Source organism: Comamonas sp. GW821-FHT11H03, assembly GCF_058807955.1.
The window spans coordinates 1-55,917 of record NZ_JBXARF010000008.1 but is presented as its reverse complement, the minus strand read 5'-3'; the positions used below and the strand labels follow the sequence as shown (position 1 = coordinate 55,917).

At 63.9% G+C, this 55,917-nt stretch carries 46 protein-coding genes, 1 pseudogene and 1 riboswitch (1 of these 48 only partly in view); of the genes and pseudogenes, 23 read left to right on the top strand and 24 right to left on the bottom strand.

Features of this window, described 5'->3' with window-relative positions; genetic code table 11:
- A protein-coding gene (locus tag AC1RTQ_RS17575; RefSeq protein ID WP_492877917.1) for a nitroreductase crosses the window boundary here: on the top strand, window positions 1-81 show its 3' end. Its footprint begins 579 nt before the window's first position; the window shows 81 of its 660 coding nt (coding positions 580-660); the start codon falls outside the window, past its left edge; its stop codon occupies window positions 79-81.
- Between the two features lie 137 nt (window positions 82-218).
- Here AC1RTQ_RS17575 and AC1RTQ_RS17570 read toward each other — a convergent pair whose 3' ends face one another.
- Window positions 219-1,439, bottom strand: a complete 1,221-nt coding sequence (locus AC1RTQ_RS17570) for an ABC transporter substrate-binding protein (RefSeq protein ID WP_492877605.1) — start codon at window positions 1,437-1,439, stop codon at window positions 219-221.
- A gap of 184 nt (window positions 1,440-1,623) precedes the next feature.
- Between AC1RTQ_RS17570 and AC1RTQ_RS17565 the strand changes: the two genes are divergently transcribed.
- Both AC1RTQ_RS17565 and thiC read left to right on the top strand, forming a co-directional pair.
- Window positions 1,624-2,283 carry a nitroreductase gene (locus tag AC1RTQ_RS17565; RefSeq protein WP_492877603.1) on the top strand — a complete coding sequence of 220 codons (660 nt, stop codon included), beginning with the start codon at window positions 1,624-1,626 and terminating at the stop codon, window positions 2,281-2,283.
- An 81-nt stretch (window positions 2,284-2,364) separates the two neighbouring features.
- Window positions 2,365-2,482: riboswitch (TPP riboswitch) on the top strand.
- 258 nt (window positions 2,483-2,740) lie between these two features.
- Window positions 2,741-4,684, top strand: a complete 1,944-nt coding sequence (gene thiC, locus AC1RTQ_RS17560; RefSeq protein WP_302089698.1) for a phosphomethylpyrimidine synthase ThiC — start codon at window positions 2,741-2,743, stop codon at window positions 4,682-4,684.
- A 243-nt stretch (window positions 4,685-4,927) separates the two neighbouring features.
- Here the strand turns inward: thiC and AC1RTQ_RS17555 are convergent, their stop codons facing one another.
- From AC1RTQ_RS17555 to yjgA, 5 genes are all read right to left on the bottom strand, one after another.
- Window positions 4,928-10,681, bottom strand: coding sequence for an MBG domain-containing protein (locus AC1RTQ_RS17555; RefSeq protein WP_492877601.1), 5,754 nt, complete (start codon window positions 10,679-10,681; stop codon window positions 4,928-4,930).
- 114 nt (window positions 10,682-10,795) lie between these two features.
- Entirely contained in the window at window positions 10,796-12,622 is a 1,827-nt protein-coding gene (locus AC1RTQ_RS17550) for a ShlB/FhaC/HecB family hemolysin secretion/activation protein (RefSeq protein ID WP_492877599.1), read from the bottom strand.
- Window positions 12,623-12,886: 264 nt separating this feature from the next.
- Window positions 12,887-14,095, bottom strand: coding sequence for an ABC transporter substrate-binding protein (locus tag AC1RTQ_RS17545; protein ID WP_302089702.1), 1,209 nt, complete (start codon window positions 14,093-14,095; stop codon window positions 12,887-12,889).
- A 364-nt stretch (window positions 14,096-14,459) separates the two neighbouring features.
- Window positions 14,460-15,071 (bottom strand): molybdopterin adenylyltransferase, encoded by a 612-nt coding sequence (gene mog / locus AC1RTQ_RS17540; RefSeq protein ID WP_302089703.1) that lies wholly within the window; start codon window positions 15,069-15,071, stop codon window positions 14,460-14,462.
- Window positions 15,064-15,747, bottom strand: coding sequence for a ribosome biogenesis factor YjgA (gene yjgA / locus AC1RTQ_RS17535; protein ID WP_302089704.1), 684 nt, complete (start codon window positions 15,745-15,747; stop codon window positions 15,064-15,066). Before yjgA ends, mog begins: the two co-directional genes overlap by 8 nt.
- Window positions 15,748-15,812: 65 nt before the next feature.
- On the opposite strand from yjgA, the gene pmbA reads away from it, so the two are divergent.
- Window positions 15,813-17,234, top strand: a complete 1,422-nt coding sequence (pmbA, locus tag AC1RTQ_RS17530; RefSeq protein ID WP_492877595.1) for a metalloprotease PmbA — start codon at window positions 15,813-15,815, stop codon at window positions 17,232-17,234.
- Between the two features lie 63 nt (window positions 17,235-17,297).
- On the opposite strand, the gene AC1RTQ_RS17525 is transcribed toward pmbA, so the two are convergent.
- Entirely contained in the window at window positions 17,298-17,651 is a 354-nt protein-coding gene (locus AC1RTQ_RS17525) for a hypothetical protein (RefSeq protein WP_003078963.1), read from the bottom strand.
- 94 nt (window positions 17,652-17,745) lie between these two features.
- Between AC1RTQ_RS17525 and AC1RTQ_RS17520 the strand changes: the two genes are divergently transcribed.
- From AC1RTQ_RS17520 to AC1RTQ_RS17510, 3 genes are all read left to right on the top strand, one after another.
- A complete protein-coding gene (locus AC1RTQ_RS17520; protein WP_492877593.1) occupies window positions 17,746-18,300 on the top strand; it encodes a hypothetical protein in 555 nt (184 codons plus the stop codon).
- A gap of 132 nt (window positions 18,301-18,432) precedes the next feature.
- Window positions 18,433-19,317 carry an EamA family transporter gene (locus AC1RTQ_RS17515; protein WP_419145849.1) on the top strand — a complete coding sequence of 295 codons (885 nt, stop codon included), beginning with the start codon at window positions 18,433-18,435 and terminating at the stop codon, window positions 19,315-19,317.
- Between the two features lie 261 nt (window positions 19,318-19,578).
- Window positions 19,579-22,185, top strand: a complete 2,607-nt coding sequence (locus AC1RTQ_RS17510; RefSeq protein WP_492877591.1) for a sensor domain-containing protein — start codon at window positions 19,579-19,581, stop codon at window positions 22,183-22,185.
- Between the two features lie 172 nt (window positions 22,186-22,357).
- Here AC1RTQ_RS17510 and hpaI read toward each other — a convergent pair whose 3' ends face one another.
- From hpaI to AC1RTQ_RS17490, 4 genes are all read right to left on the bottom strand, one after another.
- Window positions 22,358-23,161, bottom strand: a complete 804-nt coding sequence (gene hpaI, locus AC1RTQ_RS17505) for a 4-hydroxy-2-oxoheptanedioate aldolase (RefSeq protein WP_492877589.1) — start codon at window positions 23,159-23,161, stop codon at window positions 22,358-22,360.
- Between the two features lie 201 nt (window positions 23,162-23,362).
- A complete protein-coding gene (locus AC1RTQ_RS17500) occupies window positions 23,363-24,844 on the bottom strand; it encodes an NAD-dependent succinate-semialdehyde dehydrogenase (RefSeq protein WP_492877587.1) in 1,482 nt (493 codons plus the stop codon).
- Window positions 24,845-24,906: 62 nt separating this feature from the next.
- The gene (locus tag AC1RTQ_RS17495; RefSeq protein ID WP_492877585.1) at window positions 24,907-26,436 is read right to left on the bottom strand and encodes a UxaA family hydrolase; all 1,530 of its coding nucleotides are present in this window, start codon (window positions 26,434-26,436) and stop codon (window positions 24,907-24,909) included.
- Between the two features lie 68 nt (window positions 26,437-26,504).
- Window positions 26,505-27,488 carry a Bug family tripartite tricarboxylate transporter substrate binding protein gene (locus AC1RTQ_RS17490; protein WP_492877583.1) on the bottom strand — a complete coding sequence of 328 codons (984 nt, stop codon included), beginning with the start codon at window positions 27,486-27,488 and terminating at the stop codon, window positions 26,505-26,507.
- A gap of 111 nt (window positions 27,489-27,599) precedes the next feature.
- On the opposite strand from AC1RTQ_RS17490, the gene AC1RTQ_RS17485 reads away from it, so the two are divergent.
- Both AC1RTQ_RS17485 and AC1RTQ_RS17480 read left to right on the top strand, forming a co-directional pair.
- Window positions 27,600-28,535 (top strand): LysR substrate-binding domain-containing protein, encoded by a 936-nt coding sequence (locus tag AC1RTQ_RS17485; protein WP_302089712.1) that lies wholly within the window; start codon window positions 27,600-27,602, stop codon window positions 28,533-28,535.
- 174 nt (window positions 28,536-28,709) lie between these two features.
- Window positions 28,710-29,171: a DUF1801 domain-containing protein gene (locus AC1RTQ_RS17480; protein ID WP_492877581.1), complete on the top strand. Its 462-nt coding sequence runs from the start codon at window positions 28,710-28,712 to the stop codon at window positions 29,169-29,171.
- Between the two features lie 122 nt (window positions 29,172-29,293).
- Here the strand turns inward: AC1RTQ_RS17480 and AC1RTQ_RS17475 are convergent, their stop codons facing one another.
- The gene (locus tag AC1RTQ_RS17475) at window positions 29,294-30,382 is read right to left on the bottom strand and encodes a tartrate dehydrogenase (protein WP_492877579.1); all 1,089 of its coding nucleotides are present in this window, start codon (window positions 30,380-30,382) and stop codon (window positions 29,294-29,296) included.
- A gap of 128 nt (window positions 30,383-30,510) precedes the next feature.
- Between AC1RTQ_RS17475 and AC1RTQ_RS17470 the strand changes: the two genes are divergently transcribed.
- Window positions 30,511-31,446: a LysR substrate-binding domain-containing protein gene (locus AC1RTQ_RS17470; RefSeq protein ID WP_409815813.1), complete on the top strand. Its 936-nt coding sequence runs from the start codon at window positions 30,511-30,513 to the stop codon at window positions 31,444-31,446.
- Between the two features lie 107 nt (window positions 31,447-31,553).
- Here AC1RTQ_RS17470 and AC1RTQ_RS17465 read toward each other — a convergent pair whose 3' ends face one another.
- Window positions 31,554-32,000 carry a GatB/YqeY domain-containing protein gene (locus AC1RTQ_RS17465; protein WP_302089715.1) on the bottom strand — a complete coding sequence of 149 codons (447 nt, stop codon included), beginning with the start codon at window positions 31,998-32,000 and terminating at the stop codon, window positions 31,554-31,556.
- A gap of 182 nt (window positions 32,001-32,182) precedes the next feature.
- Window positions 32,183-32,395 (bottom strand): 30S ribosomal protein S21, encoded by a 213-nt coding sequence (gene rpsU, locus AC1RTQ_RS17460; protein WP_003052999.1) that lies wholly within the window; start codon window positions 32,393-32,395, stop codon window positions 32,183-32,185.
- A gap of 518 nt (window positions 32,396-32,913) precedes the next feature.
- On the opposite strand from rpsU, the gene AC1RTQ_RS17455 reads away from it, so the two are divergent.
- Window positions 32,914-33,963 carry a BMP family protein gene (locus tag AC1RTQ_RS17455; protein WP_492877575.1) on the top strand — a complete coding sequence of 350 codons (1,050 nt, stop codon included), beginning with the start codon at window positions 32,914-32,916 and terminating at the stop codon, window positions 33,961-33,963.
- A gap of 88 nt (window positions 33,964-34,051) precedes the next feature.
- On the opposite strand, the gene AC1RTQ_RS17450 is transcribed toward AC1RTQ_RS17455, so the two are convergent.
- A complete protein-coding gene (locus tag AC1RTQ_RS17450) occupies window positions 34,052-35,326 on the bottom strand; it encodes a BaiN/RdsA family NAD(P)/FAD-dependent oxidoreductase (RefSeq protein WP_492877573.1) in 1,275 nt (424 codons plus the stop codon).
- Window positions 35,327-35,519: 193 nt separating this feature from the next.
- Here AC1RTQ_RS17450 and AC1RTQ_RS17445 point away from each other — a divergent pair, with 193 nt between their 5' ends.
- On the top strand, window positions 35,520-35,999 hold the full coding sequence (locus AC1RTQ_RS17445) for an acyl-CoA thioesterase (RefSeq protein WP_302089719.1): 480 nt from the start codon (window positions 35,520-35,522) through the stop codon (window positions 35,997-35,999).
- 35 nt (window positions 36,000-36,034) lie between these two features.
- On the opposite strand, the gene cobA is transcribed toward AC1RTQ_RS17445, so the two are convergent.
- Genes cobA through AC1RTQ_RS17430 form a run of 3 tightly spaced genes read right to left on the bottom strand, consistent with a single transcriptional unit; the run spans window position 36,035 to window position 38,864 of the window.
- Window positions 36,035-36,835, bottom strand: a complete 801-nt coding sequence (cobA, locus tag AC1RTQ_RS17440; RefSeq protein WP_304351279.1) for a uroporphyrinogen-III C-methyltransferase — start codon at window positions 36,833-36,835, stop codon at window positions 36,035-36,037.
- Window positions 36,836-36,844: 9 nt separating this feature from the next.
- Window positions 36,845-37,858, bottom strand: coding sequence for a DNA-binding protein YbiB (gene ybiB, locus AC1RTQ_RS17435; RefSeq protein ID WP_492877570.1), 1,014 nt, complete (start codon window positions 37,856-37,858; stop codon window positions 36,845-36,847).
- A 58-nt stretch (window positions 37,859-37,916) separates the two neighbouring features.
- Window positions 37,917-38,864 (bottom strand): LysR substrate-binding domain-containing protein, encoded by a 948-nt coding sequence (locus AC1RTQ_RS17430; RefSeq protein ID WP_492877568.1) that lies wholly within the window; start codon window positions 38,862-38,864, stop codon window positions 37,917-37,919.
- A gap of 131 nt (window positions 38,865-38,995) precedes the next feature.
- On the opposite strand from AC1RTQ_RS17430, the gene AC1RTQ_RS17425 reads away from it, so the two are divergent.
- From AC1RTQ_RS17425 to tsaD, 7 genes are all read left to right on the top strand, one after another.
- Entirely contained in the window at window positions 38,996-40,045 is a 1,050-nt protein-coding gene (locus AC1RTQ_RS17425; RefSeq protein WP_492877566.1) for a zinc-dependent alcohol dehydrogenase, read from the top strand.
- Entirely contained in the window at window positions 40,042-40,761 is a 720-nt protein-coding gene (locus AC1RTQ_RS17420; protein WP_492877565.1) for a hypothetical protein, read from the top strand. The genes AC1RTQ_RS17425 and AC1RTQ_RS17420 overlap by 4 nt, the downstream gene beginning before the upstream one ends.
- A 50-nt stretch (window positions 40,762-40,811) precedes the next feature.
- Window positions 40,812-41,780 carry a Bug family tripartite tricarboxylate transporter substrate binding protein gene (locus tag AC1RTQ_RS17415; RefSeq protein WP_492877914.1) on the top strand — a complete coding sequence of 323 codons (969 nt, stop codon included), beginning with the start codon at window positions 40,812-40,814 and terminating at the stop codon, window positions 41,778-41,780.
- A 134-nt stretch (window positions 41,781-41,914) separates the two neighbouring features.
- Window positions 41,915-42,961 (top strand): porin, encoded by a 1,047-nt coding sequence (locus AC1RTQ_RS17410; RefSeq protein WP_492877563.1) that lies wholly within the window; start codon window positions 41,915-41,917, stop codon window positions 42,959-42,961.
- 165 nt (window positions 42,962-43,126) lie between these two features.
- Window positions 43,127-43,837 (top strand): DUF937 domain-containing protein, encoded by a 711-nt coding sequence (locus AC1RTQ_RS17405; protein ID WP_302089726.1) that lies wholly within the window; start codon window positions 43,127-43,129, stop codon window positions 43,835-43,837.
- Between the two features lie 153 nt (window positions 43,838-43,990).
- Window positions 43,991-44,446: a CBS domain-containing protein gene (locus tag AC1RTQ_RS17400; RefSeq protein ID WP_003079039.1), complete on the top strand. Its 456-nt coding sequence runs from the start codon at window positions 43,991-43,993 to the stop codon at window positions 44,444-44,446.
- Between the two features lie 86 nt (window positions 44,447-44,532).
- Complete coding sequence (gene tsaD, locus AC1RTQ_RS17395; protein WP_492877560.1) at window positions 44,533-45,573, top strand: tRNA (adenosine(37)-N6)-threonylcarbamoyltransferase complex transferase subunit TsaD; 1,041 nt, start codon at window positions 44,533-44,535, stop codon at window positions 45,571-45,573.
- 55 nt (window positions 45,574-45,628) lie between these two features.
- Here the strand turns inward: tsaD and wrbA are convergent, their stop codons facing one another.
- A complete protein-coding gene (wrbA, locus tag AC1RTQ_RS17390; RefSeq protein ID WP_003079046.1) occupies window positions 45,629-46,231 on the bottom strand; it encodes an NAD(P)H:quinone oxidoreductase in 603 nt (200 codons plus the stop codon).
- 275 nt (window positions 46,232-46,506) lie between these two features.
- A complete protein-coding gene (locus AC1RTQ_RS17385) occupies window positions 46,507-46,890 on the bottom strand; it encodes an Hsp20/alpha crystallin family protein (RefSeq protein WP_302089729.1) in 384 nt (127 codons plus the stop codon).
- Window positions 46,891-46,981: 91 nt separating this feature from the next.
- Here AC1RTQ_RS17385 and AC1RTQ_RS17380 point away from each other — a divergent pair, with 91 nt between their 5' ends.
- Window positions 46,982-48,283: a branched-chain amino acid ABC transporter substrate-binding protein gene (locus AC1RTQ_RS17380; protein ID WP_492877557.1), complete on the top strand. Its 1,302-nt coding sequence runs from the start codon at window positions 46,982-46,984 to the stop codon at window positions 48,281-48,283.
- A gap of 69 nt (window positions 48,284-48,352) precedes the next feature.
- On the opposite strand, the gene mltB is transcribed toward AC1RTQ_RS17380, so the two are convergent.
- The 4 genes from mltB to AC1RTQ_RS17360 are packed head-to-tail and all read right to left on the bottom strand — an operon-like array spanning window position 48,353 to window position 53,630.
- Window positions 48,353-49,495, bottom strand: coding sequence for a lytic murein transglycosylase B (gene mltB / locus AC1RTQ_RS17375; RefSeq protein WP_492877555.1), 1,143 nt, complete (start codon window positions 49,493-49,495; stop codon window positions 48,353-48,355).
- A gap of 4 nt (window positions 49,496-49,499) precedes the next feature.
- Window positions 49,500-51,620 (bottom strand): transglutaminase TgpA family protein, encoded by a 2,121-nt coding sequence (locus AC1RTQ_RS17370; protein WP_492877553.1) that lies wholly within the window; start codon window positions 51,618-51,620, stop codon window positions 49,500-49,502.
- Window positions 51,617-52,678 carry a DUF58 domain-containing protein gene (locus tag AC1RTQ_RS17365; protein WP_492877551.1) on the bottom strand — a complete coding sequence of 354 codons (1,062 nt, stop codon included), beginning with the start codon at window positions 52,676-52,678 and terminating at the stop codon, window positions 51,617-51,619. Before AC1RTQ_RS17365 ends, AC1RTQ_RS17370 begins: the two co-directional genes overlap by 4 nt.
- A gap of 31 nt (window positions 52,679-52,709) precedes the next feature.
- Entirely contained in the window at window positions 52,710-53,630 is a 921-nt protein-coding gene (locus tag AC1RTQ_RS17360; protein ID WP_492877549.1) for an AAA family ATPase, read from the bottom strand.
- Between the two features lie 37 nt (window positions 53,631-53,667).
- Here AC1RTQ_RS17360 and AC1RTQ_RS17355 point away from each other — a divergent pair, with 37 nt between their 5' ends.
- The 3 genes and pseudogenes from AC1RTQ_RS17355 to AC1RTQ_RS17345 form a co-directional block, all read left to right on the top strand.
- Window positions 53,668-54,627 carry a histone deacetylase family protein gene (locus AC1RTQ_RS17355; RefSeq protein WP_492877547.1) on the top strand — a complete coding sequence of 320 codons (960 nt, stop codon included), beginning with the start codon at window positions 53,668-53,670 and terminating at the stop codon, window positions 54,625-54,627.
- Between the two features lie 21 nt (window positions 54,628-54,648).
- On the top strand, window positions 54,649-55,425 hold the full coding sequence (locus tag AC1RTQ_RS17350) for an enoyl-CoA hydratase (RefSeq protein ID WP_492877545.1): 777 nt from the start codon (window positions 54,649-54,651) through the stop codon (window positions 55,423-55,425).
- A 385-nt stretch (window positions 55,426-55,810) separates the two neighbouring features.
- Window positions 55,811-55,917 (top strand): annotated as a pseudogene (locus tag AC1RTQ_RS17345) (electron transfer flavoprotein subunit beta/FixA family protein); the annotation flags it as partial.

Sequence of the window (55,917 nt, the reverse complement as noted above, 5' to 3'; positions counted from 1 at the left end):
GACAGCGCGGCACCCGTCAACCAGTGGCGCTCCAGCCGGGCCGAGCTGGGGGACTGGTGCGAGATGCGCGGGTTCGAATGAGCCATGCCTTGATTCCGGTGTGGGCAGTCGCTTGACGCTTCTTCTTGCATGGCAAGAAGGCGGGGCCGACGACGAAGCGCAAGGCATGAGGCCGGGCGCCATGCAGGCAGCCCGGCTACTTCTTCAACGGCGGCTGCCTATTTCCACAGAGCGCATTTGCTCTCTTCCTTGGTGGTGAAGACCTGGTCGCCGGGCAGGGTCTTGAGCACCTTGAAGTAATCCCAGGCCTTCTTCGATTCGGCCGGCGCCTTGACCTGCAGCAGATACATGTCGTGGGCATAGCGGCCATCGGGGCGAACCACGCCCTTGGCATAGAAGTCCGACAGCGGCGTGGCCTTGAAGCCGGCCATGATCTTGTCGGCATCCGTCGTGCCCAGCTTCTCGGCCAGCTTCAGATACTGCATGGCGGCCGAGTAGTTGGCGGCCTGCAGCGAGGTAGGCATCTTCTTGAACTTGGCAAAGAAACGATCCGAGAACTTGCGGCTTTCGGGATTCAGGTCCCAATGCCAGCTGTCGGTGAACATCAGGCCTTCCGTGGCCTTGAGGCCCAGGCTGTGGATGTCGGAGCTGAACAGCAGCAGGCCGGCCAGCTTCATGGTCTTGGTCAGGCCGAACTCGCGAGCCGACTTGATGGCATTGATGGTGTCGCCACCGGCGTTGGCCAGACCCAGGATCTGGGCCTTGGAGTTCTGGGCCTGCAGCAAAAAGGAGGAGAAGTCAGCCGTGTTCAGTGGGTGCTTGACATTGCCCAGCACCTTGCCGCCGGAGGCATTGATGACGCGGGTGGTGTCGGCCTCCAGGGCCTGACCAAAGGCATAGTCGGCCGTCAGAAAGAACCAGTTCTTGCCGCCCAGCTCCACCACGGCCTTGCCCGTGCCCTTGGCCAGTGCCACGGTGTCGTAGGCATAGTGCACAAAATAGGGACTGCACTGCTCGTTGGTCAGTGCCGAGGTGCCCGCGCCGTTGATGATGTAGACCTTTTTCTTCTCGTCGGCCACCTTGCCCATGGCCAGGCCGGCGCTGGAAGTGGTGCCGCCGATCAGCATGCTCATGCCCTGGGTGTCGAACCACTCGCGCGCCTTGCTGGCCGCGATATCGGCCTTGTTCTGGTGGTCGGCCGTCAGCACCTCGATGGGCTTGCCCAGCAGCTTGCCGCCGAAGTCGTCCACGGCCATCTGCACGGCCAGAGCGCCCCCCTTGCCGTCCACATCGGAGTACAGGCCCGACATATCGGTGATGAAGCCGATGCGAATCTTGTCCTGCGCCTGAGCGCCTGCAGCGGCCAGCAGGCAGCCCAATGCCAGCGTCAATGTTCTGGGGGAGAAAGCGGTAGCGGGGCAAACAGAGCGAGGCTTCATCAGAGTCATCTCCTGAGATGGTGGGTACCCGGTCACGGCGACGGGCAGCCAGCATGGTCGCAGCTGGCGCAAGCCGCGCCATCAGGGCAAGCACCGGGGCGGCTCGCGCAAGGTATCCGGCGCGACTCGGGAAAATGCCGCAAGCTTCTACACTGCAGTGCAGCAAATTTGGAAAGAACAACTGATGGATATTCGTCAAGCGTTGCAGCAGCGCCGCTCGGTACGCGCTTTTCTGCCCCAGACCGTGGCCGCAGCCACCGTGCGGGACTTGCTGGAGACCGCTGCGCGGGCCGCGTCCGGCGGCAATATACAGCCCTGGCGTGTGAGCGCCGTGGGTGGCCAGGCGCTCAAGGATTTGTGTGCCAAGGCCGGACAGAGCGAGGCCGTGTCGCGCCCCGGCCTGTCCTATCCGCCCGGACTGTGGGAGCCCTATCGCAGCCGCCGTTTTGAAAACGGCGAGGATCTGTATCGCTCACTCAATATCGGCCGCGAGGACAAGGCCGCACGACTGGCCCAGCTGGCCAAGAACGGCCAGATGTTCGGTGCGCCCGTGGGCATTTTTGTGGCGGTGGAAGAGCGCATGGGTTATGCGCAATGGGTGGATCTGGGCATCTATCTGCAGTCTTTCATGCTGCTGGCCGTGGAAAAAGGTCTGGCCACCTGTGCCCAGGGCTTTTGGCGCATGTACAACGACATGCTGATCGAGCAGCTGGCGTTGCCGCAGGGCTACCAGATTGCCTTTGGCATTGCCCTGGGCTACGAAGATGCCAGCGCGCCCATCAACCAGTGGCGCGCAAGCCGTGCCGACAGCCATGAATGGCTGGTGCTGCAGGGGCTGGATTGAAGGGCGGATTAGGCGCTTGAGGGTCAGGATAGTTAAACAGCTTCAATGGTGCGCAAATGGTGGCAAAACCAGCCTATACTGCGTGCAGCTCCGGGGTGTGCGAAAGCGCTGAGATGCCAGTCACTGTGAAAACAGTGCAGGCGAACCCGACGAACTTGATCCGGTTCATACCGGCGGAAGAAGAGCGGGACCCTGACGCAGGGCCGGTGGATTGACAGGACAACGGGCACCAGTGCCAACCCTGAAAGCCACAGGCACAGCAAACCCCAGGCGCCTCGCGCACTGGGGTTTTGTCTTTTCTGGGCAGCCCGGTGCGTGCAGGTCAAGGCTGAAGTTGCAGAACTCAGCGGCATAGGCCGGACACCCATTCGGGACCGGGCCAGTGCGGGGCAAGATCAGAGCAGGGCCGCACTCCACGGAGCGTTTGATGCATTTCAACCGCTTTGAGGAGACTGCGATGAACGCCCCTGATTCCATTTTTACGCCTGCTGCAGGTCATGCCCCCGACGCCGCCCGTTTTGCCGAGCTGCTGGCCCAGTCGCGCCAGCCGTTTCCCGCATCGACCAAGAGCTATCTGAGCGGCGCGCTGCACCCTCAGCTGCGGGTGCCGGTGCGCGATATTGCGCTCACCAATGGCGAGCAGGTCAGCGTCTACGACACCTCCGGTCCCTACACCGACCCCGCCGTGCAGATCGACGTGCGCCAGGGCCTGCCCAGTCTGCGCGCAGGCTGGATCGAAGAGCGCGGCGACAGCGAGTTCTATGTGGGTCGCCTGCGTGTGGCGCTGGACGACGGTGGCAAGCGCGGCGAGGAGGATGCGCGCGTGGCCCAGCTGCGCGCCGAGGCGGCCGCGCTGCAACGCCAGCCGCGCCGTGCCAAATCAGGCCAGAACGTGACCCAGATGCACTATGCCAAGCGCGGCATCATCACGCCCGAGATGGAGTATGTGGCGCTGCGCGAAAACGGTCGCCGTGAATGGATGGCGCAGTACCAGCAGGACGCGGCGCGCGAGCTGCGCCTGGCCGGCAACGGCCTGGGCGCAGCGATCCCGAAGATCATCACGCCCGAATTCGTGCGCGATGAGGTGGCGCGCGGCCGTGCCATCATTCCGGCCAATATCAACCACCCTGAAATCGAGCCCATGGCCATCGGCCGCAATTTCAAGGTCAAGATCAACGCCAATATCGGCAACTCGGCCGTGACCTCCAGCATCGAGGAAGAGGTGGAAAAGCTGGTCTGGGCCATTCGCTGGGGCGCGGACAATGTCATGGATCTTTCCACCGGCAAGAACATCCACACCACGCGCGACTGGATCGTGCGCAACTCGCCTGTGCCCATCGGCACCGTTCCCATCTATCAGGCGCTGGAGAAGGTCGGCGGCATTGCCGAGGACCTGACCTGGGAGATCTTCCGCGACACGCTGGTCGAGCAGGCCGAGCAGGGCGTGGACTACTTCACCATCCACGCCGGCGTGCGCCTGGCCTATATCCACCTCACGGCGCAGCGCCGCACCGGCATCGTCTCGCGCGGCGGCTCCATCATGGCCAAGTGGTGCATGGCTCACCACCGCGAGAGCTTCCTCTACGAGCATTTCGAGGACATCTGCGACATCATGAAGCAGTATGACGTGAGCTTCTCGCTGGGCGACGGCCTGCGTCCCGGCTGCGCATCGGATGCCAATGACGAAGCCCAGTTTGCCGAACTGGCCACGCTGGGCGAGCTGACGCAGATCGCCTGGAAGCACGATGTGCAGACCATGATCGAAGGCCCTGGCCATGTGCCCATGCACATGATCCAGGCCAACATGACCGAGCAGCTCAAGCACTGCCACGAGGCTCCGTTCTATACCCTGGGCCCGCTGACCATCGACATCGCCCCCGGCTACGACCATATCGCTTCGGCCATCGGCGCGGCCATGATCGGCTGGTTCGGCACCGCCATGCTGTGCTATGTCACGCCCAAGGAGCATCTGGGCCTGCCCGACCGCGACGACGTCAAGCAGGGCATCATCGCCTACAAGATTGCGGCCCATGCCGCCGACGTCGCCAAGGGTCACCCGGGCGCGCGCTCGCGCGACGATGCGCTTTCCCAGGCGCGTTTCGACTTCCGCTGGCAGGACCAGTTCAACCTGGGCCTGGACCCCGACACGGCCCAGGCCTACCACGACGAAACCCTGCCCAAGGACAGCGCCAAGGTGGCTCATTTCTGCTCCATGTGCGGACCCAAGTTCTGCTCCATGAAGATCACCCAGGAAGTGCGCGACTTTGCCAAGCAGCAAGGCGTGAGCGCCGAAAACAGCATTGCCGTGGGCATGCAGGCCAAGGCGGCGGAGTTCAATCAGGCGGGCGGCGATTTTTACATTCCCATCGTCAATGCATCGACCGACACCACGGCACGTTGATCACGGATAAAACAGGGCTGTAGCGCTTGACCATCAAGCGCTGACAGCTATTAATATGAAAGCGCGGGCAAAGCCTGCGCTTTCATATTTTGGAAACAGTGAAGTTGAATGTCGGAGGGCTGCTGTCGACCCAAGCAGAAGTTCGGGAATAAGTCCCCCAATGGCTGCTTCCTGACGCAGAGCCGCCATACAGCACCGGGGTGAATCGGGGCTACAGGGCGGCTCTGGCTGGGCAGTCAGACCTTATATGGCCACCATCTGAATGTGCTCCGGCTCTATGGTCAGCAGCGGTTTCTTTTGTGCCGGAGGGGCTTGTGGGCCTGGCTGCTGCATCAGGTGCGGGCTGTAGAGGCGCCAGAGATCGCCCACGCCCAGGGCGGTGCGCTGTGCCTGTGCCTGCGCCTGCACTTGCAGCTGCCCATCCACATAGCGAATGTCGTAGTTGCGTGCATCAAAGCCCGCGCCTGCGCGCAGATGGCTGGCCACGATGGCGTAGCTGCCGGCAGCAGCGCTGGCCGTGGCCCCTGCGCTGTCCAACTGCACGCTCTGAATCTGCTCTGCACCCACCAAGCCTTGGGTCGTGAACTCATGGCCCTGAAACACCAGGCTCTGACCTGCCGTTTTCTGTGCATTGCCGGCAGTAATCGTCAGTGCCCTGGGCGTGATCTGCAGCTGGTCGCCCGTGAAGCTGATGCTGTAGTTGCTGTGGGCCAGGCTGCCCTGGTGGATGGCATAGCTGCCCACGTTTTCACCCGCAGCACGGCCCAGGCTTCCGCCCAGGCGGTCGCCGTGGATCAAGCCACTGCTGGTGTACTTCAGGTCATCGGCATCGCCATAGACCTTGCTGGCCGCATCGGCGGTGACGCTCAGGGCCTTGGGTGTGATCTGCAGCTGGTTGCCCGTGAAGCTGATGCTGTAGTTGCTGTGGGCCAGGCTCCCCTGGTTGATGGCATAGCTGCCCACGTTTTCACCCGCAGCACGGCCCAGGCTGCCACCCAGGCGGTCGCCGTGGATCAGGCCGCTGCTGGTGTACTTCAGGTCATCGACATCGCCATAGACCTTGCTGGCCGCATCGGCGGTGACGCTCAGGGCCTTGGGCGTGATCTGCAGCTGCTCGCCCGTGAAGCTGATGCTGTAGTTGCTGTGGGCCAGGCTGCCCTGGTTAATGGCATAGCTGCCCACGTTTTCACCCGCAGCACGGCCCAGGCTGCCGCCCAGGCGGTCGCCGTGGATCAGGCCGCTGCTGGTGTACTTCAGGTCATCGGCATCACCATAGACCTTGCTGGCCGCATCGGCGGTGACGGTCAGTGGGGCTTTGGTGATTTCTAAGCTGCCTTGGTAGCTGATGTCGTAGCCTTGTTGGTTTGAATACAGCCCACTTACCAAGAGTCCGCCATCTTTGGTGCTGTAGTTGCCGGCGTTCTTATTGTTGCTTTGGTAGCTGAGGTCGCTGCCTGCACCGCCTAGAACAACACCTGGTGCAATGCTGTAATCCGAGCCGCCGATTACGCCGCTGCCTGTGGTGCCATCGTAGGTCTTGCTCGCTAATGCTCCCACGTCCACCGTGACCTGCTTTAAAAACGTGCGCAGCAACGGCGTGCTGTGACCTTCGTAAATGCGCCAGGCTGCGCCCGTGCCGCCCTGGTCATCAATATCGCTGCCCCAGGCCGCAAAGCTGCTGGCTTTTTGGAACGCGGCATCCGTGAGCCCCTGGGATTCGGCATCTAAACCGCTGTCATTTCCCACCCCTGGGTGCCCGGGATTGCGGTCCGTGCTCCAGTAGCTTTGGCTGATGTTGCCGTTGATGTTCACCCCCACCAGCGCGCCTGCGGAGTTGTTGTAGCTCCCCCCCGATGCCGTGGCGCTGCCCGTGGCATAGCTTTGGCGGATGCTGCCGCTGTTCCACCCCACCAGCGCACCCGCGGAGTTGTCGCCCCCCCCGTCTGTCGTGGCGCTGCCCGTGGCATAGCTTTGGCTGATGCTGCTGCTGAAGTCGTTTACCCCTACCAGCGCGCCCGCGAAGTTGGTGCTGTCGCCTTCCCCCTCTGCCGTGGCGCTGCCCGTGGCATAGCTTTGCTCGATAGCGCCTTTGTTCCACCCCACCAACGCGCCCACGGAGTTGGTGCTCCCCCCCGACGCCTTGATGCTGGCATTGTCCAGACCCACATGGGCAATGCGTGCAGCGCTGCCGGTATACCCAAACAGGCCCGCGTAGCCGGCGCTGTAGCCAGAGCTGCCGGGGTACTGCGGCTGAGTCACATTGACCGTCAGATCGCGGATGCTGTGGCCCAGGCCATCGAAGCTGCCGGTAAAGCGCGTGGCGTCGGTGTTGTCGCTGTTGCTGCCAATGGGCACAAAGCCGTTGTAGATGCCGGCATTCAGGTTCCAGCCGGCGGTGGCGCTGGCATCGATATGGTTGACCAGTGCATAGCGGCCTGCCAGATCGTTTTGCATGGCCTGCAATTGCTGCACATCCTGAATGGCGGTGTACAGCTGCGGGCGGCTGGCATGGCTGACGCTGCTGGGCACATCGGTCTTGATAAACACCTGATTGCCTGCCATCCCCAGCAGATAAGGCGTGCTTTGGTTGCCTGCATTGCCCCAGACCGTGCCCCATGCAAAACCCGCAAAGTGGCTGGCATCGAACATTTGCTCCGTGGTCAGCCCCGTCGCACCAGCGGGGCTGCCGCCGCCCACCGCACTGGTGGCAAGGTCTTTATTCCAGTAGCTTTGGCTGATGCTGTCGTAGCCGTTCATCCCCACCAGCGCGCCCGAGTAGTCGCCGATGCCCCCCAATGCCGTGGCGCTGCCCGTGGCATAGCTTTGGCTGATGTTGCCGCCGTCGTTTACCCCCACCAGCGCGCCCGCGTAGTTGTTGATTCCCCCCTCTGCCGTGGCGCTGCCCGTGGCATAGCTTTGGAGGATAGCGCCTTGGTTCCACCCCACCAGCGCGCCCGCGTAGTTGTCGACTCCCCACTCTGCCGTGGCACTGCCCGTGGCATAGCTTTGGAGGATAGCGCCGTTGTTCCACCCCACCAACGCGCCCGCGTAGCCCGCGTAGCTCCAGCTCCCCGATGCCTTGATGCGGGCATTCTCCAGGCCCACATGGGCAATGCGTGCAGCGCTGCCGGTAGTGCCAAACAGGCCCGCATAGCTGGTGCTGTCGTAGCCAAAGTTGGGGTACCGCGCATTGACCGTCAGATCGCGGATGCTGTGGCCCAGGCCATCGAAGCTGCCGGTAAAGCGTGTGGCGTCGGTGTTGTCGCTGTTGCTGCCAATGGGCACAAAGCCGTTGTAGATGCCGGCATCCCAGTTCCAGCCGGCGGTGGCGCTGGTATCGATATGGTTGACCAGTGCATAGCGGCCTGCCAGATCGTTTTGCATGGCCTGCAATTGCTGCACATCCTGAATGGCGGTGTACAGCGGCGGGCGGCTGGCATGGCTGACGCTGCTGGGCACATCGGTCTTGATAAATACCTGATTGCCTGCCATCCCCAGCAGATAGGGCGTGCTTTGGTTGCCTGCATTGCCCCAGACCGTGCCCCATGCAAAACCCGCAAAGTGGCTGGCGTCGAACATTTGCTCCGTGGTCAACCCCGTCGCACCAGCGGCGCTGCCGTCGCCCACCGCACTGGTGGCCAGGTCTTTGTTCCAGTAGCTTTGGCTGATGCTGCCGTTGTTCATCCCCACCAGCGCGCCCGCGGAGTTGTCGCTTCCGCCTGATGCCGTGGCGCTGCCCGTGGCATAGCTTTGGCTGATGTTGCCGTAGACGTTCGTCCCCACCAGCGCGCCTGCGGAGTTGTCGTAGCTCCCTCCCGATGCGGTGGCGCTGCCCGTGGCATAGCTTTGGCTGATGTTGCCGTCGAGGTTCTCCCCCACCAGCGCGCCCGCGGAGTTTTTGCTGTAGCCTCCCGCCCCCACTGCCGTGGCGCTGCCCGTGGCATAGCTTTGGCTGATGCTGCCGTCAATGTTCGCCCCCACCAGCGCGCCCGCGAAGTTGGTGCTGTTGCTTTGCCCCTCTGCCGTGGCGCTGCCCGTGGCATAGCTTTGGCTGATGCTGCCGTCAATGTTCGCCCCCACCAGCGCGCCCGCGTAGTTCCCCCAGTCCCCCCCCTCTGCCGTGGCGCTGCCCGTGGCATAGCTTTGGAGGATGGCGCCGCTGTTCCACCCCACCAGCGCGCCCGCGTAGTTGGTGTTCCCCCCCGACGCCTTGATGCTGGCATTGTCCAGGCCCACATGGGCAATGCGCGCAGCACTGCCGGTAGCACCAAACAGGCCCGCGTTGCTGGAGCCAGCGAAGCCCTGTGCCTGGGTCACATTGACCGTCAGATTGCGGATGCTGTGGCCCAGGCCATCGAAGCTGCCGGTAAAGCGCGTGGCGTCGGTGTTGTCGCGGTTGCTGCCAATGGGCACAAAGCCGTTGTTGACACTGACATCCCAGTTCCAGTTCCAGCCGGCTGTGGCGCTGGCGTCGATGTCGGCACCCAGGGCGTATTTGCCGCTCAGATTGATGCGCATGGCCTGCAGGGCGTCCACATCGTTGATCACGGTATAGCCATGGCCGTTGATGCTGAGCAGGCCCGCACCGGCTTGCGCAAAGTTCACCCGGCCATTGATGCTCAGCTGGCTGTCTGCTGCCGGAGCAGTCGCGGCGTTGCCCAGGGTGTTGCCATGGTTCAGCGCCAGGCTGCCCGTGCCGCCCACATCCATGGTGGCGTTGATGTTGATGTCGTGGTGAGCATTGAGCGTGAGCTGGTTGGCGTCGTAGCGCACATCGGCATTCACATGGATGCTGCCCTTGTCGCTGCCGGCGGCCACGGTTTGCAGTGTGACATCGGTGCTGGCCAGGTTGGCAACCAGGGTGTCTGCGCCAATACCGCTGTCTGTCTGGGTAGCTGCGCCGGCGCTGATGGTGAAGTCCGTGGGGTCAATCAGCCACTGCCCGGTTTTGCCACTGGCGGCCTGTGTGGTCACGCGGGTGCCGGCCTGGATCTGCACCCGGGCTGCGCTGGTGTCCACAAAGCCACCATTGCCGCCATCGGGGGCGCTGGCGTCCAGCAGGCCTGCCACTTGGGTGCTGCCGTGCTGCATATCGGCCAGCAACACAATGCGGCCTTCCTGGTGGGCCAGGGTGCGGGCCTGCACGGTGCCGCTGTTGGAGACCACGCCGGCCGACAGCGCATCGGCGGCGCGGCTGGTCATCAGCACCTGGCCGCCATCGGCCACGATGAGTTGCTTGTTCTCGATCAGCGTCTTCACGGTGGCCGGGTCTGGCGCCACCTGCAGCCTGCCGCCCACGCCGGTGCTGAGCGTGATGCGATCGCCCGCGGCCAGCACCACGCTGCCCAGCTGGGCGCGGATGATGCCCTCGTTTTTCACGGTGGGGGCCAGCAGGGCCACCAGGCCGCCCTGGCCGCCATCGCCATGGGCGGTGATCTCCCCTTGATTGAGGACGCTACCTGTGCTGCCGTTGCGTTGGAACACGGCCTTGCCGGCCATGAAGTCGGCGTCGCTGCTGTGCATGGTGCTGGCCACCAGGCCGCCCACATCCACCCGGCTGCCGGCACCAAAGACCACGCCGTTGGGGTTGAGCACCCAGAGCTGGCCATTGGCGCTGAGCTGGCCGTGAATCTGGCTGGCATCGCCTGCCACCACGCGGTTCAGGGCCACGGAGCTGGTGCCGGGCTGGTTAAAGCGCACGGCAGCCTGGCTGCCAATGTCAAAGCCCTGCCAGTTAATGACGGCACGGTCGCTGCCCTGGTTGATGGTCATCTGCTTGCCGTTTTGGCCGATGCCGGCCTGGCCAGCCGCGACCTGGCCGCCGGTAGGCAATGCATTGGCCGGTGGCGCCTGGGCCCAGGCATTGCCCCCTGCCGCCACCAGGCCCAGCAGCACGCTGACCGAGGCCACGGCCTTGCCCTGGCTCTTGGCGGTTTCGGGGGCGGGCATATAGCGCGTGCCGTCGGCGCTGCGTACAAGGCGGTAGTAGTGGTTCATGCGATGCACCTGCAAAAAAATGGGTTTAAAAACGCTGTGCGCACCTATCCGTATTGCGCTGACAGCGATGGTTCTGTGAGTTCAAGCGATGGGGGCTGGGCCGTCCCTTACCCCTTAGAAGCTGCGGCTGAGTACCAACCAGCCCCGGCTGCTGCGCTGGCTGCTGCCGTCGCTGTTGCGCCCCTGGCTGGCAGCAGGGTTGTTGCCCACCGGGGTGGCCACGCTGGCTTGCACCTGCCAGCCACGCCAGTCGCCCTGGCCGCTCCAGCGCAGGCCCAGGCCCCAGCCGGCCAGGTGGTAGCTGTTGGCCATGCCGCTGCCCCCATCCCAGCCCTGCCATGGCTTTTTGTGCTGGCGAATCTGGCCCCAGTCGTAGAACAGCTGGGCCTGCCAGCCCCCGCCCAGGGCACTGCCCAGCTCGCGCTGCAGCTGCAGCTTGAGCAGCAGGCCTTGGTCACCCATGGCCTCGTTGACGGGGTAGGCGCGGATTTGGTCGGGTCCGCCCAGGCTCATGCGCTCGGCGCTGCCCAGGTTTTGATGGGCCCATTGCCCGCTGGCACTGGCTTGCAGCTGCCAGCCCTGGCCCAGCCAGCCCGCCAGGTTTTGCAGGCGGTTGGCCTGCCAGGCCAGCTTGGTGTAATCACCCCGGGTGTTGGGGCCTGCCGCGTCTTGTGTGACTTCTCCGGTGCGGGCCTGCATGCGCAGCCGACCATGCAGCAGCTGTACGCTACCCCAGTTGATGCCGCCGCCGCCCAGGCTGTCGCTGAGGTCGCCGCTGAGCCCTAAGTTCAAGACCTCGTTGCGCTGGCGGCGCACGGCCGTGTCCAGCATGTCGTCGTCGTAGCGGCGGTGCTGCAGGCCCACATGCAGCTGCAGATTGCGGGCCTGCTGACGCAGCAGCGGATAGCTCAGACCCATGCCGGCACTATAGGCCTGGCCCTTGGCGTCCAGGCTGCTGTAGCTGCCGGCCAGCTTGTAACCCATGGCCGAGCTCCAGACCGCCAGGCGCAGGCCGTCGTAGCCCAGGGGCAGGCTGTAGCGGGCCTGCACGCTGCCCAGGTGGGCCGAGCCCAGCATGCGCAGGCTGAGCTGGTCGCCCCGGCCCGAGAGATTATTGACGGCCAGCCCGCCCGAGAGCTGGCCCTTTCCCGTGGTGCGCAGGCCGTAGTTGCTGAGGGCCATATCGCCGGTGAGCAGGGGCTGGTCTGCGACCTCGATGGCCAGGTCGCTGCTGCCCGTGGCCTGTCCGGCTTGCAGCACGGCCGTGACCGCCATGCCGGGCAGGTCGTCGGCCAGCAGCAGGCCGCGCTCCAGCTTGACCGCCGACAGGGGCTGGCCTGTTTGCAGCCCTGCTGTGACGGTGCGCAAAACGCGCTGGGCATCGGCGCGCAGCGGAGCACCGGCGGACGATGCTGCAGGCTGCACGCTGGCTTGGCCAAAGCGGCCCTCCAGCACCTGGATGCGCACCACGCCCTGGGTGACATCCTGGGGCGGCGGCCAGACCCGGGCATACCAGCCGGCATCGCGGTAGGCCCGCTCTATGCGGGACACGGCCTGCTCCAGCTCCTGCATGCTCAGCGACTGGCCCTGCAAATCGGCCAGCAAGGCCTGCAGCTCGGGCTCTGGCAGCAGTTGGGCGCCTTCGATGACAAAGCGCCGCACCGTGACGCGAGGGGCATCGGGGTCTGCGGCTTGCTCCTGCGCCGGCTTGGGGCGCAACTGGGGGACGGCACCCGGCGCTTGAAGGCTGCGCTCGGTTTCACGCTGCAGGCTGCCCGCATCGGGAATAGAGACCGGCTGGGCCAGCACCGGCGAGAGCCAGCCCAGACACAGCAGGCCCAGCAGCCCGGCGGAGCTGGAGCGTGTGAAGGAGCTGGGAACAGCAGTCTGGCAGGTGGCCAGGGTGAGGGCTTGGGAGGCGACTGGGATTTGTATGCGCACAGCTAATGACTTGTTACTTTCAAAAAAAGTCAAGTGTGGGCGCAAGCTCGCGCACGGGGCAATCATTGAAGCCTGGTATGTTGTTCCAGGTCAAAGCATGCAAAAGCAGGAGAGGGTGGAAACCCGAGGAAAGGGCTGCTGTGTAAACAGGCAAGCAGTCAGGAAGGAGGCGGGGAGTGGCTGCTTCTGGCAGGACGGTTCACCGAGATAAGAAAAGGCTTTGCAAAATGCAAAGCCTTTTCGCTGATACAAGCGCGATCCGGCTCAACGCCAGTACTGGCATTTGCTTTCCGCCTTGGTGGTCCAGATCTGCTCGGCAGGCAGCTTCTTGATGATCTTGTAGTAGTCCCAGGTGCCCTTGGATTCGGCCGGCGACTTGACCTGCATCAGGTACATATCGTGCACATAGCGGCCGTCTTCACGGATGTAGCCCTGGCCGAAGAAGTCGTCGATCTTGGTGCTTTTCAAGGTCGCCATGACCTTGTCGGCATCGAGCGTGCCGGCTTTTTCCACGGCCTTGAGGTAGTTCATGGTGGCCGAGTAGTCGGCAGCCTGGATCTCGCTGGGGCGGCGCTGGGTCTTGGCCATGAAGGCGTCGGCAAACTTGCGCGAGCCGTCGTTCATGTCCCAGTACCAGGGGGCGGTGAACTGCATGCCTTCGGTGTTCTTCAGGCCCAGGCTGTGGATGTCGCTGAAGAAGACCAGCAGGCCGGCCAGCTTCATGTTCTTGGTGACGCCGAACTCCTTGGCTGCCTTGATGGAGTTGATGGTGTCTCCGCCGGCATTGGCCAGGCCCAGAATCTGCGCCTTGCTGTTCTGTGCCTGCAGCATGAAGCTGGAGAAGTCGCTGGCGTTGAGCGGCGTCTTGACCGAGCCCAGCACCTTGCCGCCGCGCGCTTCGATGATCTTGCTGGTGTCGGCTTCCAGGGCGTGGCCGAAGGCATAGTCGGCCGTCACGAAGAACCAGCTCTTGCCACCCGTGTCCACCACCGCGCCGCCCGTGCCCTTGGCCAGGGCCACGGTATCGAACGCATAGTGCACGGTATAGGGGCTGCACTGTTCATTGGTCAGCGCCGAGCTGCCCGCACCGTTGTCGATGAAGACGCGCTTTTTCTCCTGGGCGACCTTGGCCATGGCCAGGGCCGTGGCGGAGTTGGTGCCACCAAACACCAGGCTGATGCCCTGGGTGTCTATCCATTCGCGGGCCTTGCTGGCCGCGATATCGGCCTTGTTCTGGTGGTCGGCCGTCAGCAGCTCGATGGGCTTGCCCAGTACCTTGCCGCCAAAGTCGTCAATCGCCATCTGTATGGCAACGGCACCGTTCTTGCCTTCCACGTCGGCATAAAGGCTGGACATGTCGGTGATGAAGCCGATCTTGACTTTTTCCTGCGCCATGACGGGGGCCGCAAAGGCGGCCGTCAGGGCGAGAGCCAGCAGGGAAGCAGTGGGTGCAGACTGGGACAAGCGATGCATGGAGTCTCCTGAAAATTATGAGAAATGTGGAGAGAGCGCGTGCAGCGTCCGGTCGGCGGGTGGCCGCTGTCGCTGCATCGCAGCAAATATGCTAGGGGCGGCGATTGCGTCTGGCATCGGGGCAAGCACTTGCGGGAAATCCCAAGGGGTATGGCTAATTTGATAGCTGCTATCGCTTGTCTTTAATCGATTTCAGATAGTTTTATTGCTGAAATTCATGAAGGAAAGGTGCAGCGTGCTTTTATTTTGATAGCGGTTGCAGCGAGATACCGGCGGCTCAGATGCCACGCCAGCACCATGAAAAAAGCAGCCCTCAGGCTGCTTTTGTGGATGTTCTGGCAGGGATTGCACCTGGCGCTGCAGGCTACGCCGTGCGGGGCGCGCGGATCGCGGTCTTGGGGCGGAAGGCCTTGCAGATCTCGTCATGGGTTTCGAGATAGGGGCCGCCGATCAGGTCGATGCAATAGGGTACGGCGGCAAAAATGCCGTTGACCCTCGATTTGCCGTCCGCGTCCTTGAGGCCTTCCAGCGTCTCGGCAATCGCCTTGGGCTGGCCCGGCAGATTGATGATCAGGCTGCTGCCGCGTATCACCGCCACCTGGCGCGAGAGGATGGCCGTGGGCACAAAGGCCAGGCTGATCTGGCGCATCTGCTCGCCAAAGCCCGGCATCTCCTTGTGGGCCACGGCCAAAGTGGCCTCGGGTGTCACATCGCGCAGCGCGGGGCCGGTGCCGCCGGTGGTCAGCACCAGGCTGCAGCCCGCATCGACCAGCTCGATCAGCGCAGCGCTGATGCCGGCCTGCTCGTCGGGAATCAGGCGTGGCTCGAACTCGATGGGGTTCTTGAGTGCGCGGCTCAGCCATTGCTGCAGCGCGGGCAGGCCCTTGTCTTCATAGACGCCGCTGCTGGCGCGGTCGCTGATGGAGACGATGCCGATCTTCACGGCATCGTGAAGATATGCGGGCGCATCACTCATCGCCGTCGTCCTGGGCAGCCGCACCGGCCTTGCCGGCGCTGGCCAGTTGCTCGCGCACCAGCTGGAACAGGTCGCGGTAGGCGCGGCCCTTGCTGACTTCCTTGGGCTCGGCATCGGGGCTGGCGGCGGCAGCGGCTGCTGCGGCTTGTTCCTTGGCTTTCTCGATGTCCTTGCGCGACTGGCGGATCAGCGAGCGCAGCTGTTGCACATCGGTGCCAGGGAAATGCTCCAGCCAGATGGACAGGGCCGCTTCCTCGACGACCAGGCGGTCGCGCCATTGCTCTGCCACCTGCAGCGACATTTTTTCGCTGGCCGAGCCATTGCGCTGCTCGTCCAGCGCCTGCTTGACGGCCGCGACCTGCTCAGGCGTCAGCTTGCGCATGAGCTTGCCGACATATTGCATCTGGCGGCGCTTGCCTTCGAAGTTGGTGATGCGCTTGGCCTCGGCCAGCGCGTCGATCAGCTGATCGGACAGCTGCAGGCGCTTGAAGAGGTCGCTGCGCAGCGTCATCAGCTCCTTGCCCAGATCCTGCAGCGCATCACTTTCGCGCTTGAGGTCGGTCTTGGTGGAGTCGTACGTGCCTTTGAGTTCGGCCTTGAGTTCAAGGTCCAGCTCGCTGCCTTCGGCAACGAACTTTCCACGAACAAAATAGCCTTTGGTGAGTTTGCGTGACATGGTAAGGGGGCAATATCGGTGGCAGCGCAGAGCGCGCTGCAGTGCCGGCTATCATATCCGCCGCTATGAAAAAACCTCGCTCCAGCAATACAAGCACTTCCAGTGCACAGGCCCAATCCGCACCGCAAGCCGGTTTCAGCTTCAGCCAAGCCTTTTTCGAGGGGCTGGTGGACCAGGCCCTGCAGCATGCCAAGAAGCTGGGTGCGACGGATGCCGGCGCCGAGGCTTCCGAAGGCTGCGGCCTGTCGGTCAGCGTGCGCAAGGGCCAGTTGGAGACCGTGGAGCGCAACCGCGACAAGTCGCTGGGCGTGACCGTCTATCTGGGCCAGCGCCGGGGCAATGCCAGCACCTCGGACTTCTCCGAAGCCGCCATCAAGCAGACCGTGCAGGCCGCCTATGACATCGCGCGCTTCACGGCCGAAGACCCGTTTGCCCGCCTGCCCGACAGCGCAGATATCGCGCTGCCTGGCACGCACCGCGATCTGGATCTGTTCCATCCCTGGGATATCACCAGCGAAGCCGCTGCAGAGATGGCGCTGCGCTGCGAGGAGGCCGCCTTCAAGACTCACCGCCGCGTGAGCAACAGCGAAGGCGCGGGCGTGTCGGCCCAGCAAAGCCATTTCTTCACGGCCCATACCAATGGTTTTCGTGGCGGCTACGCCAGCTCGCGCCACAGCATGTCGGTGGCGCCCATCGCCAAGCTGCCCGGCAAGAATGGCGAGATGCAGCGCGATTACTGGTACAGCTCCATGCGCAATGCTGCCGATCTGGCCTCGCCAGAGGCCGTGGGTCGCTACGCGGCAGAGCGCACGCTGAGCCGTCTGGGCAGCCGCAAGATTCCGACCACCGAGTGCCCGGTGCTGTTCGAGTCGCCCCTGGCCGCAGGCTTGCTGGGCAGCTTTGTGCAGGCCGTCAGCGGCAGCGCGCTGTACCGCAAAAGCACCTTTTTGCTGGACTCCTTGGGCAAGCCCATCTTCCCCAAGCACATCGATATCGAGGAAGACCCCTTCGTCCTGGGCGGCAAGGGCAGCTCGCCCTTTGACGAAGAGGGCGTGCGCGTGCAGGCGCGCAAGGTGGTCGATGCCGGCCGCGTGCAAGGCTATTTCCTGTCCAGCTACTCGGCGCGCAAGCTGGGCATGAAGACCACGGGCAATGCCGGCGGCTCGCACAATCTGGTCATGACTTCGCGCCGCACCAAGGCGGGCGACGATCTGGATGCCATGCTCAAGAAGCTGGGCACGGGGCTGTTCGTGGTCGAGCTGATGGGCCAGGGCGTGAACTATGTGACCGGCGACTATTCGCGCGGCGCCAGCGGTTTCTGGGTGGAGAACGGCGAGATCGCCTTCCCCGTGGACGAAATCACGATTGCCGGCAATATGAAGGACATGTTCAAGGGCATCGAGGCCATCGGAGCCGATGCCTATAACTACGGTGCCAAGACCGTGGGCTCCATTCTTGTCAATCGCATGAAGGTGGCGGGCAGCTGATCGCCGTAGAGCGCCGACGCTCCATGAAAAAAGCAGCCGGTGGCTGCTTTTTTTGTGTCTGAATCAGCTCTCGGCGGCGGCCTGAACAATGCAGTGCGAGAGTTTCTCGAAATGCTTGTGGGCATCGGCACTGAGCTCGATTTGCTTGCGTCTGGCATCCTCGGTATCGGCCAGCAGGATCCAGCCCTTTTGGCGCATGGACTTCAGACGGGTGTGAATTGTGGCCGGAGACCCCAGCTCACGTTGGGCCATCAGGTCTCTGACGCAAAGACGCTCCTGACGCGTGCCGGCATTGGCAATTTGCTCCAGCAGGCGCTCCTCCAGGGGATCCAGTGCCGGCAGCATGGGCAGGTTGCGAATGGTCGCTGCCAGGTGCAGAAAGCGTAAATAGATATCGGCAGACAGGGACTTTGGCATGGGAAGGCAAAAACAGACGACGCGCCGCTAACGAAGATTGAATAAACGGCGCTCATAATACTGCGCAGACAGTGAACAAGCTCGGCGGTAGCGCATGAAGAACATTTGGACGCAATTTTCGGTGGCGGTTATCACGGCTTTGCTGTTCCTGGCGACGCTGGCTCTGAATCAGTGGATTTTCTCCGAACTGGAATTTGTCAGAGGCGTCAACTGGATTTACCTGCCTGCAGGTGTGCGTTTGCTTTGTACGCTGCTTTTTGCGGAGGCGGGCGTGGTGGGGCTTTTTGTCGTGTCATGGCTGGTCTGCAACTTTTACTTCTTCCCGGATGACGGCTTGCGTGCGTTGGCGGGCGGCATCATGGCCACGCTGGCCCCCTATGGCACCTATTGCGCAGCCCGCAAATGGATGGGGCTCGGGCGATCACTCAGTGATCTCACCCCGCGTCGCCTGCTGTGGCTCAGTGTCATTTACGGACTGAGCAATGCCTTGCTGCACCAGGCCTGGTCCGTCGTCATCGGGGATGGTTTTCAGCTGGACCAGCTTCTGGTGATGATTCTGGGCGACTTCAGCGGCACGTTGATCGTCCTGTATGTATTCAAGGCCTTGCTTATGCTGCCGATCAAAACGGACCGGTATCAGCTCAAGTAATACCGTTTGCCGTCCCGGCGTTCGATTTGACCGCTTTCGCCGCCAGCCATGACGGATGGCAAGTCATACTAGGGCTTGCTCTAGAAAATCCAATATCAGTTCATGAGTTCTGCATCCTCGCCCGCCTCCGGCATGAGTCGTCCGGACTGGCTCAGCGCCATCATCGTCATCGTGGTCTGGGGTCTTAATTTTGTGGTCATGAAGTGGGGGCTGGCCAAGATCTCGCCCCTGCTGCTGTGCGCGCTGCGCTTTGCCGCGGCATCGCTGCCATTTCTGCTGTTTGTGCGTGCGCCCAAAAATCTTTCCTGGGGGCTGCTGGCCGCCTATGGTCTGGTGCAGGGGGTTGGGCAATTCGGCCTGCTGTTCACCGGCATGAAGCTGGGCATGCCTGCCGGTATGGCATCCGTGGTGCTTCAGACCCAGGCCTTCATCACCATGCTGCTGGCGGCGGCGTTCTTGCACGAGAAGCCGCAGCGCTGGCAATGGATGGGCTTGCTTATTGCTCTTGCCGGGCTGCTGCTGATCGGTGCCGCCCATGGTGAGGGGACATCGGATATGACGCTGATCGGTTTTGTGCTGACCGTGGGTGCCGCAGCCATGTGGGCCGGCTCGAACCTGCTGACGCGGATGGCGGCCAAGCAAGGCTCGTATGAACCGGTGTCCTTCATCGTCTGGACCAGCGTCTTTCCCATGCTGCCGCTGCTGTTGCTGTCCCTGTGGGTGGATGGCGTGGACTCGGTGACTTCGCAGCTGCAGTCCATAGGCTGGAGCGAGCTTGGAGTGATCGCCTATCTGGCCTTTTTGTCCACCTTGCTGGGCTATGGTCTGTGGACGCGGTTGCTGCAGCGCTATGCGGCCAGCACCGTGGCCCCTTTGTCGCTGCTGGTGCCGGTGATCGGCCTGCTGTCGGCCATGCTGCTGCTGGGAGAGGCCCCCAATGGCCTGCAGTGGCTGGGGACGCTGGGCGTTTTGCTGGGCATGGTGGTCAACCAGTTTGGCGGCAAATGGCGGCGCTGAGATACCGGCTGGCTGATAGCAGGGCACATCCGCTGCTCTGCCGGGGCGGCCTGTGACTGCCTGGCAGAGCACTTTGCCAGCGCAGCACAGGCTCGCAAGTCAATAGCTGTTGCCAATTGAAGTTTTTTTTGAGCACTCGGCCTGAATCACGAATATTGAAGCTCGTTTTCGTCATTATTATTACCGGCATCCATATAAAAGCATGACTTTCCCATTCCGGATTCGATCCGACCCGGGATGCGAATATGCAAAGGAATAATGATGTGTGAGGGAGATATTGGCGCGATGCCTCCTGAGCTGCAGCTGGCCCAGCTGCAGGCCTTGGACAGGGTCATGGCCATGGCTGAATTTGGCCTGGATGGGACGTTGCACCGTGCCAATGACAACTATCTGCAGCTCATGGGGTTTACGCGTGAGCAGTCTCTGGGTCGCCCACATCGCAGCTTTTGCTCTGCGCGTCTGGCCGAAAGTGCCAGGTATCGGGAAATCTGGACGCATCTGTGCGCAGGCAATTCCTACTCCGGAGTGGTGGAGCGACTACGCAGCGATGGCAGCAGTTGCTGGCTGGAAGCTACCTATTCACCGGTGATGGATGCCCAGGGCAGGGTGGTGCATATCCTGAAGATCGCTACCGACGTCACACAGCGGCGAGCCCGGGAGCAGGTGCAGCAGGAGCACCTGCGTCGCCTGTCCCTGGTGGCCGATGCCTCCGACACGGCAGTCGTCATCAGTGATGGAAGCTCACGCATCGTGCATGTCAACGGTGGCTTTACGCGCATGTTCGGCTGGCGCACCGAGGAGGTCGCGGGGCACACGCCGATTACCTTGCTGGCTCCTCAATTGTCCGAGACCTTTGTGGACCGCTATCGCTCGGAATTGCGCGCTGGCCAGCCTGTGGGGCGTGAGGAAATCGTGGTCGGCAAGCATGGGCAGCGCTACTGGGCCAAGGTTATCAGCAACCCCATCCTCGACGCGGACGGGCGCTGGCAATACACGGTTTCGATGCTGACCGATATCACGCGTTCCAAGATGCATGAGGCCTTGCAGCACCGCGTGCTGGAGGCCATGGCGCGCGAGCGGCCGCTGGTGGAGGTGCTGGAGATGGTGTGCCTGGAGGTCGAGAGGATTGCTCCCGAGGTGACGGCATCGATTCTCGAGGTGGATGCCCAGGGGCTGCTCCATCCGCTGGCGGGACCAAGCCTGCCGCAATCTTATTCAGCACAGCTAGACGGGGTGGCCATAGGGCCGAATGTGGGCTCCTGCGGAACGGCGGCCTGGCGCAACGCGCCGGTGCTGGTGGACGATATTGCACATGATCCGTTGTGGACGGATTTCAAGCACCTGATCCTGCCGCTGGGGTTCAGAGCCTGCTGGTCCACTCCCATCTGCAACAGCGGCGGCAAGCCGATCGGCACTTTCGCGTTCTATTACCGGGAGCAGCTGAGCGGGGAGGGCTCGACTTTTCACCAGCAACTGGTGGATGCCTGCATCCATCTGTGCGCCCTGGCGCTGGAGCGCGAGCTGTCGCGCGCGCGCATTCGCCAGCTGGCTTTCTACGACGGCCTGACCGGATTGCCCAACCGAAGTCTGCTGCAGGCCAAGGCCGATCAGGCGATTGCGTCAGCTGCCGGCAATGACGAACAGCTGGCGGTGCTGTTCATCGACCTGGACCGGTTCAAGCAGGTCAATGACTCTCTGGGCCATCCTGTGGGGGATGAGTTGCTGCGCAATGTCGCGACGCGATTGCAGCGCGTGCTGCGCAGCTGTGATATTGCCGGGCGTTTGTCGGGTGACGAGTTTGTTGCCGTGCTGCCGCAATGCGATGCGGAGCATGTGGCCAATACCATCGAGCGCCTGCAGGAGCTGCTGGCGGAGCCCCTGATTATTGCGGACACCTCGCTGGCCATATCCGCCAGCGTGGGCATTGCAATGTTTCCCATGGACGGCAGGGATATGGAGACCCTGGTGCACCGCGCCGACATGGCCATGTACCAGGCCAAGAGCAAGGGACGCGGCCGTTTCTGCTTCTTCAGCAGCGAAATGAACCGCTTGGCCCAGGAGCGTCTGGCACTGGAGACGGCACTGCGCAAGGCGCTCAAAAGCGGCGGCCTGCGCCTGCACTATCAGCCTCAGATCGAAATGGCCACCGGCCGCCTGTATGGCGTGGAGGCCCTGGCGCGCTGGACCCATGCAGAGCTTGGCGAGATTTCGCCCGCCCGCTTTATCCCGCTGGCCGAAGAGTGCGGGCTGATCGCCGATCTTGGAAGCTGGGCATTGGAGGAGGCCTGTCGCCAGCTGTCGCAGTGGCGGGCCAAAGGAATGGAAGTCCCCGCAGTGTCGGTCAATCTGTCGCCATCGAGCTTTCACAACCTGGATCTGCCACGGATGATCGCCGATACGCTGGACCGCAATGACCTGGCGCCGCAGGACCTGACCCTGGAGCTGACGGAAAGCATTTTGCTGGACACCAATCCCAGCACCATGAAGACCATAGACGAGGTGCATGCGCATGGCGTGCGCCTGTCCATGGATGATTTCGGCACCGGCTACTCCAGCCTCAGCTATCTGCGCCGCCTGCCGGTCAGCGAGCTCAAGCTGGATCGCAGCTTCGTGGCCGATCTTGAGCATGACGAGGCGGCTCGGGCGTTGAGCCGTGCTATTTTGGGCATTGGCAAGAGTCTGCACCTGACCGTGGTGGCGGAAGGCGTGGAGACGCCTACGCAGAGCGTGATGCTGTGCGAGCAGGGCTACCCGGTGGCGCAAGGCTTTCTGTTCGCCCGGCCGCTGGCTCCAAAAGAGTTTGAGCACTGGCTGGCGGCCAACCCGGCCTCCCCGGTGCCGACCGTGCACGGCGCCGTCGCCGCATGAACTTGCGGTGCAGAGGTTCTCGGCACAGATCGCTCCGGCAGCGATGAAGTGATGTGCAGAGGCGGCTGAGAGGCCGCGCGTACGGTGACGCGGCCGAGGCTTTGGCGGCGGTGCGGCATTGCCCTCAGGTTATGCGGGCTTGGTGGCAACTTCGACGTCGTGCCTCAAGGCTTCAGTAGGCGGCTGCCGGCAGTGCCGGGGCCGCCACCGTGGAGCCGGCAAACTGGCTGCGCAGCTTGCGCGCTGCATTCACGAACATCAACACATCCACGCCCACGGCCACAAAGCTGCAGCCGAGCTGAAGGTAGCGCTGTGCCAGCGCGGGGTCCGAGGTCAGCGTACCTGCCGCTTTGCCACTGGCAACAATGGTGCGCATCGCTGCTTCGATGGCAGCCTGCACTTCGGGGTGGCCGGGGTTGCCGCGATGGCCCATGGAGGCTGCCAGGTCGGCCGGGCCTATGAAGACGCCGTGCACGCCGTCCACGGCGCAGATGGCTTCGAGATTTTTCAGGGCCGTGGTGGTCTCGGCCTGCACCAGCAGGCAGATCTCGTCGTCGGCCACATTCAGATAGTCGGCGCGGCTGCTCCATTGAGAGGCGCGTCCCACGGCACTGCCGACGCCGCGCACGCCCAGGGGCGGGTATTGCGTGGCGGCCACGATGGCCCGGGCCTGCTCTGCCGTGTCCACCATGGGCACGAGCAGCGTCTTGACGCCTATGTCCAGCATCTGCTTGATCAGGGTCGTGCTGCCTTCCACGACTCGCACCACCGGCTGAGCCGGGTGCGAGGCCACTGCCTGCAGGGCGCCCAGGGTGCTGCGCAGATCGTTGGGCGCATGCTCGCCGTCGATCAGCAGCCAGTCATAGCCGGTGGTGGCGGCCGCTTCGGCCAGGTAGGGATCGGCCATGGACAGCCACAGCCCGATCTGGGGCTGGCGTGCGGCGATGGCGGTCTTGAAGGGGTTCAGTGCGGGCATGGGGTGTACGCTTTCATAGGGGGGTTGGGGGCGTGGCGCCTACAACTGGCGCGACCCAGGCCAGAGACGCCGAGCAAGGGCCTGGGCTGGCCGCGCCGCCCCGCAGCGAGGGCGTCGTCCCCCTCCCGCGCAGCGAGAGAGGGCGCCGTGCCACGGGGGAAGCGGCGGGGCCGCCCCGGCAAAGCCGCTCAGGGGGAGCTGTCAGTCCAACCCACCCTGGCAGACGTATTTGATATGCAGGTAATCGTCGAGCCCGTGAGTGGAGCCTTCGCGGCCGTAGCCCGACTCCTTGACGCCGCCAAAGGGGGCGGCCTCGGCGGCCAGCGCGCCTTCGTTGATGCCCACGATGCCCGACTCCAGCGCATCGGCGACGCGCCAGATGCGGCGTATGTCCTGGCTGTAGAAATAGGCGGCCAGGCCGAACGGCGTGTCGTTGGCGGCGGCGATTACCTCGGCCTCGTCATCGAACATGGTCAGCGGCGCCACGGGGCCGAAGGTTTCTTCGCAGGCGCAGGCCATGGAGGCAGTGGCGCCCGAGAGCACGGTGGGGGCGTAGTAGGTGGGGCCCAGATCCGTCAGGCGCCTGCCGCCCGTGAGCACCCTGGCGCCCTTGGCCACGGCGTCCTCCACATGGCGGGCGATCTTCTCGACCGCGCGGTCATTGATCATGGGCCCGATCTGCGAGGCCGCTTCGCTGGCCGGGCCCACGTGCAGGGCAGCCACACGGGCGCTGAGCTGACTCGCAAAGGCCTCGTACACCGAGCGGTGCACAAAGACGCGATTGGGGCAGACGCAGGTCTGGCCGCCGTTGCGGAACTTGGCGGCCATGAAGCCGTCCACGGCAGCCGCCACATCGGCATCCTCGAAAACGATGAAGGGCGCATTGCCGCCCAGCTCCAGCGAGAGCTTTTTGAGCGTGTCGGCGCTGCGGCGCGCCAGATGCTTGCCCACGGGCGTGGAGCCGGTGAAGGTGATCTTGCGCACGCGGCTGTCATCCAGCCATTGATCGACCACCTCGGGCGTGCGCTCGCGCGAGGCCGTGACGATGTTGAGCACGCCGGCCGGCACGCCGGCTTCATGTGCCAGCAGCACCAGGGCCAGCGAGGTCAGCGGCGTGTCCTCGGCCGGCTTGCAGACCACGGTGCAGCCCGCAGCCAGGGCGGGCGCGATCTTGCGTGCGATCATGGCGGCCGGGAAGTTCCAGGGCGTGATGGCGGCGACCACGCCCACGGGCTCGCGCAGGGCGAACATGCGCCGGCCCGGCACGGGCGCGGGGATGACTTCGCCATTCATGCGCGTGGCAGCCTCGCCGAACCATTCGATATAGCTGGCGGCATAGGCGACTTCGCCCTTGCCTTCGGCCAGGGGCTTGCCCTGCTCCAGCGAGATCAGCGTGCCCAGATCGTCCTGATGGGCCAGCACCAGATCGTTCCAGCGCTTGATGATGGCAGCGCGCTGCTTGGCCGGCAGCTTGCGCCAGGCCGGCAGGGCCGCCTGGGCGGCGTCCACGGCGGCGCGCGCATCGGCCGCACCTGAATCGGGTACGTCGGCAATGGTGCAGCCCGTGGCCGGATCGGTCACGGCAAAGCTGGCGCCGCTGGCAGCGGGCGTCCAGGTGCCGGCGATGAAGTTGGCGCTGCGCTGCAGTTCGGTGCGTTGCAGTCTGAGTGGCGTGGCGTTCATGGTGAAAATTGCAGAAAGTGAAGGTTGGATAAGGGCGCAAAGCTCTGGAAGATGCGCTTTCTTCAGCTCACGATACCCAGGTGCCAGGGCACGAATTCATGGTCGCCCAGTCCCAGGGCTTCGCTCTTGGTCTGCTCGCCGCTGGCATGGCGCAGGATCTGCTCGAAGATCTGCTGGCCCAGCTCGGGCACGGTCAGCTCTCCGTCGACGACCACGCCGCAATTGATGTCCATGTCCTCCTGCAGGCGCTGGTACATGGGGGTGTTGCTGGCCAGCTTGATGGTGGGGGCGGGCTTGCTGCCGAACATGGAGCCGCGACCCGTGGTGAAGCAGATCAGCTGGGCGCCGCTGGCGATCTGGCCCGTGGAGGCCACGGGGTCGTAGCCCGGCGAGTCCATGAAGACAAAGCCGTGCTCGGTGATGGGCTCGGCGTATTCATAGACGGCGCGCAGTGGCGTGGTGCCGCCCTTCATGGCGCTGCCCAGGGATTTTTCAAAGATGTTGGCCAGACCGCCGGCCTGGTTGCCATGACCGACCACGCCGTTGAACTGGGCGTTCTGGCCGGCTGCATAGCGCTCCCACCAGGCCAGGCGGTCCAGCAGCTTCTGGCCGACTTCGGGGCTGATGGCACGGCGCGTGAGCATGAACTCCACGCCGTGGATCTCGGGCGTCTCGGACAGAATCGCCGTGCCGCCATGGCGCACCAGAATATCCATGGCCGCGCCCAGGCAGGGGTTGGCCGTGATGCCCGAAAAGCCGTCCGAGCCGCCGCATTCCAGGCCGATCTTGAGGTGGGCGGCACTGACGGTGCTGCGCTGCGCCTGGTTGGCGATGGGCAGCATGTCCTCGATGGCGGCAATGCCGGCCTCGATGGTGGCGCGTGTACCGCCCACTTCCTGCATCACCAGGGTGCGCAACAACTGGCCTTCCTTGAGGCCCTGCGAATCCACCAGCGCATCGACCTGGTTGCGTTCGCAGCCCAGACCCACGATGAGCACGCCCGCCAGGTTGGGGTGGCGCGCATAGCCGGCCAGGGTGCGGCGCAGCACATCGAAGTGCTCGCTGGGCGAGGACATGCCGCAGCCGCTGCTCTGGGTAAAGGCGGCCACGCCGTCCACATTGGGAAAGGCGGCCAGCCGCTCGGGCGTGAAGTGGGCGGCGATGCGCTTGATCACGGTGGCCGAGCAGTTGACCGAGGACAGGATGCCGATGAAGTTGCGCGTGCCCACGCCGCCGCCCGCTCGCACAAACCCCTGGAAGGTGGCGCGCTGCTCCTCGGGCACGTAATCCACGGGCCGCACGTCGGCACCGAACGACGGGTCGCGGTAGTAGTCCACCAGCTTGAGGTTGTGGCTGTGCACATAGTCGCCAGGCTCCAGGTTGCGTGTGGCGACGCCGATCACCGTGTCGTACTTCTTGACCTGCTCGCCCTCGGCGATGCGGCGTGCCGCGATCTTGTGGCCGGCCGGCACCTGGGCGCGCGTGCGCACTCCTAGCTCGGGAATGTCCTGGCCCAGGGCCAGGGCGGTCTTGGCCACCAGCACGTTGTCGTTGGGGTGCAGGTGCAGCAGGGAAGAGGAGGAGGAGAGCATCTTGGAGTCCGGGGATGGCGGGCCTGAGGCGGTTGGGACGCAGTGGGGGCGCGGGGGGACGCGGCGCGTCAGCGCATCAGGTCGCGCAGTTTGAGTTTGTCGATGAGCACGGTTTCCTTCTGGTAGACCGTGTTCACATACCTGGCGTAGTCGGGGCCGTCCAGGTAGAGCAAGGGCGCGTCCAGCCTGTCTGCCACGGACTTGAACTCGGGGCTGGCCACGGCCTGGCGGAAGGCATCGCGCAGCTTGGCTTCGACGGCGGGCGGCAGGCCCTTGGGCGCGCCGATGCCGTTGGGTGCATCGACGACCACGTTGTAGCCCAGGTCCTTGAGTGTGGGCACGTCCTTGAAGCGCGGCGTGCGCTGCTCGCCCCAGGTGGCCAGCAGGCGCAGCTTGCCGGCTTCCACATGCGGGGCCCAGGAGCTGGAGTCGGCCAGCGCGTCCACATGGCCGCCCAGCACGCCCTGCAGCGCCTCGGCGCCGCCCTTGTAGGGCACATGGCTGAGCTGGATGCCCGCTGCGGCCGCAAATTCCTCCATGCCCACATGCGTGGCGCCGCCCACGCCGGCGTGGGCGTAGGTGATGCTGCCGGGCTTGGCCTTGGCAGCGGCGACCAGGTCCTGCAGGGTCTTGAAGCGCGAGTTGGCCGGCACGGCGATACCGAAGGTCTGGCCCGAGGTGCGCGCGATATAGGTGTAGTCCTTGCGCGGATCGGCCTGCAGCGTGCCCAGTTGGGAGAAGCGCGTGACCGAGATCGGGATCTGGCCGATGGTGTAGCCGTCGGGCTTGGCCGAGGCCAGGGCCTTGGAGCCGATCATGCCGGAGGCTCCGGCGCGGTTTTCCACCGCAATCGCCTGGCCCAGGATGCGGCTGGCCACGGTGCACAGCGCGCGCATGGACTGGTCGGCCGTGCCGCCGGCAGGCCAGGGGCAGATGAAGGTGATGGGGCGCTCGGGCCAGGTCTGGGCCAGCAGGCGGGTGGAACTGCCGAGCGTGGCTGCGCCGAGGGCGCCAAGCACAAAACTGCGCCGGCTGCTGTGTGGGGGGGTCATCGCTTGTCTCCTGTCGTTATTTGAACTGCCTGCCCCGATTGTTCAAAACTGCTCCATGACAATCCAATGAAAAGATAGACTCTCTTCATAACCAAAAGGTAATGAAGCCCCATGAGCAAGATCGATCGTGTGCTGCGCTCCAACCTCAAGCTGCGCCATCTGCAGCTGCTGGTGGCGCTGGACCAGTTCCGTCACCTGGGCCGTGCGGCCGAGTTTCTGGCAGTGACCCAGCCCGCCGTCTCCAAGACCCTGGCCGAGATCGAGCGCATGCTGGGCATGGCACTGTTCGAGCGCTCCACGCGCGGCACCGAGCCCACGGCAGCCGGCGTCAGCATGGTGCGTTTTGCGCGCTCGGTGCTGGCTGGTTTCGAGCGCACGCGCGACGAGATGGCTGCCGAGGCCAGCGGTGCCCGCGGGCGCACCAGTGTGGGTGCCATGGTGGTGGCCACGCCCGTGTTGCTGGCGCGCGCCGTGGAGCGGTTAAAAGCGCGGTCGGAGCAGACCACGGTGATGGTGGAGGAGGGGGATCTGACGCGCCTGCTGCCCAAGCTGCGCCTGGGCGAGCTGGATCTGTTCGTGGGACGGCTGGAGCCCGGCTATGCCGCGCCCGACCTGGAGACCGAGGCGCTGTACGACGACCCAATGGTGGCCGTGGTGCGGCCCGGTCATGCGCTGCTGGCGCCGGGTGCGGCCAGCTGGCAGGCCCTGGCAGAAGCACCTTGTGTGCTTCCTCCACCCTGGGCCTCGCTGCGCGTGAAGCTGGAGCAGCAGTTCTATGCCCACGGCCTGCACCCGCCGGTCGACATCGTGGAGACTGCGTCCTTTCTCTCGCAACTGACCTTTGTGCACCAGCGCGGCGCCGTGGCCTTCATGGCGCGCGGTGTGGCCCGCTGTCATGCCGCCCTGGGTACGCTGGCCATACTGGATCTGGTCGTGCCCATAGATCTGCCGCCCGTGGGGCTGATCACCTTGCGCGGCCAGCCGCTGACGCCGACCACGGGCTTGCTGCTGCAATGCCTGCGCGAGGTCGCGGGGGAGCTGGGCTGAGTCTGGCACGAGCCGGGCACGAGCCTGGCATGAGTCTGGCATGAGTCTGGTGTAGGGCGGGCAGGCCCTCTGGGGGCGCTCTGCGCTGGCGTGCTACTGTGGTGCAATCCTTGGCCCCCTGTCCTTGAGCCCTGTGCCGGACATGGCTCCAGGTCCAACCATGGAGACCCATCTATGACTGCCTTGCCATCCATGCCAGCACCTGCGGTCGAGCCTGTCAGCGGCCCCGAGGCTTCGGCTCTGATCGATGCCAGGATTGCCGGCCTGGACGACTGGCGCGGCGCTACGCTGGCCCACGTGCGGGCGCTGATCCGCGAGGCTTTGCCCGCCGTGGTGGAAGAGCTGAAATGGCGCGGTACGCCCGTTTGGTCGCAGGACGGCATCCTGTGCACGGGCGAGACCTACAAGACCGTGGTCAAGCTGACCTTTGCGCATGGCGCGGCCCTGGCCGATCCGGCCGGCCTTTTCAATGCCAGTCTTGAAGGCGCCACGCGCCGGGCCATAGACCTGCATGTTGGCGAAGTGCTCGACACCGCAGCGTTCCAGGCGCTGGTGCGGGCCGCCGCCCAACGCAATGCCCAGGCACGGTCGGCCAGAAAACCGGCTTCGCAAGCCAAAGCCAAATCTCCGCTCTGACGCCCGCGCCCCCGCCGCAGTCGGCCTTGGGCGTTCACACGTGAAAAGCACCCTGGTGCAGGTGCTGCCTGCACGGGTGCTTCTGATTTTGAATCAGGCCGGCCGCAGCCAGCCTGGAGCCATCAGTCCTTGGCGATGGCAGCCGCGATGGCTTCGCCCACCTCGGTGGTGTCGGCCTTGCCGCCCAGATCGGGCGTCAGCGGACCGGCCTTGATCGTGTGCTCGATGGCGGCCACGATGGTGTCATGGGCCTGGCGCCAGGCACCTTCGCTGCGGCCCAGGAAGTCCAGCATCAGCGCGCCCGACCAGACCATGGCGATGGGGTTGGCGATGTTCTTGCCGTAGATGTCGGGTGCCGAGCCATGCACGGGCTCGAACAGCGAAGGGAAGCTGCGCTCGGGGTTGAGGTTGGCCGACGGCGCCAGGCCGATGGTGCCCGTGGTGGCGGGGCCCAGGTCGGACAGGATGTCGCCAAACAGATTGGTGGCGGCCACCACGTCGAAGCGGCCGGGCTGCAGCACGAAGCGTGCCGTCAGGATGTCGATGTGCTGCTTGTCCAGCGTGACTTCGGGATAGGCCTTGGCCACATCGTCAGCGCGCTTGTCCCACCAGGGCATGCTGATGGCGATGCCGTTGCTCTTGGTGGCCAGGGTTACGTGCTTCTTGGCGCGGCTCTGCGCCAGATCGAAGGCGTACTTTAGCAGGCGGTCGGCACCATGCTTGCTATAGACCGATTCCTGGATGCAGATCTCGCGGTCCGTGCCTTCAAACATGATGCCGCCCAGGGCGGTGTACTCGCCCTCGGTGTTCTCGCGCACCACGTAGTAGTCGATGTCGCCGGGCTTGCGGCCTGCCAGGGGGCAGGGCACGCCTTCGAACAGGCGTACCGGGCGCAGATTGATGTACTGGTCGAACTCGCGGCGGAACTTGAGCAGCGAGCCCCACAGAGAGACATGGTCGGGCACGGTGGCAGGCCAGCCCACGGCGCCGAAGAAGATGGCGTCCATGCCCGAAAGCTGCTCCTTCCAGTCATCGGGCATCATCTGGCCGTGTTCGGCGTAGTAGTCGCAGTGGGCCCAGTCGAAATGGTGGAACTCCAGCGGCAGCTCGAAGCGCCTGGCTGCGGCTTGCAGCGCGCGCAGGCCTTCGGGCATGACTTCCTTGCCGATGCCGTCGCCGGCGATGACTGCAATCTTTTTGGGAGTGGACATGGTGCTTTCTCGTGAATGTATTGGGTGGCGAGGCAGCGGCTCGGCCTGTGCCTGACGGTATTCTGCATCGTACTTAACTGAATACAATTGACCGATCGTGGCCTGATTGTTTACAGATTGTGCAGAAAATGCCCTCTCCCGAAGACCTGCGTGTCTTCACCACCGTGGTGCGCAAAGCCAGCTTTGCCGAGGCTGCGGCCGCGCACAATGCGTCGCCGGCCTTTGTCAGCAAGCGCATCCGTCTGCTGGAGCAGGAGTTGGGTGTGAAGCTGCTGCATCGCACCACACGGCGGGTCGCTGTCACGGAGCAGGGCGAGCGCGTCTACCACTGGGCGCAGCGCATTCTGGACGAGGTCGAGCATTTGCTGCAGGAGGTGGATGTGACGCGCCGCCAGCCGCGCGGGCTGCTGCGGGTGTCCACCAGCTTCGGCTTTGGCCGCAATGTGGTGGCGCCCGCGCTGTCGCAGCTGATTGCGCAATATCCGGCGCTGCAGCTGCGCCTGGAAGTGTTTGACCGCATCGTCGATGTCGCGGCCGAGGGCTTCGATCTCGATGTGCGCGTGGGCGACGAGATCGCCCCGCATCTGATTGCCCGGCATCTGGCCGACAACCATCGCGTGCTGTGCGCGGCCCCGGCCTATGTGCAGCGGCGCGGCAGCCCGCGCACGCTGGACGAGCTGGCCGCGCATGACTGCCTGGTCATCAAGGAGCGCGATCACCCCTTTGGTGTCTGGAAGCTGCGCTCGGGCAGTCAGGAGCGCAGCGTCAAAGTGACCGGGCCGCTGTCCACCAATCATGGCGAGATGGCTGTGCAATGGGCGCGCGACGGCCATGGCATCGTGCTGCGCTCGCTCTGGGATGTGGCGGCCGATCTGCAGGCCGGCAGCCTGGTGCAGCTGCTGCCTGAGTGGCAGCAGCAGGCGAATATCTGGGCTGTCTATCCGACGCGGCTGGAGCGCTCGGCCAAGGTGCGGGTCTGCGTCGAGTTCCTGCAGGAGTTCTTCGGCAGGCAAGCTCCAGAAGGATTCAGGATTGCTATGAAAAAAGAAGCTGCTATCGATTGATATACATGAATTTCAGAGTGTTTATTATCTGAAATGTATGTACAGCAAGCGCAAGCAGCTTCTCTTTTTGAGCCTGATGCCGCGTGACGGCTCAGGCCGGTTGCCAATTACTTTGTCAGCGCGGCCTTGACGGCGGCGGACACCAGGCCCATATCGGCCTTGCCGGCCAGCTGGGCCTTGACGGCGCCCATCACCTTGCCCATGTCGCCGGGGCCGGAGGCGCCCAGCTCGGCCACGATGGCCTGCACGGCTGCGGTAATCTCGGCTTCGCCCATGCGCTCGGGCAGGTAGACCTTGAGCACTTCCATTTCGGCCTTTTCCACATCGGCCAGATCGGTGCGGTTGGCGGCTTCGAAGGCGGCGATGGAGTCCTTGCGCTGCTTGATCAGCTTGTCCACGATGGCGATGACGGCTGCGTCATCGAGCTCGATGCGCTCGTCCACTTCCTTTTGCTTCATCGCGGCCTGCAGCAGGCGGATGGTGCCCAGGCGTGTGCTGTCCTTGGCACGCATGGCGGTCTTCATGTCTTCGGTAATCTGGGCTTTCAGGCTCATGGCTTTCTCCTTGGGGTGGGCGAATGGTGGTGCGCCGTGTGAACGGCGTTGACTATCCATGCGCTGGGAGGTCACTGCGCGGCCGGGCAGGCTTGGCAGTGGCCAGAAAACAAAAAACCCGCGCCTGGCGTCCCGAGCGCGGGTTTGCGGCTGTTTTAAGGCCGACTGGTCCTAATCAACGATTAGTACAGCTTCTTAGGCAGTTGCATGCTGCGAACGCGCTTGTAGTGACGCTTCACGGCAGCAGCCTTCTTGCGCTTGCGCTCGGCTGTGGGCTTTTCGTAGAACTCGCGAGCACGCAGATCGGTCAGCAGACCCAGCTTTTCGATGGTGCGCTTGAAGCGGCGCAGGGCAACTTCATAGGGCTCGTTTTCTTTGACGCGGATGGTAGTCATTTAATTTCCAGATATATCTGTGCTGACAGAGGGTTCTCGGGAAGATCGGGCCTGAGAGCCGTGAACAGCGGTTTCCCCGCCACTTTTTAACTAGTATGGCCGACGGGGTAATGCCAGCAAAGTCGAGCATTATAGACCAAGACTTGGGCTGCGTCTGCATTGCACGGCCAAGCAAGTCTGCGCTCGTCAGAATGGCAGGGCTTTGCTGCTACCGGCTGCGCAGTCTGAGGCCTGGTTCAGGCACCGCTGCTGTGCCGTTATGCCTGCCTTTATGCCGCCTGCCTTTGTGCCCGTCTTCATGCCTGTCTTGATGCCTCTGACGCGTGCAATACATAGGCCTTCGGCAGGCGGGCCTCAAGCCTGTGCCAGTGCAACTGGGCGCTGGGGTTTGTGTGGAGCATCTTGTGCACGGAAATTGCATACAGTTTGAAGACTCAGTTGCTTGACTCAAGTCAGAAGGCAAGTGGCTTGGTGCCAGTACGCGTCGCTGTTTTTTCCGTGTCCAAGGAGCTTCCATCTTGTCCAGCGCTTCTCATTGCTCATTCATTTCGCGTCGTCAATGGATGGCTTCGGCCATCGCCGTGCCGGGCTTGCTGGCATTGACGGCCTGTGCCGGCAGGGCCGGAGTTTCCGGGCCTGCTGCGTCCGGCAGTTCCCTGGTGGTGGGCGGTCTGTTTGCGGGCTCGCGCAGCGACAAGGGTTTTATGGAGGCTGGCTGGCGCGGTCTGGAGAAGGCGCGTCAGGAGCTGGGCGTGCAGATCCGTTTTCTGGACGGCATGGCACCCAGGAAGGAGTTGCTGGTGCCGGCTCTCGCGCAGCTCGCGGAGCAGGGGGCGCAGCTGGTGATTGCCCATGGCGGGCAGAACAATCAGGCCGCAGCCGAAGTCGCGGCGCGCTTTCCCAGGACCCAGTTCGTCGTGACCCAGGGCGCGGTGCAGGGGAGCAATCTCTGCAGCTATGACGTGCTGCAGGAGGAGTCGGCCTATCTGGCCGGCGTGCTGGCGGCCCTGACCACCAAAACCGGGGTGGTCGGCCATATGTCGGGCATTCGCGTGCCACCGGGGCTCAAGGGCCGTGCCGCCTATGCGGCCGGTGTGCGCGATACCGATCCCAGGGTCCAATTGCTGACGAACTTTTCGGGCGATCAGGACGATAACGCCTTGTCGCACCGCATCGCCAAGGCCCAGATGGCTGCCGGTGCCGATGTGATCTTCACCATGCTCAACTCCGGCCGCGATGGCGTGACCCAGGCCTGCCGCGAGGCGGGCACGCGTCAGATCGGCAATGTGATCGACTGGACCACGGTGGAGCCGCAGGTGTTTGTCGCTTCCGCCTGGGCCGATGTGGGCATTGGCGCGTTTTTGGCCGTCAAGGACATGCAGCAGCGCGGTGCGCCCGGCCCGGGTATTCGCAAGATTGGCCTGAGCGACCCGGCGGCCGTACGCCTGACCATGGGCCAGGGCGTGGCAGCCGCTGTGCGCGAGCGCGTGGCCAGGGCGTCGGCTGCCATCGCCTCGGGGCAGCTCAAGGTGCCCGAGCACTATGAAGGCAAGGAGTTTTCTGCCTGATCGGATGGTGCGCCGCAGGCGCAGACAGCCCAAAAGGATGGTTCACCCATCCTTTTTTCATGGGGGCTGCCGCTTCGGCTCCTGTCGCTCAAGCCTGGACTGACTGTTTTTCCGCCATGGCCTGGGCGCAGGCGGCGGCACTGGCCCAGGCCCACTGGAAGTTGTAGCCCCCCAGCCAGCCGGTGATGTCCACCACCTCGCCGATAAAGTACAGGCCCGGGCGGCTCTTGCACTCCATGGTTTGCTGGGACAGCACCTTGGTGTCCACGCCGCCGAGCGTGACCTCGGCTTTTTTATAGCCTTCAGTGCCCGTGGGCGTGATCTCCCAGCGCGACAGCTGTTCGGCCAGTCTGGCCAGGGCCTTGTCGCTGGCCTCGTTGATGGGGCGCTGCAGCTCGGGCATGCGGCCGACCCAGGCATCGGCCAGGCGTGCGGGCAGGTGGGCGGCCAGCTCGTTGGTCACCAGCTTGCGCGAGTGGAGCTTGGCCTGGGCCAGCACCTCGGCCAGATCCACGCCAGGCAGCAGATTGATCTGCAGCGGGGTGCCGGGCTTCCAGTAGCTGGAGATCTGCAGCACCGCAGGACCCGAGAGGCCGCGATGGGTGAACAGCAAATCCTCGTGAAAGCTCATGCGCTCCTTTTTGCTGCCGGTGCTGATTTCCACGGGCAGGGCCAGACCGGCCAGGCCTGCGTAGGGCTGCCAGCCTTCGCCGTCGAAGGTCATGGGCACCAGGCCGGGCGTGCGCTCGATCAGCGGCAGATCGAACTGCTGGGCCAGCCGGTAGCCGAAGTCGGTGGCGCCTATCTTGGGAATGCTCAGACCGCCGGTGGCAATGACCAGATTGGCGGCCTGCACCATGCCGCGATCGGTTTCAATCTGATAGCTGCAATCGCTTTCTGTGTCTTGGCTTGACTGCGAAAACACGACTTTCTTGACCTGGCAAGGCTGCCAGCGCTGCACGCCGCCTGCCGCGCACTCGGCCAGCAGCATGGCGATGATGTCCTCGGCCGAATGGTCGGCAAACAACTGGCCCTTGTGCTTTTCATGGTGGGCAATGCCATGCCTGTCCATCAGCGTGATGAAGTCGGCAGGCGTGAAGCGCGAGAGGGCCGAGCGGCAGAACTGAGGGTTCTGCCCCACAAAATGCTTGTGCGGCGCACGCACGTCCAGATCGCGGTTGGTGAAGTTGCAGCGCCCGCCGCCCGAGATGCGGATCTTCTCGGCCACCTTGGGCGCATGATCGATCAGCAGCACTCTCAGGCCCTGCTGGCCGGCCTGGGCCGCGCAGAACAGGCCGGCGGCACCGGCGCCGATGATGATGGCGTCAAAAATCTGGAAGGGGACCTGTGGGGTGGAGGACACGGCGGGCAGGGCGCTGAAGCACGAACAACAAAGCCGGTCATTGTCCCAGATGGCCGGTCACCGGGGCTTGAAGGGCTGACAAAGTCCCGAAATGCGTGGATCGTGATGCCTGTGCAGCCGTCAGCCCGTTGTCCTGTTGGGATATGCGTCAAGCGTCTGCATGTGCCATGGATCACTTCTAGAATCGCGCCCCATGACTACACCATCCCACCAGCTGAGCATGACCGTGCTCATGTCGCCTGACATGGCCAACTTCTCCGGCAATGTGCACGGGGGCGCCATCTTGAAATTGCTGGATCAGGTCGCCTATGCCTGCGCCAGCCGCTATGCGGGCCGCTATGTCGTGACGCTGAGCGTGGATCAGGTGATGTTTCTGCAGCCCATTCATGTGGGCGAGCTGGTGACTTTTCTGGCCAGCGTGAACCACACCGGCAAGTCTTCCATGGAAATCGGCATCAAGGTGATTGCCGAGGAGATTCGCAGCCAGGTGGTGCGCCACGTGAACAGCTGCTTCTTCACCATGGTGGCCGTGGACGATGACAAAAAGCCTGCCCCCGTGCCCCCGCTGCAGCTCGAAACCGACGAGGAAAAGCGCCGCTGGGGCGCTGCCATCATCCGCAAGGAACTGCGCAAGGAGCTGGCCGAGCGCTTTGCCGAGACTCGTACTCCCTGAGTCGCGTCGCCGCTTCTGTGTGGGCGCGGCCTCGCTCAGGCCACTGCTGATTGCGGCAAGGCTTGGGGCTGGCTCTGCCAGGCGGCAATGCCCTGGACCACATCGCCGACGATGATGATGCTGGGGCTGCCCAGCTGATGATCGGCAATGCTCTGCGGCAAATCCTTCAGGAAAGTCAGCGCATGGCGCTGCTGCGGCAGGCTGGCATGCTGGATCACGGCCACGGGCGTGCTGCCGGGCAGGCTGCTGAGCAGCTCGTCGCTGATGCGCTCGACGCTGCTCACTCCCATATAGATCACCAGCGTCAGCTTGGCCGCATGGGCCGTGGCGGCGATCTGGCGCCAGTCGGGGCCGCTGTCGCCGGGCTTGGCATGGCCGGTCATGAAAAGCACGCCATGCGCGCGGTCGCGGTGGGTCAGCGGGGCGCCCAGGCTGGTCAGGCCCGCGAGACCGGAGGTGATGCCGTTGATGACATCCACCTCGATGCCGGCCTCACGCAGATGTTCGACCTCTTCGCCGCCACGGCCAAAGATGAAGGGGTCTCCGCCCTTGAGGCGCACCACGCGTTCGCCGTCCTGCACGGCGGCAATCATGAGCTTTTCGATAAAGGCCTGGGGGGTGCTCTTGCAGCCGCCGCGCTTGCCCACATAGACCACGCGGGCGCTGGGCGAGGCATGGCCCATCACGCCATCGCTGACCAGATCGTCGACAAACAACACGCTGGCCGAGGCAATGGCCTTGGCGGCCTTGATGGTCAGCAGCTCGGGGTCGCCAGGGCCGGCGCCCACCAGGGTGCATGAGCCGCGGTGATTGGGGTTGTGAGAGATGGCAGTCATTGTGGGGTCTCAGTCGGGGCTGCGGCAGTCGGGGCTGCGGTTATAGGCTTGCAGTGCGGCGCGGCTGGCGGCGGCATCTGTGGCCTGCATGGCCTGGTGCAGGGCTTGTATCTGTTCCAGCTGCTGCGCAATGGGGGCCGGCACAGCAAGCCGGCCGCTCAATATGTCCAGCGTCAGCCGGGCTGTCTGCTCGGCATTCAGATCTTGCTGCGGGGCGCTGCTCTCAGTGCCCGAGGCAAGCTGGCTGCTGTGCAGGGAAGAGCGCTCAAAGCAGATTTCTCCGGCAATCACTCCCGTGCTCACGGGTTCGCGGTGGGGGGCGGCCACGGCCTCGCCTTCCGTGCCGCGCACCAGCAGCGCACTGCTCGCGCGCATGGCCAGCGTCTGGAGCATGGGCTGGGCATAGGCCGGGTGGGTATAGCTGGCCAGCACCAGCCCGGATTGCGCGGTGCTGCTGCCGTGGATAGGGTCCAGCAGTTTGACGATGCTGTGCGCGGGGTTGCGCAGGCCCATCTGGCGGCGAATCTGCAGCAGCCGATCCAGCGGTGCCAGCAGGTGACGGGTCTGCATCCAGACCTTGTCGCCAGGCGCCAGGGCGACGGGGCGTTCGATGGCCGTCCAGCCCAGTTGCTGCCACACCTCGGCCGTGCCCAGGCGCTTGTCCTCGGTATGGCTGCCGTGCACCAGCACGGGCAGGCCTTGCTGTGCCAGCAGACCTGCCAGCAGCGGCGTGAGGTTGGCCAGCTTGCGCGAGCCGTTGTAGCTGGGGATGATGACCACGGGCCGGGCCTTATGGGCCTGCGGCCACACGGGCAGGCGCTGCTGGGTGGCGTCGAGAAAACCTGCCAGCTCTTCGGCGCTTTCGCCCTTGAAGCGCATGGCGATGCAAAAGCCGCCCAGCTCCAGATCGCTGACCTTGCCGTCCAGCACCTGCCCCATCAGATCGCAGGCCTGAGCCCGCGAAAGAGAACGCGCGCCCTTGGTGCCGCGACCGATTTCCTTGATGTAGTGGCTGATGCTCATGATTAACGCAATTGTCGCTATAAAAACCATGAGTTGTCAGACGATTTGGTTATATAAATCAAACCGGCCGTGGTCGAGAAGCCGTCGCTCCCCGTTGCGCCAGCTGTGCAGCCAGGGCCTGCAGCTGGGATTGCGCGAGCTGGGCGACAAGGTCCAGCATGGGGTTGCTCTTGAGCGCTTGGGCAGACGCCAGGACGGCGAGCCGGCTGACCTGGCGCGAAGCGCGAAGCGGTCGGAACACGATCTGCTCGCGGTGGAACATCGCGAAAGACGCCGGCACGATGGCCACGCCCAGACCGCAGGCCACGAGCGCCAGCACATTCACCAACTGACCGGCTTCGTGGCGTATCAGCGGAGTGAAGCCGGCCTCGGCGCACAGCGCGACCGTGCGGTCGAAGTAGTCGGTGTCCTGATAGCGGGTGAAGCCCACAAAGGGCTGATGCACGGCGGCTTGAAGATCCAGCGTTGCGCTGCCTCCGGCCAGAGGGTGGGAGGCCGGAACCGCCAGGCAATAGGGGTCGTCAATGCTGGCCAGCTCAAGCTCGTCGGCCTCCCTGTGCCCGGGGCGGGCAAAGCCGAGCTCCAGCTCGCCCTGGCGCAAGGCCCGCTGCTGCTGGGAGGAAATCATTTCGCGGGCTTCGATCTGCACCTCACAGCCGGCCTGTGCCACCGCCTGCAGCAAGCCGGGCAGCAGGGACTGCATGGCCGAGGGCACCAGCCCCAGGCGCAGCACGGTCTGGCTGCTGCGCTCTCGTTCGCGCGCGCGCAAGGGGGCTTGCTCGGCACGCGCCAATATGACGCGCGCATCTTCCAGCAGCGACTCGCCCGCAGCAGTGAGCTGCATCCCGCGTGGCAGGCGGGTGAAGAGCTGCGTGCCGACCTCGTCCTCGAGTTGCTTGAGCTGCTGCGACAGCGGCGGCTGGGCGATGAATAGCTTGCGAGCGGCCCTGCTGACGTTGCCCTGCTCGGCAACCGCCACGAAGTAGCGCAGATGTCTCAGTTCCATGCCTGAATCAATCCATATTTCAAAAGTATGATTTTTATATTAAATCAGTGTTGGACATATGAATGAAGGGCGGCAACACTGCCGATCCTGTTCGTTCTGAGATGCATGTCCACGCATGCATTGCCTGTCTCATGCAAGCCTTGCAAAAAACCGAGTCCGCCAAGGGACTGAAGCTCAACGAGGTCGACATGCCGTCGCCTGCCGCAGGTGAGGTGCTGCTGCGGGTTCATTCCACAGGTGTCTGTGGCACGGATCTGCATATTGATGCCTGGACGGCGAGCTATCACTTTTTGCAGGCCGCGCTGCCGGTGACCGTGGGCCACGAGTTCAGCGGCGTGGTCGTGGCCAGAGGCGAGGGGGCCGAGCATCTGCCCCTGGGCCAGTTGGTGGCCGTGCGGCCTTCGGTCACCTGCGGCAGATGCCCCAGCTGCAGTGCCGGCGACTTCGATGCCTGCACCACCCGTCGCGGCATCGGTGTCATGCGCCATGGCGGCTTTGCCGAGTATGTGGCCGTGCCCCTGCGCAATTGCGTGGCGATTCCGCAGGGCGTGGACCCCGAGGTTGCTGCATTGGCCGAGCCGCTGTCGGTGAGCTTCGAGGCCGTGCGCACGGGCAATGTCCAGCCCGGCGATCGCGTGCTGATCCTGGGGCCCGGCAATATCGGCCAGGGAATTGCGCTGTTTGCGCGTGCCGCAGGGGCGGCCCAGGTGGTGGTTGCCGGCCATGGCGACGCCGCGCGGCTGGAGGTCCTGCGCTCCATGGGGTTCGACGATTTGCTGGACTTCGAGGGGCTGGACATTGACGAAGCCCTTGCCGTGTATACGCAAGAAGCTCACTTTGACGTAGTGATCGAAGCCACCGGGGCGGCGGCCGTGCTGGCGCCGGCCCTGCGTGCGCTCAAGACCCACGGCGTGCTGGTGATTGCCGGCATTCATTCCGCGCCCGTGCCGCTGGATCTGACGGCCCTGGTGCGACGTCATCAGCAGCTGCGCGGCTCCTATCGCACGCCGGAGCGCTGCTGGCTGGAGGTCGTTGCATTCATGCAAACCCATCAGGATCAGCTGCGCCTCATGATCACCCATCGCGTGCCGCTTGCGCAGGCCGGGCAGGGGTTTGAGCTGGCGCGGGCGCGGCTGGCGAGCAAGGTGCTGATTCAGCCCGGGGCGGGCCGGACATCATGAGCACCGCCTTTCTGGCCTTGTGGAACGACATCGACCGGCCCGAGGCTCGCGCAGAATACGAGGCTTGGCATGCCCTCGAGCATGTTCCCGAGCGCGTGGGTTTGCCGGGCTTTGTCTACGGCCATCGCTATGTCGGCGCTTCCGGGTATTTCACGCTCTACGGTCTGGAGTCTCTGGCGGCCCTGGACTCGGCCGAGTATGCGGATGTGATCGCCAATCCCACGCCCTGGTCGGCACGCATGAGGCCGCGCCTGAGTGCCTTCATGCGCAGGCCCTGCATATTGCAGGTCCAGGCTGGAGCATCCAGCGGTGTGGCGCTGACGACGCTCAAGGCCGTCACCACCGATGTGCAGGCCTGGGCCGCGCAGGCAGCCCGCTGGGCGGAGCAGGCGGTGCTGCAAGGGCGTCTGCTGCGGGTCATGGCGGGCGTGGTGCCGGTGGAGCGTTCCTTGCACTACCCCGTTGGCGGGGAGCGCATTGCCGAGCAGGCCCAGGGGGAAGTCACGGTGGTCATGCTGGCCGAGCATTTGGATGGGCCGGCATGCACCCAAGGCACCCAATGGTGGGCCGACCGAATGCAGGCGCATCACCTCGAAACGCCTGCACAGCAGGCTTTTGGCCTGCAAACCCGGGTGTGCCGTTCGCAGCTGGCCCTGCCCGCCAGCGGACGCCTGCCACCGATGATGGAACTGATGGCTGGATACGCCGATTGTTGATCCGAGACTGAGACTGAGATTCTGGAGACATAAAGATGACAAAAAAATCGATGCCCGTGCGCCGGGCCGCCTTGCTGCTGTGCGCCGCAGCCTGCCTGCCCTTGGCGGCTCAGGCCCAGGGCAAGGCTGACTGGCCCACTCGCCCCATACGTCTGATCGTCGGCTATTCCAGCGGCTCTTCGCCCGATGTGCAGGCCCGTCTGCTGGCCGAGCCCCTGACCAAGGCCCTGGGCCAGCCCGTGGTGGTGGAGAACAAAGGCGGTGCCAGCGGCAATATCGGCGCTGATGCCGTAGCCAAGGCCGGTGACGGGCACACCATAGGCGTGATCGGCAACGGCCCGCTGACCAGCTCCAAGTTTCTCTACAGCAAGCTGCCCTACGATCCGATCAAGGATCTCGCACCTTTGGGCATGATCGGATCGGCGCCTCTGGTGCTGGTGGCTCCCAAGGCCATGGCCGCGAATGCAGGGGCTTATTTCAAGGCGCTCAAGACCGGAGCCCAGGGCAACTACGGCTCGGTGGGAACGGGGTCCGGCGGCCACCTGGGCGTGGAGCTGATCAAGGAAGCCATGGGCCTGAATCTGCAGCATGTGCCCTATAACGGCGGCCCGGCTGTGGTCAACGCCTTGATGGGCGATCAGGTGCAGATGGCCTTGCTGCCGGCCTCCACCGTCATGCCGCTGGTCCAGTCCGGCAAGCTGGCCGCCCTGGCCGTGAGCTCCAGCAAGCGCAGTCCGCTGGCGCCCGGCGTCCCGGCCATGCCCGAGATCGGCGCTGGCAATGTGGACATCGAAGTCTGGAATGCGGTCATGGCGCCGGCCTCCATGCCCGCCGAGCATCGCGCCAAGCTGGCTGCGGCCCTGGAAAAGATTCTTCATGCTCCCGATATCCGCAGCAAGCTGCTGGCCCAGGGCTGGCGCATCGACGATACCAGCGCTGCCTCGCTGGCCAGGCGCATTGAAAACGATGCCCGCATCTACGGCAGCCTGATCACGCAAAAGAACATCCGCCTCGAATGAGTGCGGCCGGCGCCATCTGAGGCGCCGGACTCCCACACGGCATCCGCCGCAACTGCGGCGGATGCTGCTGTCAGCGGCTCGACAGCGGCAGGACTCTGCCGTGAGCCCCATCCATTATTAAAAAGAGAGACTTCATGACATCCTTGCAATCGGGAGGCCTGGCCGTGGCCGCCGCCTTCATCTCCACATGCTCGCTGGTCCAGGCCCAGACCGCTGCGCCCGCCACATCCCAGCTCACGCTGTACGGCGTGGTGGACATGGCCGCCGAGTCTGTGTCCACCGGTGCGGGTCGCACCCTGCGCGCGGAAAGCGGTGTCCTGGCGGGCTCGCGCTGGGGCGTTCGCGGCTCCGAGGATCTGGGTGGCGGCCTGCGTGCGCTGTACGTGATGGAGGCCGGACTGAATGCCGATACCGGTGAGCGCGGTCAGGGGGGCCTTGCCTTCGGTCGCCAGATCTTTGTCGGCATGGGGGGCGACTGGGGCCAGCTGACGGTGGGCCGCCACTACACCACGTTTCATACCTCGCTGGCTTCTTACGCCCTGACGGGCCTGATCTGGGGCAATGCCGCCAACTATTTCCGTGACGGCACGGTGCTGCGCGCTGACAACTCGCTGCGCTTTCAGTCGGCTTCCATGGCAGGGCTGGTGGTGCGAGGCATGTACTCGTTCGGGGAAAACGCCGACACCAATGTCGGGCGCCAGTTCGGCGGCTCGCTGGACTACACGCGCGGCCCCTGGAGCCTGGGGGCCTCGCTGTGGGAGCGTCGCACCACAGCCCAGAATACCGACCGCTATCGCTTGCTGGGCGGCTCCTATGACTTCAAGCTGGCGCGAGCGGCCTTGCTGCTGTCCACCCGCGAAGATGATCTGCCGGATGCCGCGAGCAAGCGCGGGCGTTTCTTTGAAGCCAGCATGACCATACCGGTCAGCGCGGCAGGGCAGGTGCTGCTGTCCTATGGGCAGTTCCAGGGGCGTGCGCGCGCAAACAGCGATGCCCGCGCCCTGAGCGTGCGCTACGACCATGCGCTTTCCAAGCGCACCAAGCTGTATGCGGGCGTCTCCGCGATCCGCAACGAGGCGGATGCAGCTTTCACCATCAACAGCGCCAGCAATGCCGGGCCTTCGGTTCCCAAGGGCAGCAAGCCGCGCTCGCTGCTGGTCGGCATCTCGCACTCCTTCTGAGCCAAGCCGTCACCGGACGCTGCGGCCTGCAGGAGGCCCAGTCCAGGGCGCAGGCCGCCTCAATGGTCTATAGCTTGGCAGGGGCTTGCGCAGTGGATGAACATTGATCACATTTCGGGACACAGAGCGCGCGTACCATGTGCGCTGTTTTTGAGGAGTGTTGAAATGACCGCTAACGCATCTTTGACCGACGAACTCATGGGCCAGCTGCAGGGCGCTCCCATGCAGGGCCTGGCCCAGCAACTGGGCATTGACTCCGTGCAGGCCGAGCAGGCCGTGGGCGTGGCGCTGCCCATGCTGTTTGGTGCGCTGGGCCAGAACACGGCCCAGCCTCAGGGAGCTGCCGATCTGTTCGGTGCGCTGCAGCGCGATCACAGCAGTGCCAATGGAGCGATGGATCTGGGAGGTCTGCTGGGCGGGCTCGGTGGCCTGCTGGGTGGAGCGGGCGGTGGCGCCGGTGCGGCTGGCGGCCTGGGTGGTTTGGGCAGCATTCTGGGCTCGGTGCTGGGAGGCGGCTCCGGTGCCGGCAACTCGCAGCTGGATGCAGGCGCCATCCTGGGCAATATCTTTGGCGGTCAGCAGCAGCAGGCCGAGTCCCAACTGGGGCAGTCCACGGGCCTGGGTGGCAATGCGGGTCAGTTGCTGGCCCTGCTGGCTCCGCTGGTGATGTCCTTCCTGGCCAACCGGGTCCAGGCGCAGGGCATGGGGGCTGGCGACCTGGGCAGTGCTCTGGATCAGGAGCGAGGCCAGATCCAGTCGCAAGGCGGCGCTGCGGGAGGCATCCTCGGCAGCCTGCTCGACCAGAATGGCGACGGCAAGCTCGATGCCGGAGATCTGTTCAAGCTGGGCGCGGGTCTGCTGGGCGGTCGGCGCTGAGCCCTGACTGGATGACAGTATCAAGGCAGCCTTGGCTGCCTTTTTTGTTTTTGTATACGGGCATAGCCTGATTGCCGCAATGCAGCAGGATTCTCACACTGCTCATGTCGTCATGCGTTTTGCATGACAGGCCGATCCAGAAAGGAGAACCAGATGACGACCGTCGCCGAAATTCTGCGTGCCAAGGGCAACAGCACTATCTACAGCGTTTCTCCCTCCGACACCATGCTGGCTGCGCTGCAGCTCATGGCGGAAAAAAGCATTGGCGCGCTGCTGGTGCTGGAAGGTGGCGAGATCGCAGGCATCGTGACCGAGCGCGACTACGCGCGCAAGATCGCTCTGCAGGGCCGAAGCTCTGCCAGCACGCGCGTGGACGAGGTCATGACGCGCAAGGTGCATTGCGTGCTGCCGCGCCAGACCAGCGAGGAGTGCATGTCGCTGATGACCAGCAATCGCATGCGCCATCTGCCCGTGATCAGCGAGACCCGCGAGCTGCAGGGGCTGATTTCGATTGGCGACATCGTCAAGGAAATCATCTCGGCCCAGCAGTTCACGATTCATCAGCTGGAACACTATATTTCCGGGACACCCAATGTGAATCAGCCGTAGGCTGCTATGAATTGAATAGAGAAGGCGGGCAGGGCTAATGTCCGCCTTCTCTGCATCTGGAGGTCGCAAGTTCTACACTTGCGGCCATGAGTTTGCTGATCCTGGGAATCGAATCCTCTTGCGATGAAACCGGTGTGGCCCTGGTGCGCACCCCGGACGGACAAGGTGTGCCCACCTTGCTGAGTCATGCGCTGCACAGCCAGATTGAAATGCACCGCGCCTATGGCGGCGTGGTGCCCGAGCTGGCCAGCCGTGACCATATTCGCCGTGTGCTGCCGCTGACCGAAAAGGTGCTGGCCGAATCCGGGGAGCAGCTCGAAAGCGTCGATGTGATTGCCTTTACGCGCGGTCCCGGCCTTGCCGGGGCTTTGCTGGTCGGCTCCGGTGCCGCCTGCGCCATGGCCGCCGCGCTGGACAAGCCCGTGCTGGGCGTGCATCACCTCGAAGGTCATCTGCTCTCGCCCTTTCTCAGTGCCGACCCGCCGGAGTTTCCGTTTGTGGCCCTGCTGGTCTCGGGGGGGCATACCCAGCTCATGCGTGTGGACGGCGTGGGCGAATACGAAATCCTCGGCGAAACCATCGACGATGCGGCGGGCGAGGCTTTCGACAAATCGGCCAAGCTCATGGGCTTGCCCTATCCGGGCGGCCCCGTGCTCTCGAAGCTGGCAGAGGGCGGCGATCCCCAAGCCTTCAAGCTGCCTCGCCCCCTGCTGCATTCGGGCGATCTGGACTTTTCGTTTGCCGGTCTCAAGACGGCCGTACTGACCCAGGCCAAGAAGCTGGGTGAGGAGCTCGAAGCACGCAAGGCCGATCTGGCCGCCAGCACGCAGGCCGCGATTGTGGATGTGCTGGTCAAGAAAACCATGGCCGCACTCAAGCAGACCGGCATGAAGCGCGTGGTGGTGGCGGGAGGCGTGGGGGCCAACAAGCAGCTGCGCGAGCAGCTCAATGAAGCCTGCGCCAAGCACAAGATTCGCGTGCATTACCCCGAGCTGCATCTGTGTACCGACAACGGCGCCATGATTGCCATGGCTGCCGCCATGCGCATACAGGCAGGACGCGAGCAGGCACTGCATGAATATGCGTTCGATGTGAAGCCACGCTGGCCGCTGGATTCGCTCAGGTGAGTTCGTGCAGAAAGAAAGCAGCCCAGGTGGCTGCTTTTTTCATGGCCGCCTGCGCTTATCCGGCAAGCTTTACGGCCAGTTTCGCTACGTTCTGGCCCTGGTAGCGGGCAATGCTCAGCTCGTCGGGATGAGGCTGGCGCGAACCATCGGCACCCGCAATCGTCGAGGCCCCATAGGGCGAATTGCCGCCCTTGACCGCGCTCAGATTGGTCTGTTCGGGCAGCGGATAGCCCAGAGGCACGATGATCATGCCGTGATGGGCCAGCGTCGCCCAGGTGGTCGTGGCCGTCATTTCCTGGCCGCCGCCAGTGCCGGTCGAGGTGAAGACACTGCCGATCTTGTTGATCAAAGCCCCTTTGACCCAGAGACCGCCGGTCTGGTCGAGAAAGCTGCGCATCTGGCCCGGCATATTGCCAAAGCGCGTGGGCACGCCAAACAGGATGGCATCGTAGTCGGCCAGTTCGGCGGGGCTGGCGACCTCTGCGGTCTGATTGGCCTTGCCGCCTGCGTTCTTGAAGACATCCTCGGGCATGGTTTCGGGCACGCGCTTGACGGTGACCTCGGCACCGCTGACGCTGCGGGCACCTTCGGCCACGGCCTGCGCCATGGTTTCGATATGACCGTACATGGAGTAGTAGAGAACCAGCACTTTTGCCATGGGTGAATTCCTCAAACGGGTTGGAAAGCGGTGCGGCAGTGGCGCACCCGACTGAACCCACAGTGTAGGAATCGAAGATGGCAGCGCGACACGCACCGGCAGCCGGCGCCTGTAGGCCAAGGCGCCGAATCGGCTCAACTCCCGGAATCGGCAATGCCATTGACATGAAAAAGCCCGCAACACCTTGGCATTGCGGGCTTTGTGCTTTCCGGCCGACCTCTTGCTAAGAGAAGATGGAAGAAAGGATGAGGCTGGCCGGTCAGCGTAAACAGCGCTTATTCGATGCTCAGCGTCACGGCTTTGCTCTGGGGCTCGAGCTTGGCCAGGGTCAGCGTCAGCACTCCATGCTCAAGCTTGGCTTTGCTTTTGGAAGCATCGATTTCATGGCCCAGATCCCAGCTGTATTTGACCTGGCGGGCTGCGCCTTCCACGCTTTCGAGCTTGGCGACAGAGCCTTCCAGCGAGAGTTTGAGTTGCTCGCGTGCCAGGCCTGGCACATCCAGGGTCAGGGTCGTGAACTGGTCATCGCGGCTGACTTGAACCTGGCGTTGTACGGGGCTTGCAGCGCCCAGGGTTTCCTGCAGAAAGCGTTGCAGGGCCAGGTCGGCGGCGCGAGGAGATACAAAGGTATTACGGCTCATTACAGGGGCGAAGAACATGGTGTTTAACTCCTTTAAACTGCGCGGCTTGCGTTGTTGCCGCTTGGTTCATAGGTAGGTGGTGGCAAGCGCATTTCAAGAGGTTTTTTTGATGAATAAATTGCGCCGTGATGCCTTGAAATACCTGCAGTTGCCACTACTATGCGCCCCGTTCGGCATTGCTGGCGCTGCTGGCGCTGCTGTGGCTGCAGCCAAGGCCAAGCTTGCGCAACCCATCAAGCTGGCACTGGTGGAGAGTCTTTCGGGCCCGTTTGCAAACACGGGCGAGGCCGTGTTCCGCAATGTGCTGTGGGCGACCGAGCGAGTGAACGCGCGTGGCGGCGTGCGCCTGGCCGACGGTCTGCATGAGCTGGTGATAGAGCGCTATGACAGCAAGGGCCAGAACGAGGAGGCACTGTCGGCGCTGCGTGCGGCCATAGACAGCGGTGCGCGCATCATCTTGCAGGGCAACTCGTCGGCCACGGCAGCGGCGCTTCTGGACGCCATCGACAAGCACAACAGCCGAGACCCTTCGCGCCGTGTGCTGTATCTGAACTATTCGGCCGTGGATCCGGCGCTGACCAACGAGCGCTGCAGTTTCTGGCATTTTCGCTTCGATGCCCATGCCGATATGCGCATGGCTGCGCTGATGGAGGTCATCAAGGACGACAAGGCCGTACACAGTGCCTATCTGATCGGGCAGGACTACAGCTTTGGCCAGGCCGTGCTGCGCGAAGCAAGGCGTCAGCTTGGCATGCAACGGCCCGATGTGCGCATTGTGGGCGACGAGCTGCACCCCGTGGGCCGCGTCAAGGACTTTGCGCCTTATGCGGTCAAGATCCAGCAAAGCGGTGCCCAGGCCGTGATCACCGGCAACTGGGGCAATGATCTGATGCTGCTTGTCAAGGCTGCGCGCGAGGCCGGCTACGAAGGGCGCTTCTACACCTTCTACGGCAATGCCCTGGGCGCCCCAGCGGCCTTGGGCGATGCCGGCGTGGGCAAGGTGCTGGCCGTGGCCGACTGGCTGCCCAATGTGCCCACGGCAGAGAGCCGGGCCTTCTACCAGTCCTTCCGCCAGCGCTTTCCCAATCCGCAGGACGACTATGTGCATATGCGCATGCAGCTCATGATCGAGGCTCTTGCACAGAGCCTCGAAAAAGCCGGCAGCACGGATACCGTCGCCGTGGCCCATGCCTTGGAGCAAGCCAGGGTCCAGCTGGCGGGCCGCTCGGGCAGCATGCGGGCGGCAGACCACCAGTTTCAGCAATCGCTGGTGGTAGGCATGATGGAGAAGAGAGGCAGCGCAGGCGTGGACTTCGATGTGGAAGGCTCGGGCTACGGCTTCAAGGTAGTGCGCGAGATCTCTGCAGCCAGGGCAGAGATGCCTAGTCAGTGCCGGATGAAGCGCTTTTGAGTGGCTGGAGAACTATCGAATCAATAGCGGTCAGCGCTTATTGGAAAAAGCGCTGCAGCCCGAATTAATCTAGTTGCGCGTAGCAGAGGCGGTCTGGCTGGCCAGATAGGCTTCATGTACCTCGCGCCCCAGCTCGATCACCGACAGCGCATAGAACGCCGACCAGTTATAGCGCGTGATGGCGTAGAAGTTCTCGGTACCCGCGATGTACTCCGTGGGGCCGGAGCTGCCGTTTTTCAGCTCGATCAGTGCCAGCGGACGCTCATAGTTGTCGGCGCCCAGTACACGCACTTCGCGTTCTGCCATCTGCTTGGTTGTGAACGTGGGGTTGATATCGGGTGCCAGCAGGGTTGCCAGATTCTCGCCCTGGGCGCGCATGTCCACGGTAAAGGCCGTGGGCAGGCCCGGCTTCCAGCCATGGCCGACGAAGTAGTTCGCGACCGAGCCGATGGCGTCGGTGGCGCTGTTGAACAGGTCTATGCGACCGTCACCGTCAAAGTCGACCGCGTATTTGTCCCAACTGGTGGGCATGAACTGACCCAGGCCCATGGCACCGGCATAGCTGCCACGTAGCGCAAACGGGTCGCTGCCCGTGCGGCTGGCCGTGACCAGCACCTGCTCGAGTTCGCCACGGAAGTAGTCGCTGCGGGCCTGTGCTCGGGGGTGGGCCTGCGGGAAATCCAGCGCCAGCGTGGCCAGCGCATCCATCACGCGAAAGTTGCCCATGTTGCGGCCGTAAATGGTTTCCACGCCGATGATGCCGACGATGATCTCTGCAGGCACGCCGAATTGCTGCTCGGCACGCGCGAGCGCCTGGTGGTTGGCCTGCCAGAACTGCACGCCGGCGCGTATGCGCACGGGGTCGATGAAGCGGCTGCGGTACACCGTCCAGTTCTTCACAAAGGTCTTGCCGGCCGGCGTCATCAGGCGTGTGACCACGGGCAGATTGCGCGCTTCGCTCAGCTGCGCGCGCACCCAGTCGACAGGCAGATCGCGGCGGGCAGCGATTTCATCGGCCAGTTGCATGGCGTCACTGCGGCCGGCATAGGCCACGGCCGTAGCGGCGGCAGCCGTGGCAGCTGCTGCCGGTGCCGCCTTGCGGACGGCTTTTTTGGCCGGTGCGGCGATGGCGCCGGCGGTCAGCAGGCACAAGGCCAGAGTGCTCAGTATTCTAGTCCTGAAACGATTGCTTTGATGAGGGTGGATGCTCATGTTTTTAATTCTTGGTGATTTGGGGCCAGCGCTGCTTCCGGAGGGACAGCCAGCGTCGGCGCAAGGTCTTCAGTTCGGTGGCTTCGGTATTGGAGGATGGCGCATAGCGTAGCCTTTCCATGTCCAGCAGCCAGTCGGATAAGGCCGCAGCCAGGGGCGCGGATGCAGATTCCTCGGCCCAGCGCTCCTGCACGCGGCGCGAGAGGCTGCGCGCGGATTCGCTGGCGTCGCTCGCCATGCCTGCGCGCTGCAGCCGCAGCTTGGCGCCGTGCATGAGCTGGCCCCAGCCGTCGCGCTGCGGCCGTGTGGCGCGGGCCCAGATCAGCCACAGCAGCGCCATAGTGCTCAAGCTGCCCGCCAGCAGGCGCAGCAGATCCGTCCAGCTCGGCGACTCGAAGCCCAGGCTCTGCAACAGATTGAGCTGACGGCTTTGCGTGTAGTTGATCACCCACTGGTTCCAGCGGTTGTTGACGGCCTCCCAGACGGCACGCAGCTTCTCCAGCGTGCCCGTATCGACGAAGTTTCCAACGGCGCTGGCAAAGGCTCCGGGGGGAGCGCTCAGGCGCTGGAACTGGCCGACCCGGTTGGGTGCGACAGCGCCCGTGGGGTCCACACGGACCCAGCCCCGGCCGGCAATCCAGACCTCGGTCCAGGCATGGGCGTCGCTGTTGCGCACGGTCCAGTAATTGTCCACGCTGTTGCGATCGCCGCCCTGGTAGCCGGTCACGATGCGCGCGGGCACTCCCATGCCGCGCATGAGTACGGCAAAGGCCGAGGCGATGTGCTCGCAAAAGCCTTGCCTGCTGTCAAACCAGAAGTCATCGGCGGTGTGGACGCTGTCCACCACGCCGGGCTCCAGTGTGTAGGTGTAGCCGCCGGCTTTGAGGCGCTGCAGGGCGGCGGCGATCAGTCTGTCCGTATCCGTATCCGTATCCGTATCCGTGTCGGCGCCCCGTTGGCCGCGCAATTCGGCCCGCAGTTGTTCGCCCAGGGCCTGTGTGCGCGGGTTGCTGCCGGCCGGCAGTTGCAGATAGCGTTTGAGCTCGGGCGTGGGTTGCAGCGGTCCATGGCTGAAGTCGAGATAGCTTTGGGCATCGACACGCAGCACATCGGTAATCGGGCGCCAGCTCAGCCACTGGAGGCTGGAGCTCATGCGCAGCCTGCCTACCGAGGCTCCGGGCGGAATCTGCGGCTCGGTCTTGACGGCATCCAGCAGCGTCAGCCAGCGGCGCTTGCTGGGCTCGATCAGCATCTGGTAGCGAACGGGTTCATCGCCCACACGCAGCTGAGGCATGGCCATGGCGTCGAGCACAGGGTCGGCCTGCCAGTTGCGGCCATCGAATTGGCTGAGCACGGGGCCGCGAAAGTACAGGGTGTTGGCCGGTGGCTCCTTGCCGCCCGGCGTATCGAAGCGAATGCGCAGGGCCACGCTATCGTCCAGAGCCAGCGCGGCGACTTCGCCCACACGCATGTTCTCGGACAAGCCCGAGCGAGCGGCCATATCGTCGGACGGTACGCCCCAGAGCGGCGCCATGCGCGGAAAGAACAGAAACAGCGCCACCATGACCGGCGCGCCCCACAGCGCGAGCCAGCCCGCAGTGCGCAGAGCCTGCGTCAATGGAGGCTTGCCAGCCGTCATATGGGCGTTGACCAGGGCCGTGAGCAGGCCCATCAGCCCGAGCACCATGGCCATGGCGGTGGGCAGGGACTGCGAATAGAAAAAGTTGCTGAGCAGCACGAAGAAGCTCAGAAAGAACACCACCATGGCATCGCGCCGGGCGCGCAGTTCCAGCGTCTTGAGCGCCAGCAGCATGACGACCAGGGTCACGCCGGCATCGCGGCCCACAATCGTTTTGTGCGTGGCCCAGGTCGCTCCAATGGCGATGGCTAGTGCGCCCGCCAGCACCCAGCGGCCGGGCAGGAGCGCGCTGGTCAGTGCCAGGCGTGCACGCCACAGCAGCAGAGCTGCGGCAAAGGCGCTGGTCCACCAAGGTGTGTGCTGAATCTGCGGCAGCATGATCCAGGCGATGACGGCGAGCAAAAACAGCGTGTCCCGTGCATCGCGCGGGAGGGCCGTCAGGCGTTGCAGCCAGTTGCTTTCGAGGGAAGAGGCGGTTGCTTTCATGGGCAGGCTGCCAATGCTTCGAGGCAGCGCGTGGCATGCTGTGCGCCGCTGGCGGGCGCTATTTCCTGCCCGCCGGGCAGGCGCAGGCCCCAGGTGCGGCCTTGTTGCTGAGCCATCAGCACCCAGGCGGCAAGGCGTGACAGACGCGCCTCATGGTCGGCAAGTCCGGTCTGGCGCACATCGAGCCAGAGCCTGTGATGGTGAGCTATGGGCCGGTCGCGGCTGACGAGCTGGTGACTGCCTGCGGCAAAGGCTTGGGCTGCTTTCTTCCACACCACCAGCTTGAGCGGGTCGCCATTCTGATAGGCACGTACGCCGTCAAATTCCTCACCGCTGCGTACCTGGGCGCTGCTGCGGCCGCCAGCTTCGGGGCTGGCGGCTGGCAGAGGCGGGGCATGGGCTTCAGGTGCGGGATAGACCCAGACCAGGGTTTGGGGCCGCCACAGAGCCCAGACGCGAAACGCACCCAGCGGGTAGCGTGTGAGTATGGAGATGGCGGGCAGCTCCTGCCGGCCGCGGCGCGTGGGCATGAAGCTCAGCTGCACGGTGGTGCTGCCCTGCTCGGGGATATCGACCCAGGTCCAGGCATCAGAGTGATCGGTGTTGTGCCGCGTCTGGTGCAATGCGAGGCCGATGCCCCAGCGGCGCGAGTGGCGGGCATTGTGCAGGCTGACATGCATGGGGCAGGGCGCATGGGCAAAGCAGCCGCCCGAGGTACTGCCTTGCGAACCTGCGCCGCCGAGGCTCAACTGCAGACCGCGCAGATTGCCATGGCCCACAACCATGCTGGCGGCCGCGCTTCCTGCTAGCAAAAACGTGAGCAGGTAGCCCAGATTGAGCTGGTAGTTGATAGCAGCGATCAACAGCACGATCAGCGTGGCCAGCATGGCCCAGCCCGCGCGCGAGGGCAGGATGTAGACATTGCCCTGGGTCAGCGTGAGCTGGTCGCTGCGCGGCAGACGAGCAAACATCCACTCGCGCACCCTGGCGCGGGGTGAGAGCCGCTGGAAGATATTGGATTTTTCTGGGTGCCCGCCCTTTGATAACGGGCGCTTCATGCTATGAAATTCATGTCGAAGTCCATCGACATCAAGACAGCGCAACGGCTTGCATCATGGCGCGCACCTGCTCCACGGCACCACGGCCGGCATGGCCCACGGGAACCAGACGGTGGGCAGTCACCTGGGGCAATATGGCCTGTACATCGTCGGGCGCCACATAGTCGCGGCCTTCCATCAGTGCGATGGTCTTGGCCGCACGCAGCAGCGCGATGCCTGCGCGTGGCGACAGGCCCTGGGCAAACCACTGGCCGTTGCGTGTAGCGGCAATCAGATCCTGTACATAGTCGAGCAGGGCGTCGCTGGCATGCACGGCCAGTGCAGCGGCCTGCAACTGCTGCAGCTCCTGCTGGGAGATGACGGGCAGCAGTGCATCGGCAGCGGCGCGGCGGCCATTGCCCGCGAGCAGCTTGCGCTCGGCCTCGCGCGAGGGATAGCCCAGGCTGATGCGCATGAGAAATCGGTCAAGCTGGCTTTCGGGCAACGCAAAGGTGCCCAACTGCTCCAGAGGGTTCTGGGTGGCAATCACAAAGAAAGGCGCGGGCAGGCTGTGGGTCTTGCCTTCGGTCGTGACCTGGTGCTCTTCCATGGCTTCGAGCAGCGCACTCTGGGTCTTGGGGCTGGCGCGGTTGATTTCGTCGGCCAGCAATACTTGGGCAAACACCGGCCCGGGGTGGAACACAAAAGCCTCTTGTCCGCGATCGTAGATGGAGACCCCCGTGAGGTCGCTGGGCATGAGGTCGGCAGTGAACTGCACACGCGAGAACTGCAGGCCGAAACTGCGTGCCAGTGCATGGGCCAGGGTGGTCTTGCCTACACCGGGAACGTCTTCAATCAGCAAGTGACCGCCTGCCAGCAAGCAGGCCACACCGTCTCTGACCTGATCCGGCTTGCCCTCCATCACCGTGTTAAGCTGGCTCAAAAGCGCATTAATTGTGTTCTGTGCATGCATGGCAGAAACCATATCCTAAATAAGCGATAGCGGAGACATGACTGTGGGCAAGACAGGTTATTTCAGCCACCGGGATTGCTGGTTGCACGAGATGGGGCCGGGCCACCCTGAATGCCCGGCACGGCTGGACGCGATAGAAGACAGACTGCTGGTTAGCGGCGTGGGCGATGCGCTGGAGCGCTGCAATGTGCCGCTGGCATCATTGGCCGAGATCGAGCTGGCGCACGATCCCATGCATATTGCCGCCCTGCAGGGACTGACCGACAGGCTGGAGCAGGAGCTGGCCGCAGGCGGGCCTGAGTACAGGCAGCTGGACACCGATACCTCCATCAACCGCCACACCTTCAAGGCCGCACTGCGCGCTGCGGGGGCCACACTGGCGGCTACCGATGCCGTGCTGGCCGGCGAGCTGGAAAACGCCTTTTGCAGCGTGCGTCCGCCCGGGCACCATGCCACGCGCAACCAGGCCATGGGCTTTTGCTTTTTCAACAATGTGGCCGTGGGCGTCAAGTATGCGCTGGAGCGTCATCATCTCAAGCGCGTGGCAGTGATCGACTTTGATGTACATCACGGCAATGGCACGGAAGACATCCTGGCCGGTGATCCGCGCGTGTTGATGTGCGGTATCTTCCAGCACCCGTTCTATCCGTTCAGCGGTGACAAGGATCCGGCACCGAACATGCTGAACGTGCCTGTGGCCGCGTACACCAAGGGCATGGACATTCGCGAGATCATCGAGATGATGTGGATTCCACGCCTTGAAGCATTCAAGCCCGAGATGATCTTCATCAGCGCCGGCTTTGATGCACATCGCGAAGACGATATGGGTCAGCTCGGCATGACGGAAAACGACTTTGCCTGGATCACCTCGCGTATCAAGGACATCGCACGGCGCTTTTCCAAGGGCCGCATTGTTTCCAGCCTCGAAGGCGGTTATGTGATGGATCCGCTGGCGCGCAGCGTGGAGGCACATCTGCGCGTATTGGCCGATATCTAGTCCGAAAGCAGGGAGACAGGGATGAGCGATTCCTTAGTGCAGCTGAGCCAGGACGAGCGCGGGGTGGCACGCATCACGCTGAGCGACGCGCAGCGTTTCAACGCCTTGAGCAGCGAAATGCTCGCGGCCTTGCAGTCGGCGCTGGATGCCGTGGCCAGGGACGAGCAGGTGCGTGTGGTGGTGCTGGAGGCCGAGGGCCGGGCCTTTTGCGCAGGGCATAACCTCAAGGATATGGCCAAGCACACGGAGCTGGCTTACTACCAGCAACTGTTTGCCCAATGCAGCCGCATGATGCTGTCGATTCAAAAGCTGCCAGTGCCCGTCATTGCAAGAGTGCAGGGTATTGCAACGGCTGCAGGCTGCCAACTGGTGGCGCAATGCGATCTGGCCGTGGCCAGCAGCGAGGCCCGCTTCGCCACCAGCGGTATTCAGTATGGCTTGTTCTGCTCCACGCCCAGCGTGCCCCTGGTGCGCAACATGCCCATCAAACAGTCCATGGAGATGCTGCTGACGGGCGAGTTCATCGATGCGCAGACGGCGCTGCACTATGGCCTGCTCAATCGTGTGGTCGAGCCAGAGCGACTCGATGCCGCCGTGGAGGAACTGGTGGCGGCCATTGTGAGCAAGCCTCGCACGGCCATCAGAATGGGCAAGGAGCTGGTCTATCGCCAGCGGGAGATGGGGCTGGAGTCGGCATATCAGCTGGCGGGCCAGACCATGGCCATCAATATGCTGGATGCGGATGCACAGGAAGGTGCTCAGGCTTTTCTTGAGAAGCGCAAGCCTGGCTGGTCTTGATGCCTCTGCCATCGTCCGCCGGGCAGGCTGATCTGCGCGGATGGTGCAGTCTGCATCGTGGTTTTGTGCTTCGAGCCCGTCCATTTGAACGACGAGGCTGCTTTCAGGCAGTGTTACCGTGAGACTTGTCTGAATGCAGGCATGGCGTTGATGAGCTCACTTCCTAGGTATTACCCTGATTGGGCTCATTTCATACCTGTGATTTCGCATGGCTTGTGCATAAAATAGAACGGTCGTTCTTTTTATGCCAGTCCGCTTGCGAAGGCTGCTGCAGAGTTCTTCGGGCAGATTGTCTGGAAAATTGTGCAGAGAGTGTTGCAGTGCCGCATAAAATGAATCCAGTTTACGTAAACGTCAATGCAGTAATCATTAAGGAGCCGCAGCAATGAAGGTATTGGTCCCTGTCAAGCGCGTGGTGGACTACAACGTCAAGGTCCGCGTGAAGTCGGACGGCACGGGTGTGGACATCGCCAACGTCAAGATGAGCATGAA

What these genes read in the sequence shown, in the direction of transcription:
- AC1RTQ_RS17570 (WP_492877605.1), bottom strand. Translation starts at nt 1,439, where the DNA reads ATGAAGCCTCGCTCTGTTTGCCCCGCTACCGCTTTCTCCCCCAGAACA.
- AC1RTQ_RS17565 (WP_492877603.1), top strand. Translation starts at nt 1,624, where the DNA reads ATGGATATTCGTCAAGCGTTGCAGCAGCGCCGCTCGGTACGCGCTTTT.
- thiC (WP_302089698.1), top strand. Translation starts at nt 2,741, where the DNA reads ATGAACGCCCCTGATTCCATTTTTACGCCTGCTGCAGGTCATGCCCCC.
- AC1RTQ_RS17555 (WP_492877601.1), bottom strand. Translation starts at nt 10,681, where the DNA reads ATGAACCACTACTACCGCCTTGTACGCAGCGCCGACGGCACGCGCTAT.
- AC1RTQ_RS17545 (WP_302089702.1), bottom strand. Translation starts at nt 14,095, where the DNA reads ATGCATCGCTTGTCCCAGTCTGCACCCACTGCTTCCCTGCTGGCTCTC.
- mog (WP_302089703.1), bottom strand. Translation starts at nt 15,071, where the DNA reads ATGAGTGATGCGCCCGCATATCTTCACGATGCCGTGAAGATCGGCATC.
- yjgA (WP_302089704.1), bottom strand. Translation starts at nt 15,747, where the DNA reads ATGTCACGCAAACTCACCAAAGGCTATTTTGTTCGTGGAAAGTTCGTT.
- pmbA (WP_492877595.1), top strand. Translation starts at nt 15,813, where the DNA reads ATGAAAAAACCTCGCTCCAGCAATACAAGCACTTCCAGTGCACAGGCC.
- AC1RTQ_RS17525 (WP_003078963.1), bottom strand. Translation starts at nt 17,651, where the DNA reads ATGCCAAAGTCCCTGTCTGCCGATATCTATTTACGCTTTCTGCACCTG.
- AC1RTQ_RS17520 (WP_492877593.1), top strand. Translation starts at nt 17,746, where the DNA reads ATGAAGAACATTTGGACGCAATTTTCGGTGGCGGTTATCACGGCTTTG.
- AC1RTQ_RS17515 (WP_419145849.1), top strand. Translation starts at nt 18,433, where the DNA reads ATGAGTCGTCCGGACTGGCTCAGCGCCATCATCGTCATCGTGGTCTGG.
- AC1RTQ_RS17510 (WP_492877591.1), top strand. Translation starts at nt 19,579, where the DNA reads ATGTGTGAGGGAGATATTGGCGCGATGCCTCCTGAGCTGCAGCTGGCC.
- hpaI (WP_492877589.1), bottom strand. Translation starts at nt 23,161, where the DNA reads ATGCCCGCACTGAACCCCTTCAAGACCGCCATCGCCGCACGCCAGCCC.
- AC1RTQ_RS17500 (WP_492877587.1), bottom strand. Translation starts at nt 24,844, where the DNA reads ATGAACGCCACGCCACTCAGACTGCAACGCACCGAACTGCAGCGCAGC.
- AC1RTQ_RS17495 (WP_492877585.1), bottom strand. Translation starts at nt 26,436, where the DNA reads ATGCTCTCCTCCTCCTCTTCCCTGCTGCACCTGCACCCCAACGACAAC.
- AC1RTQ_RS17490 (WP_492877583.1), bottom strand. Translation starts at nt 27,488, where the DNA reads ATGACCCCCCCACACAGCAGCCGGCGCAGTTTTGTGCTTGGCGCCCTC.
- AC1RTQ_RS17485 (WP_302089712.1), top strand. Translation starts at nt 27,600, where the DNA reads ATGAGCAAGATCGATCGTGTGCTGCGCTCCAACCTCAAGCTGCGCCAT.
- AC1RTQ_RS17480 (WP_492877581.1), top strand. Translation starts at nt 28,710, where the DNA reads ATGACTGCCTTGCCATCCATGCCAGCACCTGCGGTCGAGCCTGTCAGC.
- AC1RTQ_RS17475 (WP_492877579.1), bottom strand. Translation starts at nt 30,382, where the DNA reads ATGTCCACTCCCAAAAAGATTGCAGTCATCGCCGGCGACGGCATCGGC.
- AC1RTQ_RS17470 (WP_409815813.1), top strand. Translation starts at nt 30,511, where the DNA reads ATGCCCTCTCCCGAAGACCTGCGTGTCTTCACCACCGTGGTGCGCAAA.
- AC1RTQ_RS17465 (WP_302089715.1), bottom strand. Translation starts at nt 32,000, where the DNA reads ATGAGCCTGAAAGCCCAGATTACCGAAGACATGAAGACCGCCATGCGT.
- rpsU (WP_003052999.1), bottom strand. Translation starts at nt 32,395, where the DNA reads ATGACTACCATCCGCGTCAAAGAAAACGAGCCCTATGAAGTTGCCCTG.
- AC1RTQ_RS17445 (WP_302089719.1), top strand. Translation starts at nt 35,520, where the DNA reads ATGACTACACCATCCCACCAGCTGAGCATGACCGTGCTCATGTCGCCT.
- cobA (WP_304351279.1), bottom strand. Translation starts at nt 36,835, where the DNA reads ATGACTGCCATCTCTCACAACCCCAATCACCGCGGCTCATGCACCCTG.
- ybiB (WP_492877570.1), bottom strand. Translation starts at nt 37,858, where the DNA reads ATGAGCATCAGCCACTACATCAAGGAAATCGGTCGCGGCACCAAGGGC.
- AC1RTQ_RS17430 (WP_492877568.1), bottom strand. Translation starts at nt 38,864, where the DNA reads ATGGAACTGAGACATCTGCGCTACTTCGTGGCGGTTGCCGAGCAGGGC.
- AC1RTQ_RS17425 (WP_492877566.1), top strand. Translation starts at nt 38,996, where the DNA reads ATGCAAGCCTTGCAAAAAACCGAGTCCGCCAAGGGACTGAAGCTCAAC.
- AC1RTQ_RS17420 (WP_492877565.1), top strand. Translation starts at nt 40,042, where the DNA reads ATGAGCACCGCCTTTCTGGCCTTGTGGAACGACATCGACCGGCCCGAG.
- AC1RTQ_RS17415 (WP_492877914.1), top strand. Translation starts at nt 40,812, where the DNA reads ATGCCCGTGCGCCGGGCCGCCTTGCTGCTGTGCGCCGCAGCCTGCCTG.
- AC1RTQ_RS17410 (WP_492877563.1), top strand. Translation starts at nt 41,915, where the DNA reads ATGACATCCTTGCAATCGGGAGGCCTGGCCGTGGCCGCCGCCTTCATC.
- AC1RTQ_RS17405 (WP_302089726.1), top strand. Translation starts at nt 43,127, where the DNA reads ATGACCGCTAACGCATCTTTGACCGACGAACTCATGGGCCAGCTGCAG.
- AC1RTQ_RS17400 (WP_003079039.1), top strand. Translation starts at nt 43,991, where the DNA reads ATGACGACCGTCGCCGAAATTCTGCGTGCCAAGGGCAACAGCACTATC.
- tsaD (WP_492877560.1), top strand. Translation starts at nt 44,533, where the DNA reads ATGAGTTTGCTGATCCTGGGAATCGAATCCTCTTGCGATGAAACCGGT.
- wrbA (WP_003079046.1), bottom strand. Translation starts at nt 46,231, where the DNA reads ATGGCAAAAGTGCTGGTTCTCTACTACTCCATGTACGGTCATATCGAA.
- AC1RTQ_RS17385 (WP_302089729.1), bottom strand. Translation starts at nt 46,890, where the DNA reads ATGTTCTTCGCCCCTGTAATGAGCCGTAATACCTTTGTATCTCCTCGC.
- AC1RTQ_RS17380 (WP_492877557.1), top strand. Translation starts at nt 46,982, where the DNA reads ATGAATAAATTGCGCCGTGATGCCTTGAAATACCTGCAGTTGCCACTA.
- mltB (WP_492877555.1), bottom strand. Translation starts at nt 49,495, where the DNA reads ATGAGCATCCACCCTCATCAAAGCAATCGTTTCAGGACTAGAATACTG.
- AC1RTQ_RS17370 (WP_492877553.1), bottom strand. Translation starts at nt 51,620, where the DNA reads ATGAAAGCAACCGCCTCTTCCCTCGAAAGCAACTGGCTGCAACGCCTG.
- AC1RTQ_RS17365 (WP_492877551.1), bottom strand. Translation starts at nt 52,678, where the DNA reads ATGAAGCGCCCGTTATCAAAGGGCGGGCACCCAGAAAAATCCAATATC.
- AC1RTQ_RS17360 (WP_492877549.1), bottom strand. Translation starts at nt 53,630, where the DNA reads ATGCATGCACAGAACACAATTAATGCGCTTTTGAGCCAGCTTAACACG.
- AC1RTQ_RS17355 (WP_492877547.1), top strand. Translation starts at nt 53,668, where the DNA reads ATGACTGTGGGCAAGACAGGTTATTTCAGCCACCGGGATTGCTGGTTG.
- AC1RTQ_RS17350 (WP_492877545.1), top strand. Translation starts at nt 54,649, where the DNA reads ATGAGCGATTCCTTAGTGCAGCTGAGCCAGGACGAGCGCGGGGTGGCA.